Raw genomic sequence first — 57,671 nt, forward strand, 5'->3', positions numbered from 1 at the left:
GATGAGAATACTTATAATTTCATATCATTATCCGCCTGGGAAAAATTCTCAAGCACAACATGTTTATAATTTATCTAATATTTTGGGTATTAATAATACTGTAGAAGTTTTAACTGCTCAACAAAACGAATCATTCTTAGAATCTGTTTTTTCTACGAATGTAACAATTTACAGAACAAATTTAGGCTTGCTTCATAGAAATAAAAGTAAAAATTCCTTAAATTCTAAAACAAAATTTGATAAAAAAAAGCGAATTCAAAAAAATAAAATCGTGTCCAGATTAAAAAAAATCCTTTGGCCTGATTCTGTAATAGACTGGTATCCAATTGCTTATAAATGGTTGAAAACAAAGGAAGATATGTTCGATGTCATAATTTCTGTTGCAACCCCATATACAGATTTTTTTATAGGAAACAGCTTTATTAAAAGCTGCGAAAAAAAAGGTCAAAATCTTAGGCACATACTAATTTATGCTGATCCTTGGCAGGGTGAAGAGTCTGTAAAAAAAAGTAAGCTAAGGAAAATATTTGAATTTAAAATAGAACAAAAATTATTAGAAAAAGCTGACTGGGTTTTTATGGTAACCCAAAATGCCTTAAAAGATTATGTTCAGAGATATCCGTGCATAAAAGAAAAATCTGATTATTACTACCTTGGACATGATGTTGATGAAAACATAATAAATAATGTCAAAAATAAATCAGCAATTTTTAGAATGCGATATTTTGGTTCTATACAGAGTGTTCACAGGGATCCATTTATATTTTTTGACGTATTGGATTCGGAAGAGTATGTAGGTAAAATAGAATTTGATTTATTTCTTCTACCTCACTCCTCGCACAAACAAATTTTGGATAGAGTTAATTCTTCAAAAAACTTAAATGAAATAATTAAATTTTTCCCTTCTGTTTCTTATGAAGAGATGCTAAAAATTTCATCTCAGAATGGTATTAATGTGGTTTTTGGAAACAAGTCAAAAACACAAATACCAGGAAAAGTATTTGATTATATAGGTGTGAAATCAACAATATTATATGTGAAGTCTGCATTTAATGAGGAAATAGAAGATATTTTGAAACGATATAATGCAGCAGTTATTTGTGAGAATGATTTTGATAAAATTAAAAAAGTCTTAGACAGCATTGTTTATAATAGCGTAGAAAAAGAAAAAATGTTGGTTAATAAAGAAGTTTATGACTTGCTAAAGGTAGAAAATAGTTACAAAATTGTTCAAAATAAAATAAGAGATTTTCAACAAGAAAGAAGAGTAAAATAATGATCAACAAAAAAGTCATAGAACTTTTTAAAAACTTTTCATATAGTTTTGTGTCAAATTTGGTTGCATTGTTCTCGTCTATTATAGTGGTATTAATTGCTCCTAAAATATTAGATGTAGAACAGTATGGGTATATGCAATTATATGTATTCTATACATCGTATGTTGCTTTGTTGCATTTTGGCTGGAATGATGGTGTTTATTTAAGATATGGGGGAGCCAAATATAAAAATCTAAACAAACGATTGTTTAATTCCCAGTTTTGGATGTTAGTTATATTTGAAATTATACTTTTTTTAATTTTATCAACATTAGCACGTTTTTTTGTTTCAGATATTGACAAATTATATGTTTTAAGAATGACGTTAATCTGCTCTTTAATTGTTATCCCGCGAGGATTTCTTTTATTTGTTTTGCAAGGAACAAATAAAATAAAAGAGTATGCAACAATAACAATGATAGGGAAAATTACCTATGTGATTTTATTTTTGACAATTTCATTAATAAAATTTTCTTCCTATAAAATAATTATCATGATTGACTTGATAGGCAAATTCATTTCATTGTTGTATGCGATTTTTGCATGTAAAGATATTGTTATTATTCAAATAAACAAATTTTATTTTTCCTTTAAGGAAGCAATTCAAAACATAAGTGTGGGAATAAAGGTATCTATTGCCTATATAACTAGTAGTTTGATAGTTGGATTAGTTAGATTTGGGATTGAAAATCATTGGGATGTTTCAACTTTTGGCAAAGTATCTCTGACTATTAGTATGACTAATTTATTAATGATATTTGTCAATGCTGTTGGCGTAATTCTTTTTCCAACACTAAGGCGAACAAATGTAGATAAATTGCCAGAAATATATAAAGTAATGAGAGATTTGATAACAGTTCCTTTTTTAGGGATTGTGCTGATATACTATCCTATGAATTTTATATTATCAAATTGGCTGCCCCAGTATGCAGAGAGCTTGAAATACATGGGAATTCTTTTCCCAATTGCTCTCTATGAGAGCAAAATGTCGCTATTAATAAATACTTACCTTAAAACGTTAAGACAGGAAAAAACACTATTAAAAATAAATCTTCTGACACTAATCTTAAGCCTGTGCATGACTTCTGTAACTGTTTTTGCTGCATCTAATTTAGATTTAGCGGTTTTATCAATACTAATATTGTTGTCATTTAGATATGTTATGTCAGAAATTATTTTAAGTAAACTTTTAACGTTAAGTTTTAAAAAGTCATTAATATTTGAAGCAATCTTAACTATAGTTTTTGTTATAAGTACGCAATTATTAGAAAAGCATATTGGAATTGTTATTTACCTGTTTATATATATAGTTTACTTGTTTTTCAAAAAACAAGATATTATGTTTGTTCACCAAAAGTTGAAGTTGTTACTTAATTATAGAAAAAGGTAGAATATAAGCTCAAGAAAATATTTTATGAGTAAAGGTGATGACAATGAAAAAAATAATGGTTGTCTTTGGTACTAGACCTGAAGCAATAAAAATGTGTCCGTTAGTTAGGGAGTTGAAAACAAGAAAATTTGTTGATACTTTTGTTTGCGTAACAGGCCAACATAGGGAGATGCTTGACCAGGTATTAAAGGCCTTTGATATTGTCCCAGACTATGATCTTTCTATAATGAAAGAAAGACAAACCTTATTTGATGTAACAATCAATATTTTAGAAAAAATGAAGACGGTTCTGAACAAAGTCAAGCCGGATGTTGTTTTAGTCCATGGAGATACGTCTACTACTTTTGTGACTGCTTTAGCATGTTTTTATTTACAGATACCTATAGGACACGTTGAAGCAGGATTACGAACTTACAATATTTATTCACCTTATCCCGAAGAGTTTAATAGGCAAGCTGTAGGAATAATCTCACAATATAATTTTGCTCCCACTGAGATATCAAAAAAAAATTTACTAAAGGAAGGCAAAAAATCTGAAACCATTTATGTAACAGGAAATACTGCAATAGATGCTTTAAAAATTACTGTATGTGATAAATATTCTCATGAACTTTTAGATTGGGTATCCGATAGTCGTCTTATAATGATCACAGCACATCGTAGAGAGAATCTAGGTGCTCCGATGAAAAACATGTTTTGCGCAATTAAACGGATAATTAATGAACATTCTGATATAAAGGCTATTTATCCCATACATATGAATCCGGCAGTAAGAATTGCGGCCAAAGAGATATTAGGAGGGGTAGATAGGATTAAAATAATCGAGCCCTTAGAAGTGATTGATTTTCATAATTTTCTTGCAAGAGCTTATTTGATTTTAACAGATAGTGGTGGTATTCAAGAGGAAGCACCAAGTTTAGGAAAACCGGTTCTAGTTATGCGTGATACGACTGAAAGACCGGAAGGAATTGCTGCAGGAACGCTTAAACTAGTAGGTACTGATGAAGAGAATATTTATAAAACATTTAAGTTGCTTTTAGATAATAGAAATGAGTATGAAAAGATGAGTAAATCAAGTAATCCGTATGGAGATGGTTTTGCAAGTAAAAGAATAGCAGATATTTTATGTCAAGATTAGGAGTGGCTTAGGATGAAAATACTAATAACAGGTGCAGCCGGCTTCATAGGCTTTCACCTTTCCAAGAAATTACTTGATAATTCCTATCAAATAGTAGGAATTGATAACTTAAACAACTACTATGATACAAGGCTGAAACAGTCCAGGCTTGAAATCCTAGGCAAGTACAACAACTTTAGCTTTCATAAAGTTGACATAAAAGACAAATCTGCAGTAGACAACATCTTCGAAACCTACCAGCCTACTCATGTCATAAATTTAGCGGCTCAAGCAGGAGTTAGACATTCAATTAATAACCCTCATGATTATGTGGATTCTAACTTAACTGGCTTTATGAATATATTGGAGTCCTGCAGAAACTATACAGTCGAACATTTGCTTTATGCATCTTCTAGTTCTGTCTATGGCGGTAATACTGTAGTGCCGTTTTCAACAAACCATAATGTCGATCATCCTGTATCGATTTATGCTGCTACAAAAAAAGCGAATGAATTGATGGCTCATTCATATAGTTATCTTTATAAAATACCTACAACAGGATTGAGATTTTTTACAGTGTACGGACCTTATGGAAGACCGGATATGGCATATTTTTCTTTTACAAAAGACATTTTATCTGGAACCCCTATTAAAGTCTTTAACCATGGGAAAATGGAACGTGATTTTACCTATATTGATGATGTTGTAGAAGGCATAGTCAAGCTGGTTGATAAAATTCCTGCTGCAAATAAAGAGTGGAGCGAGCAAAAGGATGACTTGAGCACAAGTTTTGCACCTTATAAAATCTACAATATAGGGAATAACAAACCTGTACAACTCATGAGATTTATCAATGCCTTGGAATCTGCTCTTGGCAAAAAAGCTGAAAAAATATATATGGATATGCAGGCTGGTGATGTTCTGAAAACTTTTGCCGATGTGTCTGACCTAGAAAAAGATATCAACTTCAGACCAACTACCATAATTGAAGATGGTTTGAAAAAATTTGTAGATTGGTATAAAGATTATTATAATGTGAAATGAAATGTGATATAAATAATTTATTGTAGTTATGTGATTATAATGCTGTGATGAAAAGAAGCGAGTTGTAACAATCCATTTATCTGTGTTACGAAGGGGGTAAATTGTGCCAAGAATATGCGGGGTATCAATTTCTAGTGGGAAAGCTATTTTTGTAGTTTTAGAAGGAAATAAAATAGTAGACACTAAATTCAAAAAAATCAATTTAGAAGATGATACTAGTCAAAATCAAATCCAGTCATTTTATACTGCGGTAGAGGATTTCTTTAAACAGAATGAAATAGATACTGTTTTTGTAAAAAAAGGTAATACAAGCGGAAAATATTCGGCTGGTTCAAAGTCTTTTAAAATTGAAGCACTAATACAATTTGTTCCTACAAAAGTGCATCTTATTGCTTTTCAAACAGTAGCGGCTTTTTTGAAAAAAACCCCAATTTCTGTTGAAATGGAATCTCAAATACTAGAATATCAAAAAGATGCTCTCAAATTAGCTTTTTATGGACTTAAGGAACAGTTATGTCATGTTTGAATAGTTCATTTAGTGAGTATCTAAATTATAAAGTTGAAGATGTCGTTAAGAGTAGTGTTCTGAATTCTAAAGATATAGATTTTGACAGCTACAATGATCAGGGATGTAATGGATACGTCTTTTTCGGAGAACACAAAATTTTTAGGAAGCGTGTAGCAGTTAAATATTACTACTTTGGGGAAAATTCTCATGAAGAAGTAAGGTTGCTAAAAAACATTAAGCATAAAAATATTCTTAATATTTGGGATGCATCTACTGTTAATGAAGGATGGGCTTGTTTTATAACGGATGAAATTTGTCAAGGTACGATAGATGATTATCTGAAACACAATAACTTATCATTAGTGGAATCATTGAAAATTACAAAGGATATTCTTATAGGATTATCAGAATTACATAGACCTGAAAACAAACTATTGCACCGCGATATTAAACCCGCAAATATTTTGTTAGAAAGGAGCTTTACTCCTGTTATTGCTGATTTTGGTTCAATCAAAAGAATTGAGGAAGGCTTAAACTTTGTAAATCCTTCGAAAAATTCTTTTTTGTACAAACCTCCCGAGTCAATAATAGATAATAAATACACGGTGCAATCAGATATTTATCAAGTTGGCATAGTTATGTTCCAGGTTTTTGGAGGCAGTCTCCCATATGACTATTTAAATTATTTGAATAAAAAAAATATTTTAAAATACAATAAATTGGGTTCTAGTTTTGATAAATCCAAATTTATTGATTCTATATTAGAGGAAAAGATATGTAATGGAAAATTAATTGACTTAGCAACATTGCCATATTTTGTAGACCATCGTATTAAAAAAATAATTAGAAAAGCTACGAGTCCTTGTCAAGATAAAAGGTATTCTGATACTTCAGATTTTTTATTGGATTTGCATGAGTTAGGTACAATTCCTGAATGGAGAGAAATTGATAGTGAAAATTTTATATGCAGCTTCAAAGGCGTAGAGTACAGAGTTAGAAAATCTTATAAAGGGTTTGCATTTGAAAAAAAGCAAATAAAGAAACATGGAGAAAAGTTTCCGGCATTGATTATTTCCTAAGTGAAAAACAGTTGTTTTTAGCAGTAGATAAAAAGCTAAAAGGGAAAAAGTAAATAGATGAACCAGTCATAAAAGTGTAAAAAGGATCAATTAAGAATGTGAATAATAGCAAAACAATCCAACATAATAAAGAGCAAATCTGAAACTTTGGAGGTGCAACTATGACTTATAAATATCTGTATGTTCGACGAGCAATATACGAAGAGAATCCCGCAAATAAGCTTAAATCGTATAGGAGTTTATCTGATATGGCACGGCTGTTTAAACTTCCGTTTTGGATTATGTCAGGCGTTTTGCTAATTGCTCTTATCTTTTTCTTAATAATTACAATATTGAATCCTAAAAGCTTTTTAATTTGGATTCCAGTTATTATATTTTTGGTATTAATGGTAAGCCCAATTCCGAGAGAAAAATATTTTTATAACAATTTGGCACGCATGAACGAATTGACAGAAATCATGCAGGATTATAAGCAATATGTCTCTAATATCTGGAAGACATTACGAAATAATGGTATTGATACACCTGAAAAAGTGATAAAACTAAAAGACGAATGTGAAACGATCTTAAAAATGCGTGAAGATAAATTCGCTAAAATAAACAGCAAAATAGTTGATATGCTTATAGGTGTTCCATTGGGGGCCTTAATTGCCAGTATTATTTATGTGGATCGTGACGCTGTTCCAATAACAATTGTAATCATAATTTTTGTTGGGATCACTTTTTTAGGAATTGTAAAGTTAATTAGATTTATAAACTATTACTCTGACGAATATTTTAAAGACGAATATCTATTGGAGGCAATTAATGAATTGAATTATTTTGAAGATCTTATAGCGAGTTCGTCGATAATTCTATGTGCAAAGAACATGGAGCAACTATGAATCGCCAAGGAGTATCCACTAATGGATGAAGAAATATGATTAGATTGGAACCATAGACGCAAGTCACATAAATAATATAAATATAAGCGACAAATAATAAAAAATCTGTCTTACTCTGACAAAAACCATTATACTGAAAAGGGTTCATGTATTAATCAACATTATATAAGTTATTGCTGTCTTTTTTAGTAAAAAATGCGAAAAGAAAGGAACGAATTACTATGTCAATAAGCTCGATAGAAAGTAAAATTCGCTCACTTCAATCAAATGTTGAACAATTATCAAGAGAATTGGAACGAGAAGTTAATAAAGAAGTAGGATACCACAAGAATATTCAAAGAAACCAGAAGTCTGTAAATAAAAATACTACTATAGCCCAAATGAAATCAAAGCAGCGTTCGATAGACTCTGATAATGAAAAAATTCTTAAAAGTAAAGAGAAGCAAACAACAATTAATGTAAAAATCAATAAAAAGAGAATGGAAATATCTAAATTGCAAAGCGAATTGCAGAAAGAACAGACTAAACAGTATAATGTTTCATTAAAAAAACAAAATGATATTATGGAAGAACAACTGCAGTTGATCAATGAGATAAAAGTTTCGCCATCTGCAATAACAAAAGATAATAGTACAGAGAAAAAAGATTATGATTTCTTTATATCGCATGCGTCGGAAGATAAGGAAGCAATTGCAGAACCGTTAGCTAGCTCGCTTATTGAGAAAGGGGCAAAAGTATGGTATGACAAATTTACTCTAAAAGTAGGTGATAGTCTTAGAAAGTCAATTGACGATGGACTTGTAACTTCTAGATACGGAATTGTAATTTTATCAGAAGCATATTTCAAAAAGTTTTGGACTGGAGAAGAATTAAATGGATTATTTGCCAAACAAGACGATGGGGGAAAAGTTATCCTGCCATTGTGGCATAATATTTCAAAAGATGTTGTAAAGAAAAATAGTCCAATGCTTGCTGATATGTTAGCTTTAAAGTCGGCAGATTTCACAGTAGAAGAATTAGCAAAAGAGTTTATCAAATTGTTGTAGCAGTTTTCTCTGTGTTTTTAGGCAGTAGTTCTTGTTGTCCTGATGCGATTATTTTTACATCAGCTGAAGTATTCATCACAAATAAGCTTGATTTATTCCTGCCTGGATTTGTAAATTATCTGTCAATGCGTATTATGTCGAACGCGTACGTAATGAATACTAGAAAAATTATATTAACCAAATTTATTTGTTGTTTTTTTCTAAATCTAAAAAGCACACTAATGATTGAATTGGTATCATATATCTTTTGTATTGATGATTCATGACTAGGTCTTTTCTCCTATAATGTCTTTACAGGGTTAGATATAGAGTAAGTGTTGAAAAAAGATATCTGCCTGACTCTGACAAAAGCAGCAAACCAGTTCCAAATGTTTTATTTTAAGAAAAATTAAGGTTAAGGAGAAAAAGAGTACGACTATATTATGGACACCTATGCGGGTGATGTCGTGCTTTTAGGGAGCCTAAATCAATATGAAAATCAACCTTTACAGGAATCACCATATGAATCTTGCTTCGCATACATACACAGTCTCCTGATATCAAATTAAGTTCAAGATTATGTTCGCATCCTGTTTTCACGAATTTTATGTAATTTTTCTGCAAGAGTCCCCAATAAGCATCTGAACATCGACAACAATGTGATTTGGTGTTTCGCTGGGATTCACAACACAGTCAAAAAGATGGCGAGCAATCAATTCGACGTTCTGCTTGACCGTAGTAAGTTTAGGATAGAAATATTCAGGTGAATACCCATCAAATCCAACCACAGAGAAGTCTTCAGGAACAGATAAGCCAGTTTTTTTTGCGCGACTAATAAAGCCTCGAGCTATAGCGTCATTGGCACAAACAATTGCGGTTGGTTTATTTGATAGCGTGCATATGAAGTCAAAGGCATCAACGCCACAATTAGTTGTCCAGCTTCCAGGAATAAAATTTTCTTCTGGTACAGAAATTCCTTTGCTTTCAAGTGTTTCGATAAATGCGCTTTTTCTTGCTTCGACAGATTTGGCGTATGGATTATCTCCAATGAAGGCAAAATTCCGATGGTTAAGATTATATAGATATTCCACCAGCATTCGGATCCCTTTATGATTGTCAGAAATCACTGAATAGTGATTATCATCGGTGTAGCGGTCGTTGAAAACCATGCGTTGTCTGGGCATATCATCAAGAAGAAGGTTGCTATGATATCCTTCAGTAAAAATAATCCCTTGTGTTCGAATACTTTGGCAGTACTTAAGATACTCCTTTTCTCTTTCAAGACTATTCTCTGTGTTACAAACAAGTAAAGCGTGTTTGTTTTCAAACGCAATACGATTCAAATGACGAATCAACTCGACAAAATATGCGCAATCCAGATCAAGCACAAAAATAGCAATGGACTTATAACCAAGACCATTAAACATGTCGCGTGCCACGATATTGGGGACGTAGCCATATTTTTGAATAATACTGTTAACATTTGCGACTGTATCCGGAGAAACCTTCTCCGGGGAGTTGATGACCCTCGAAACAGTCGCAACAGAAACCTTCGCCATTTTTGCAATATCGCGCATGCTTAAATATTTCTTTTTAATTTCTAACACCTCAAAACCTATAAGTAATTTGGTTATTACATTTTCTTCTTCCTAGTAAGTGTAAGAAGTTATTTATAAAAAACCAGTGATCTGTTGTAACAATGTATTTTAATGATATGTAACATGTTAATTATACGTCAGATAAAAACAATTGCAATACCTGATGATGATAAACCTAAAAAACGGCTGTGTTTGCACAAAAAGTTAATAAAAAACACATAATAACTGTATTTCATATTGTTTAGCGAAAGTGAAATGTCAAAAAAAGACAGTTGTAATGACAGAGTAGGCTCACTGTTACAAACAAAATGTAACAGTTGCATAAAAATAAGTTTCTTTTCTAAAACAAACTTATCGAAGTGTCAATTTGCACAAATATATACATGCATAATAGATTATGTGCAAATATCTGCATAATATTATTGACTATATTTTAGGTTAATGATACACTTTGGCAAAAGTAACTAGTTACATTAGGAGGACGAAAAATATGTCGGATAGAACAGATCGCCTTAGGGATAGATTATTTGAACAGGAACCTAAAATTTGTTCAGAACGTTGCAAAATATTTACTGAGTCAATGAAAAATGATGAGGGTTTACCGATATCAGTCAAACGTTCAAATGCTTTTTTCAATGTTCTTGATCGGATGACAGTATTTATCAATGCTGATGAGTTGATTGTGGGAAATCAAGCAAAGTGGCCGAAGGCATCTCCAATTTATCCAGAGTATTCTAATAAATGGATTGTTGAGGAAATTAACGGGAAGCCATATTACTGGGAGAATCGCCCAGGTGATAAATTTTATGCTGATGAAGATGTTAAGCAGGATATTCTAGGTTGTGTCGAGTACTGGAATGATAAAGATATTTACACTGCTTTGCGTAAGACTTTGCCTAATGAGATCAATCATGCATGGGATGCTGGTGTGATTGATGATACTTGGGTGAGTGGAGCCGGACTTGGCAATACAATTGTTGACTATAGGCTTGTCGTTAATAAAGGGCTTGTAGATGTTATTGATCGAATCAAGAAAAGAACGTCTGAGATTGACCCTAAAGAGCCTGATGGTGTTAAGAAATTGTTTTTCTTGCAAGGAGCTCTAAAAAGTACAGAAGCGGTAGTGAATTTTTCTAATCGTTTTGCAGACAAAGCTTTGGAAGAAATGGAGAACACCAATGATTCTAAACGCAAAAAAGAATTGAAAAAAATCGCTGAGATTTGTCGTAATGTTCCTCTTAATCCTGCAAGATCATTTTATGAAGCGCTACAATCAGTATACATGATATTGCTTTCACTTCATCTTGAAACGAATGGGCACGCTATTTCTCTAGGTAGATTTGACCAGTATTTGTACCCATTCTACAAAAAAGATATTGAGAATAATATTATCACAAAAGACGAAGCTCTTGAACTAATAGAATGCTTCTATATTAAGTGCAACGAACTGAATAAGCTTCGTTCCTGGCCAGATTCAGAATTTTTCTTAGGGTATCAGATGTTTATCAATCTAGCTGTCGGCGGACAGAATCAACAGGGTGAAGATGTAACGAATGATGTATCTTACCTTTGCGTAGCTGCTTGTGAGCATTTGCAACTAGTGACACCTTCGGTTTCTGTAAAATGGTTTGAGAAGACTCCTGACGATTTTTTGCTGCGTGCTTTAGAAGCCACTTCTAAACATCAGGGAGGAATGCCAGCGTTTTACAATGATCTGGCATTTATGAGGACATTGCAAGAGATGGGTGTAGCTGAAGAAGATCTATGTGAATGGGCTCCTGATGGCTGTATTGAAGCTTCAATACCAGGGAAATGGGATTTTGCTGCAAAAGGACCATGGTTAAGTGTCGAAAAAGTTCTCGAAATAACCTTAAATAATGGGTATGACATTAATACACAAACCCAGTTTAAGAAGACAAATAAAAAAATTGATGATTGCACTACGATAGAAGAAATATATGCTGAATACCAGAGTATGCTCAAGTACTTTATGGACATGCAGGTAGTAACTGAACATATAAACGACTACTTTCATGTGTTGATGGATATTAACCCATTCCGTGCAGCTCTGGTTGACGATTGTATCGGAAGATGCCTTGATTTAGTTGAGGGGGGGGCAATCTATTCCGCAGATGGCGGCCCGACAGCTGGTACTATAAGCTCTGGAGATGCTTTGGCCGCACTTGATCATGTGGTATTTAAAGAGAATATTCTTTCACTGCAAGAAGTACTACATGCTTGCAGAACAAATTATGAAGATATAAGTACTTATCCGACTGGTCCGGAAATTAGAGAAATTCTACTTAATAAAGCACCAAAATTTGGAAATGATGATGACCGTGCAGATACATGGGTTATTCGTCTTGAAGAATTTATAGGTAGCCGTTATCGAAACGAGTATCGCAGCTCTAAGTACGGGAAAGGACCTGTTCCGTGTAGCTACTCTTACAGTCAAACACCTGTCTCTGGGAATATTGCTTTCGGCCGGAGCGTTATGGCAACACCAGATGGAAGGAGAAATGGTGACCCTGTTAATAATGGTATTTCACCCGCCAACGGTTCAGAAAAAAAAGGAGCAACTTGTGCTTGTAACTCTATTATAAAATTACCAAGTATCTGGTTCCAGAAAGGTGCCATTTTCAACATGCGTCTAGTAAAGCGGTCTTTAGCTGATTTGGAACACAGAAAACGTGTTGCCTCAATGATCAAAGTGTTGTTTAAAAATTATACGCAGCATATACAGTTTAATGTAGTGGATACTGAAACCTATGAGAAAGCTATGAAAAATCCCGAGAAATATAACGACTTAATGGTTAGAGTATCAGGTTATAGTGCACTATTTACGTCATTGGCACCTGATTGCCAACTAGATGTTATCAATCGTGCAGAACTTGAAGTGTGAAAATGAGTAAGAGTGAATGCAAAAAGGGATCCAATGTTAGTGGTGTGATTTTTAATATCGAAAAATTTGCTACTGAGGATGGCCCCGGTATCAGGACAGTTGTATTTATGAAAGGTTGCCTGTTGCGTTGTATATGGTGTGCCAACCCTGAGTCACAATCGTTCGAGAAACAGATTTTGGTAAATAATAATCTTTGTAGACGTTGCGGGAAATGCAGTGAAATATGTCCGCAAAATAATATTAAGTATTTGGGAAAATATGGGTATATTTCACTTGACGAAGTTTGTGGCGATTGTGAGGTGTGTGTTGATCAGTGTTTCTATGATGCAAGATCAATAGCAGGTGAAATTTACACAGTTGATGATGTGTTTGACGAAATCATAAAGGATGTGAATTACTATCAAGAATCATCTGGCGGTGTAACCTTCTCGGGAGGCGAGCCATTGTTGCAAGATCGATTTCTAGAATGTTTAATCAAAAAACTGAAGGAGCATAAAATACATATTCTGATTGAAACATGTGGCCATGTTAACCTTGAAAAAATCAAGCAAATTGCACCGATTATAGATGAGATATATTTCGATATTAAATTGCTTTGCCCAGATAAACATAAAATCTACACCGGGTACGATAATGGTTTGATTCTTGAGAATTTAAAATGGCTCGATCAGCATTTTGCCGGGGACATAAGTTTAAGGTATCCCTACATCCCTGGATATAATGATGATCCTAAAGAAATTGAGGAGTTTATTTATTGTGCTAATGGCATGCAAAAGTTAAAAGCAATTTGGTTTTTGCCATATCATAGGTTAGGGCTGCCGAAGTATGAAGGTCTTGGCCGAACTTATGATATGGGAAATCTTGCATCATTGAAACTGACAGATCTAAACTTCCTTCATAAGTATCAGGATTTATCAAAGTATACGATAAAAATTGGATAGGAGTAGAATTGTGCAGACAAAAAACATCATAGGACTCGATTGTGGTAATTCATCTTTTCGCGTTGTGCTAGGTACGTATGACGGCCAAAAGCTAACAACGAAGATTATTAAGCAGATACCTAATAATATGGTTAGAGTTGGAGAATATTACTATTGGGACATTCTTAACATTTACAATGGATTTCTGACAATACTACAAGAAATGATTATATCAGGGATTCACATCGATTCAATTGGTGTATGTACTTGGGGTGTCGATTTTGCATTATTAGATAAAAAAGGAAATATGATTTCTAATCCGCTTTCATACAGAAATGAGCAGGGAATCAAATACCTCAGTAAGCTAAATGATAATGATCGCTATAAATTATTTGAAAGAGTTGGTATTGCGTGTGATCGGATTAATTCGGTATATCTAATGCAGGTAATTCGTGATGAATTTTCAGATATATTCTCTATTGCAGATAAGCTGCTAATGGTTCCGGATATTATCAATTATTTTCTTACTGGTGAAAAAATCAACGAGCCAAGTGAATTAAGTACAACGCAACTCATGAATATTAGAAGCAGAGAAATTGAAAAATCTGCTTGCGAATTTTTCAATATACCTTCGGGTTTGTTTTGTCCAACTGGTAAGCATGGAACAAAAATAGGAAATGTTCGTTCAACCGTACTTGAACAGATAGGGGCTGCCTATGACATTCCTGTTGTATGCGTTCCTTCGCATGATACAGCTTCTGCTGTTGCTGCAATTCCTAGTAAAGAAGATGATTTTGTATTTATAAGTTCCGGCACTTGGTCATTGATTGGTACTGAGATCGAAGAGCCGATAATCAATACAAAAGTCTTCGAGTATGGCTTAACGAATGAACTTGGTTCATTCAACAAAATAACATTGCTTAAGAATAGTGCCGGCATGTTTATTATCCAGAAATTGAAACGTGAATATGAGATTGAGTCTGGCAGAAAATGGGGTTGGGATGATCTTGATTTTCTTGAGGAATCATACGAACTGCCTGCACCAATCATCGATATAAATGACGACAGGTTCTTTCATCCAAGCAATATGAGTGAAGAAATCTGGTCTTATCTTCTTGAAACCGAACAGGGCTCCGGCAAGAAAGATTGGAATGCAATTATAAAGGTTTGTTATCACTCAATGGCCTGCTGTTACACAGAAACTATTAAAAACATTGAAGAAATAACAGGGAAAAAATACGACAAAATATTTATTGTTGGCGGTGGTTCCAAAAACATCAAAGTAAATCAGCTAACTGCAAATTATTCTGGTAAAAGTGTTATCGCCTGTGATAAAGAGAGTACTGCCCTTGGCAACATCGCCACACAATTGGCATATTTTGACGAATCAATTCGATTGAATGAGATTCGAGAAATAATCAACTCTTCTACTCAAACAAAAGCGTACTTGAGTGAAGCGGTTGATATGAATCCTCTGGATAAATACAGAGCTATAAGAAACGTTAACAAAGGAAAGGGGTGAGTTGCACTTGGGTGAATGTTTGCTGAAAATGAAAGGTATTAATAAAAGCTTTTACGGTGTACAGGTGCTAAAGAATGCACAGTTAAGCTTGGAGGCTGGAGAAGTTCATGTTTTATTGGGTGAGAATGGCGCCGGTAAATCAACATTGATCAAAATACTAGCCAGTGCATATCGAAAAGATAGCGGATCTATTTTTCTTAATGGTGAGGAAATTCAATGTAAGACACCAAAAGAGGCGATTGATGCTGGTATCAGTGTTATCTATCAAGAATTCAATCTAAATCCATATACATCAATTTATGAAAATATAATGCTTGGCAAAGAGGAGTGCTTTTGTGGAGTTATAAAAAGAAAAAAATGTATCTGTTCTGCAAGTGATTACATAAAGATGATAGGCCTAGATATGGATCCTGAAACCTTGGTAGGAGATTTAAGTGTGGCACAAAAGCAAATGGTTGAAATCGCAAAGGCCATTAGTTGCAATGTTAAATTGCTTGTGCTGGATGAACCTACTGCAACGTTAACAGATAAGGAAACCGCGAAACTGTTTAAAATCATAGAAGATGTGAAAGCACAAGGAGTCGGCATAATCTATATTTCTCACAGAATGAGTGAACTGTTTGAAATTGGTGACCGATGTACAGTTATGCGTGATGGTGAGTATATAAAAACTGTAAAGATGTCAGAAACCAGTGTAGATGAACTTACCAAACTAATGGTTGGTCGTAGTGTTTCTCTTGATAGAATGGTTAATCCGTATGTTAATGAGCAAGATGAAGTCCTTAGTATTCAAAATTTAAAATACAAGGATCGTGTGAAAGATGCTTCTTTTTCACTAAAAAAGGGTGAGATTTTGGGATTGGCCGGTCTAGTCGGAGCTGGTCGTACTGAAATTGCCAAGTGTATCATAGGAGCATATAAAAAAAATGGTGGTTCAGTTGCATATCAAAATAAAGATATTAGCGAAGATACAGTTGATCAAACTATAAACAAAGGAATCGTCTATTTGAGTGAAGACCGTAAGGACGAGGGGTTAATTCAAATTCACAGCCTTAAAGCGAATATCAGCCTACCAAATCTCGGCTTATTTGGGAAAATTCAGTTGAACGATAAAAAAATTCGCGACAAAGCAGTTACATACATTAAAAAACTACATATAAAAACTCCGTCAGAAAACGTGCCCGCGCAATCTTTGTCCGGTGGCAATCAGCAAAAAGTGGTTATAGCAAAATGGCTCCTTTCTGATGCGAAGGTTTATATTTTCGATGAGCCGACACGAGGAATTGATGTAGGTGCAAGAGAAGAAATCTATGAGATTATGCTTGAACTTGTAAAAAATGGAGCTTCGATTCTCATGATATCGTCTGATTTGGTTGAGATTCAAAAAATGTGTAACCGCATACTTGTGATTCGAGAAGGTGTGGTTGCTGCAGAACTAATTAACGAGGCAACCCTAACTCAAGACAAAATTATGATACACGCATTAGCTGGAGGAGTAAACTGATGGAAAAAGTACTTAAGCCAAAGAAGCTCGATATTGCGTCCGTTACCCTTTATTTGGGCGCTGCAATTATTTTTATTGTCTTTACGGTTCTAACCAAGATTAATGATAAAGATTTCTTAACAGCAAATAACATTTCGAACATTATTACTCAGTCAGCTGTTATCTCTATTATTGCTATTGGCGCTTCATTTGTAATACTAACAGGTGGTATAGATTTATCAATTGGTTCAATTGTTGGCTTTACTGGAATTTTTGGAGGTACTTTAATAAAAAGTGGAGTGCCGTTATTGATTTCAATTCTTGTTTGCATTGTGGTCGGTGCAGTGATTGGATTCATCACTGGATTGCTAGTAAGTTATGGTAAAGTGCCGGCATTTATAGTTACATTAGGAACGATGCAGATAGTTCGTGGGGTGACTAAAGTTATCACTGCAGGTAAGCCAGTAGCAGGATTGCCAACGGAACTTTCAGCTCTTACGGAAACAAGAATATTGGGACTGCCAATTATGGTCTACTATGTATTTGTTCTTTACGCTTTAATCATTTATATCCTAAAGAAAACAAAATTTGGCAGACGAGTTTATGCGATTGGTGGTAATTCTAAAGCTGCTAAATTGTCAGGTGTGAAAGTGAATTTAGTCGAAACATTTACATATATGATTGCAGGAGTTTTTTCAACTATTGGTGGTATTCTTCTCTTGTCACGTTTATCTTATGCTGATCCCAATGCAGGTGCGGGCTATGAAATGGATGCTATAGCAGCCGTAGTTATTGGAGGTATAGCACTATCAGGTGGGAAAGGGAAAATAGGTAATACTCTGGTTGGATCGCTCATTCTCGGGACTCTTAAGAGTGGACTTCAGATTCTTAATGTTCCTGTATATTACCAGACAATCATTATAGGCGTTGTCATCATTATGGCAGTGTTTCTTGATAAATCTAAAGAAAGGAAGGCAGAATAATTACTTGTTACGAGGGAAAGCAAACAAAACAAAAAAAGGAGAATGTTATGAAGAAAGTACTAGTAATATTAGTGGCTCTGTCCTTAATTATGACTGCGGTTGCTTGTGGTGACTCGCCTAGTGAAGAAGGTACCACTGTGCAGTCAACTACTGCTGGAACAACGACAGCAGAAGGCCAAGATGAGCAGCCCGCGAATGAGTCCAGAGATCAAGATTATACGATCGGCTTTATTCCCATGACTCTTAACAATGAGTATTTTATCACTATGATTAGCGGAGCAGAGGTAATGGCAGAAGAGTTGGGCGTTGAACTTGTTGTCCAGGCGGGTGACCAGCATGCAAGTGCAGCAGAACAACTTTCGATTGTTGAAAACATGATTACTTCAGGCGTGGATGCAATTTGCATTGTCCCAAGTTCATCAGAAGGTCTGCTTGCGGCTTTGAGAGCGTGTAAAGAAGCGGGCATTCCGGTTCTGAATATTGATACAAAACTCGAACAGTCAATCATCGACGAAGCCGGTTTAGAAGTGCCGTTTTATGGTACAGATAATTATGCAGGTGCTGTTGATGCCGGGCAATACATTAGAGAGCAGTTTGAAGGCACCATAAAGACTGCAATTTTGACCGGGATCGAAGGCCAGCAAAATGCTGCAGATCGTAGAAATGGCTTTGTTGAAGGTGCTGCTGACCGCATTGAAGTTGTAGCTGAGCAGTCTGCTAACTGGGAAGTTGATCAGGGCTACTCTGTTACACAAAATATAATTACTGGTAATGATGATCTGCAACTAATTTATTGTGGTAATGATGGTATGGCAATTGGCGCACTCCGTGCTGTTCAAGAAGCCGGACTCCAAGATCAGATTAGTGTTATTGGATTTGATGGAATTTCTGAGGCAATGAGCCTAATAACAGAGGGTGGTCTTTATGGTTCTGTTGCACAGTATCCTGGGGAGATGGGTAAATTAGGTGTCCAAAATGCTGTTAACTACCTCAATGGTCAGACTATTGAGCAATATATTAATACTGGTGCTAAATTGATCACCTCTGACAATGTCAATGAGCATATTGAATATCTTAAGCAGTTTGAGTGAGAGCTAAATAGATCCAAATATAAATTTAATAGGAAAGAGGAAAAAATGAATTACAAGAAAATACTTGTTAAATCTGGTTTACGTATGTATGAAAGTGGACTGACAATCGCAACATGGGGCAATATTAGTCTCAGAGATCCGAAGACAAACTTAATATACGTTACACCGAGTGGTATGGATTACAAAACGATAAATGAGGATGACGTTGTTGTTGTTGATAAACATTCAAACATAGTTGAAGGACATCGCGCTCCTACTATAGAGACAGCGCTTCATGTAGCAATTTATAATAAGCGTCCCGAAGTGAATGCAGTTGTACACACTCATCCAATATACTCAACCGTTTTTTCGACTTGTGGAGAAACAATTCCACTAATTATTGATGAAGCAGCTCAGATAATGGGTGATTGCTGTAGAACTGCTTCATATGCATTGCCCGGATCAAAAGAACTTGCAGACAATTGCATTCAGGCGCTGGGTGAAAAGGCAAATACATGTTTGCTGCAGTCACATGGTGCGGTGTGCTTAGGTGAGGATATTGATTTTGCCTTCAAAGTGTGCACCGTGCTTGAAGTTACTGCTCAGATTTATCAAATGGTCAGAGCGATGGGGAGCAAATGTATAGATATTTCGGAAGAGAATATTTGCGCAATGCAACATTTTGCTAAGAATATCTATGGTAAAAAGAACCGCCAGACTAATTGATGAATTGTTTTGCCCTGATAAATTATCAGAACAAGTATTTTTGGTACTAAATGCCTTCCGATAGATGATTGAAGAATAGGTGCCTCGTCAAAAACATAGACAATTGCGTCTGCGTTGCGATGAGGCACCTTCTTTTTGGAGGAGAGTGTAAGATGTTAAGCAACAAAATATAGTTGCCGCAGGATTTTATAAAACTACAGCAATTGAGCTTTTTAATAGGGAAATGTCTTCTTTTGCATTATCATTGTGCAGTGCCATATTCTTTATACAAAATAATACCTTTGCAGCCTGTTGGTGGTTTATCTATCATCTGTGGCAACTATATTTTGTTGCTTAACATTTAATTTAACTGGGCAGGTACTTTTGCGTTTTATTAGTGTGCCACTGACTTGAAGTTTGATAGTTGGGGCGCCGTGTGAGTTCATGTGGCTGTGGAGCAGTCTGACCGCCCATATACCCATTTCTTTTGTAGAGATATTTATTGTTGTAAGAGGCGGATCGGCAACTGCAGCATAAACGATATCGTCAAATCCGATCAAAGAAATATCGTCAGGGATGCGAATTTGGTGCTTTTTAAAAGCTTTCATTGCTCCTATTGCTATCGTATCATTAGTAGCCATCAAGGCTGGCGGGAAAATTTGTCCTTTGTCTAATAATGATGAAATATAATCACTTGCGGTAGTTAGATCTGAAGGGACTCTAAAAACCATTCGATGATCGAATGGCAATTCGAAATACTCTAACGCTTCTATGTAGGCCTTTAGCCTTGCCTTGCAATTAGAGCTTGGCATATTGTTATAGAGATAACCGATTTTCTTATGACCTTGTTTTACTAAATGTTCTACAGATATGTAAATTGCTTCGGAATTATTCATATTTACTGAGTTAATGCTGAAGTTTGGCATATAATTATCGATTACTACGATTGGTTGAGGCAACTGATTAAGATAGCTGAGAAGTTCTGGACTAAATTCTGTTGCTAGAAACAAGATTCCCTCAGGGTTTTGAGGTTTTATATTGGCTATTACATCCTCTATATTAAGGGGATTGACTCCTATCATAACAAGGTTAAAGCCATGGCGCCTTGATTCTTTTTCGACGGAATCAATGATCGATGAAACAAAACCGGCATTGCCGTTTACTAGATTGCCGTGCTTGATAAATTTTAAAAAGTAAATATTTTTATTTTTTTCTGATTTTACAGCTGGTTTCTGTTTTGCTATGACTGAGTTTGACTTGGTGACATTTATAGAACAGCCGTTTTCTTTTAACAGCTTAAGTATGCGTTCCCTGGTCTTAATGCCGACGCCAGGGCGATCGTGTATCACCATTGAAACAGTAGATGGTGATACATTTGCGGCTTTTGCTATTTCTTTAAGATTCATAGAGTCACCGAGCTTTCATTGAGGTTAGGTATTAAGAATAATAGCATTATTTATCAATTTTGAGAATAGTGTTATTTTACTAAAATAGACGATTTTGTTAACAAAATAAAAGCAGGCCGAAAATGAAATGTGTTTATATGTGCATAAAACAAGTATTTTGTTGTATGCATTTGTGTAATGTGTATTGACAAGCTGCGGGTTTAGTTGTATTTTAGTAAAAGCAAAGCGTTATTTAGTAAAATAAATTTTGCAATACTATATAGGTCTATAGAAATTTATGAGAGGTAGCCCATGGATAAGAACAATTTCTTAAATGTCAGGCGCATTAGTAAAACCTTCCCAAGTGTCAAGGCTTTGGATGATGTAGAGTTTGCGGTCAAGGCTGGTGAAGTTCATGCCTTAATTGGAGAGAATGGCGCAGGCAAATCTACCTTGATAAAAATTCTTGCTGGTGTTTATGAACCTGATCTTGGTGCTGAAATTGAAATTGAAGGCAAAAAAATCGAAAAATTGAATCCAATAACTTCAGTTAGAAATGGTATCTCAATTATATTTCAGGATTTTTCGTTATTTCCTAATCTAACTGTCGCGGAAAATATTGCTCTGGGTGGTGCTCTTGAGAGTGGCAGTGCAGTTGTAAAGTGGAACAAAATGCGTGATGTTGCCAAGGCTGCTGTGGGTAAACTTGGTGTAGACATTTCCGTTGATGTGAGACTTGGAACTCTTTCTATTGCTAAACAGCAGTTGGTTGCAATTGCCAGATCTCTTGCCAGTCAGGCGAAACTTATTATTATGGATGAGCCTACTTCAGCATTATCAAAAGGCGAAGTTGAACTATTGTTTAAAATAATTCGCGGTCTGCAAGCCGATGGTATTGCTGTTGTGTTTGTTAGTCATAAGCTGGAAGAACTTTTTGAGGTATGCGAGACTTTTACTGTCTTACGAGATGGTAAATATATAGGTACATATCCTGCGATTGATATGGATAATTCGAAGCTGATTTCTCTCATGGTTGGTAGAAAAATTGAGTTTGAAAGACTTAGTGGCAAGAATATCGGCGAGCTGATTTTAGATGTTCATAAACTGACAAAAGCAGGCAACTTTAAAAATATTTCTTTCCAACTGCATAAGGGTGAGATCCTAGGCATTACAGGGTTGGTTGGTGCAGGCCGGACGGAGGTTGTTCAGGCGTTATTTGGATTAAATAAGCCCGACTCTGGTGAGATTACCCTTAACGGTGAAAAGGTCAACATCAATAGTCCGGAGGAGGCCGTGAAGCTTGGATTGGCTTTTGTGCCAGAGAGTAGACAGACTGAGGGTTTGGTTATGCGCCAGAATATGCGTGATAATATCGTATTGCCTATTCTGGATACACTTACTAATCGGGTTGGTCTGATTGACCATGATTTGCTTGGCAATGAAGCAGACAAATGGATAAAAGAAATCAATGTTGTTCCGGCTGTTCCAGATATGCTGGCAGGTCAGTTTTCGGGTGGTAACCAGCAGAGGATAGTTATTGGTAAGTGGCTGGCAACTAATCCTAAGCTTCTTATTATCGATGAACCGACAAATGGTATAGATGTAGGAGCAAAGTCTGAAATACATAGACTTTTGAGAAGTCTGGCTGACCAGGGGATGGGTATCATTATGATTTCATCGGAACTTCCAGAAGTGTTGGCGTTAAGTGATCGTATTCTTGTTATGAGGCGTGGAAGAATTAACGGGGAATTTGAAGGTGCGACGGCTGATTCTGAAAGTGTAATGAACAAGGCATTCCTGGCTGATAATAAAGTAGGCTGATCGGGGAGGATATCAAAAAAATGAAACACTGGATAAAAACCAAAGAATTTATGGTGCTTGTCATCGTACTGACTGTTATAGCGGTAGTCAGTATAGGTAACCCGAAAGCTTTTCTAACTACTGAAAATATTTTCGACATAATTAAGTCAAACCTGGTTCTGGCAATCGCTGCAATGGGTATGCTGCCTATATTGCTGACTGGCGGCATAGATGTTTCGGTTGGTGCTTTGATGGGCTGCGCTTCGGTTATCTCTGCTCAGTTTATGATTAATGTCACTGATAACATACCTCTTGCTTTCTTAGCCGGTGCCGTTTCCGGTATTGTTCTTGGTTCAGTAAACGGATTCTTCGTTTCTAAACTAAAAATGCCACCGATTGTTGCAACATTGGGTACTATGAGTGTCTATCAAGGTATGATGTCCTATATCACTAACGGCAACTGGATTAGTAATATACCTACCAATTTTGTGGAGTTCGGCAAGGGGTACTTGTTTGGAATAATTCCAGTACAGACCTTTTTTCTGGTAGCAATGGCTGTTCTTACCTGGTGGATCCTCAAATATACATTTATCGGTCGAGGTGTTTTTGCCATTGGTGGTAATGCCGTTTCGGCCGAAAGAATCGGTTATAACGTTCAGAGAATCCAGTTTTTGTTATACGCCTTTAGTGGTTTTGCTAGTGGCATTGCTGCCGTAGTCAGAACATCAATTTTTGGTCAGGTTGACCCAAAGACTTTTACTGGTTTCGAATTGAAAGTCATAGGTGCAGTAGTTGTTGGTGGTGCTAGTGTCAGTGGTGGCTATGGTAGCGTCATGGGAACCTTATTTGGTGTTGCGCTGATGGGTTTGCTCGAAAACGGCATGATACTCCTTAGAATACCAACATTCTGGCAGAAGATCATGATAGGTTTGATAATTCTGTTTGCGGTAAGTATAGATTTCGTAAGGGCGAGAAGAGCAAGCGCTAAGCAGCTCAAGGTAGATGTAGCATGAGTGGAGGTGCGAATATGAAAAATAAAACTGCAGGATTAATTCAAGGCCTCCGTAATAATTCCAAGGAGTTCACTTTGTTTGCAGTACTTGTTGTCACAGTTGTTGTACTGAGTGTTTTAACAGATGGTAAGTTTACCAGCTCCGCAAATATACAGTCGATGGCGGCGCAACTGCCGGAATTTGGGTTTTTTGCATTAGGCATGATGATTGTTATTCTTACAGGTGGAATTAACTTGTCGGTTGTTAATACGGCTGCGATGTCATCAATTGTTGGCGCAATGGCAATTGCTAAAATATATTCTGAAGGCGATGGTTCTCCGGTTGCCAGCATAATAGTAGGTATTGCTCTGGTTTTGACAGTGGCGCTGATTGGGGGTCTGATTAATGGTTTCACGGTTTCATATGTAGGAGTTACACCAATGTTGGTTACACTTGCAACTATGATGATTTTTGAAGGTGTGGGATTGTTGTTGAGTAAAGGCAATGCAATTTCAGGTTTTCCGCAATCCTTCATGTGGATCGGTTCTGGTAAGGTGCTTGGTATTCCTGTTCCAATGATATTGTTTATCATAGCTGTCATTGTATATATTATTCTGCTTGAACATACTCCCTGGGGCAAGCGTGTATATATGGTCGGCTGCAATCCAACGGCTACTATTTTTTCAGGTATCAATAACAAAAAAGTGCTGATGAAGGTATATATTCTATCTGCAACCTGTGGAGCTCTCGCTGCTGTAATTATTATGTCGAGATACAACTCCGCAAAAGTCGACTACGGTTCTTCCTATATGATGAAGTCAGTAACCGCCGCTGTCCTTGGCGGTACGGATATCAATGGCGGCTATGGTCGTGTTATGGGTACAGTTATTGCTGTTCTGATCATACAGTCTATTTCGTCAGGACTGAACCTGCTGAATATTAATAGATTCTTGTCAGACGTCGTTATGGGATTGTTGTTATTGGCAGTGCTGTCATTGAACTTCATCAGTACGACTATCAAGGAAGCCCGTAAAAAGCGTCAAACCGCTGTTAAGATCGGTGTTTAAGACTTAATAATTAAGTTATGTCTCACCTGTTTATGGTGTGCATATAAAGCAAAAAATTCTATATTAGGAGGAAAGAAAATGTTTAAAAAAAGTACGGCACTTCTACTAGTTATTGCCTTGATGGCAACATTGATTATGTCTGCTGGCTGTGGTGGTGATACAACTACTACAACAGCTGCCCCGGCAGAAACAACAGCTGCTCCGGCAGAGACAACAGAAGGCGACGGAGAAACAACTGCACCATCTGGTGAAGCTTATAAAATTGTCGTTATGCCTAAACTGATCGGTATTCCTTACTTCAATCGCTCAGAAGAGGGTGCTCTCAAGGCTGGTGAAGACCTAGGCGTAGAGGTCATTTACAATGGTCCTTCAGTTGGTGATGCCGCTCAGCAAGTTCAAATGATTGAGGACTATATTATTCAGGAAGTTGACGCTATCTGTGTTGCTCCTAATGACGCTGCTGCTCTCACACCTGCTCTGCAGAAAGCAAAAGATGCTGGTATTGTAGTTCTTGACTGGGATACTCCTGCTGAGAAGGATCTGGTTGAGTTGTCAGTTAAACAGATCGATGACAGAGAATTTGCAGAGTTATATTTCGACCAGTTGGTAGAGCTTTCAGGCACAGATGAAGGCGAATATGCAATCATTACCGGTGGTCTGGCTGCTGCAAATCTAAACACATGGATTGACTTCGGTATGGAATATGCCGCAGAAAAGTATCCTAACCTTAAATTGGTCACAGATAAGATCGCTAGTGATGAGTCTGCTGATATCGCTTATCAGAAGTCGCTAGACCTGCTCAAGACCTATCCAAACTTGATCGGTATACTTGGGTATTCAACACCGGCTCCCGTCGGTATTGCCAAGGCTATTCAGGAAAGAGGTCTCCAAGGTGAAGTTGTAGCTGTTGGTTCAGCTATGCCTACTGACTCAGCTCCATATTTGAAAGACGGATCAATGTCAGCCGCTTTCTTGTGGGATCCCGCAACGCTTGGTTATCTAACGGTTTATTTGGCTAAGACCGTTCTCGATGGCGGTGAAGTAACCGATGGCATGGATGTTCCGAATGTAGGTAATATCCGTGTTAATGGTAAAGATGTAGTCATGGGTCCGCCGTCTGTTTTCACAGCTGAGAATGTTGATGAATTTCCGTTCTGATAAAACCCTGAGGTCAGTCTAACCTTATTTTTATATGTGTTAGATTTGTTAATCAGTACTAATTCAAGCTCCTGCTATCATTTGATGTGGTAGCGGGAGTTTTCTAAAAATACAGGAGAAAATGTTATGAACGATTGTTATCTTGGTATCGATAATGGCGGGACAATGGTAAAAGCTGTCATCTTTGATGAAGCTGGCAGATATATTTCCGGTGCATCAGAGAAATTAGAAATGATCGTACCCAGACCAGGTTTCACTGAAAGAAATATGACTGATCTCTGGCAAGCCAACTGTCGCGTTATCAAACGTGCAGTCGAGCAGGCAGGCTCTTCTGTAGCAAAAAATATACGCAGTGTAGCGTGTTCTGGGCATGGTAAAGGTTTATATCTATGGGGAAACGATAACAAACCGGCTTATAACGGTGTAGTCTCTACAGATTCAAGGGCTGTTAAATATGCGAAAGCCTGGTCAGAAAGTGATATAGGACGTTATGTGCAGTCGATCAATTACCAAAAAATTCTTGCTAGTCAGCCGGTTTCTATTTTGCGTTGGTTTTCTGATCATGAACCAGATGTCCTCCTTAAAACTAAATGGATCTTCGAATGTAAGGATTATATCCGTTACTGCTTAACCGATGAAGCTTTCGCTGAAATTACTGATTATTCTGGTTCGAATCTGATGAATTTAAAAACGATGAGTTTCGAACGTGATTTGTTGGCAAAATTTGAATTGGAAGATATGATTGACAAGTTGCCTCCTTTGAGAAGATCGACGGATATCTGTGGATATATATCTGAGGAGGCTGCTGCCTTAACAGGTCTGCAGGTTGGTATTCCGGTTGCAGGGGGGATGTTTGATATTGATGCTTGTGCTGTAGCAATGAATGTTTTCGGAACTGAACAATTTTGTGTGATTGCTGGGACTTGGAGCATCAACGGTTATGTATCTCAAGAACCAGTTAAGGACGGTAGTGTCATGATGAATTCCTGCTATGCAGTACCAGGCTGCTTCTTTATAGAGGAAGGAAGCCCAACTTCTGCTGGCAATCATGAATGGTTTACGAGTTTTTTTCTAGATCGCGAGAAACGACAGGCAAAAGCAGAAGGCCTTAATATCTATAAATATACTGATCAGCTTGCATCGGAGGTGCTTCCTGATGAACAGGATTTGATATTTTTACCTTTCGTTTATGGTTCAAATTACAATCCGTTGGCAAAAGCTTGCTTTTTAGGATTCGACAGTCATCATACACGAGCTCACATGATTAGAGCAGTTCTCGAATGTATTGTATTCGGACACAGAACGCATCTGGAGAAATTATTTAAACATCAGATGCCCAAGGTGATTCGCCTAGCAGGCGGAGCTGCAAACTCTGAAGTTTGGGCTCAAATGTTTGCTGACATTATTAAACTACCAGTAGAAATTCTTGAATCAAAAGAACTTGGAGCTCTTGGTTGTGCAATGGCTGGGGCTGTTGCGGTTGGTAAATATGAAGATCTGCCTGCTGCCGGTCAATCAATGGTTAGGATAAAAAACAGATATGAACCTAATGAGTCTTTATCAAATATATATGAAAATAAGTATGCGAGATATAAGCTTATAGCAGATAAACTTGATGAAGCTTGGTAGCTGTTGAGAGAATAGGATTAGGTAGATACAAAAAATTTAGATAAATATTTTATGAGGTAAGACTAATGAAACATGGAATTTATTATGCATACTGGGAAAAGGAATGGAAGGCTGACTATAGGTTGTATATCGATAAAGCTGCTAAACTGGGCTTCGATATTATGGAAATTGCGGCAACGCCCCTGCCTGATTATAGTGATGTGCAGTTGATGGAATTGCGTGACTATGCAAAGCATAAAGGTATTATCTTGACTTGCGGGCATGGTCCAAATGCTTCACAGAATCTGGCCTCTGCCGATCCAGAAGTTGTTAAAAACGCCATCTCTTTTTATGCTGACTTGTTGGTTCGACTTGAAAAACTAAATATTCATACAATTGGTGGCGGCATTTACTCCTATTGGCCGGTAGACTATAGTCAGACGATTGATAAACCTGGTGACTGGGCAAGGAGTGTAGAGAATGTTCGAGAGGTTGCGAAAATTGCTCGAGAGTGCGGAGTCGATTATTGTCTGGAGGTGCTCAACCGTTTTGAAGGATATTTGTTGAACACAGCAGATGAGGGTGTTCGTTTTGTTGAAAGTGTAGGTCTGGATAATGTAAAGGTAATGCTTGATACCTTTCATATGAATATCGAAGAGACAAGTATCGGTGGTGCTATCAGAAGAGCTGGTAAGCATCTCGGACATTTTCACACGGGTGAATGCAACCGCAATGTTCCAGGCAAAGGTCGCACCCCATGGCGAGAAATCGCTGAGGCTCTTCACGACATCGGCTACGATGGCAGTATTGTTATGGAACCGTTTGTTTTGCAGGGAGGCAAGGTTGGAAAGGATATCAAGGTCTGGCGTGAGATAACAGATGATACTAGCGATAGCAGTCTTGATCAGTCTGCAAAAGAAGCTTTGCAATTTTCGCGCTATATGCTTGGATAAGTATGCTGATAAAATAAAAAAGTAAGCGGTGAACTTAGCGCATCTCCATGGGAACTATTCAAAACAAGCGCCACGTCTTAAGTCGGTCTTTTGGGGTGCTTTATGACTTGGCTAGATATGATTTGACAACTGCTGTTATTGGAGGTTGCTCTCAAGTAATTGTGGTTTTCGGTCTAAAAAAGGCGCTTAAAATTGAAAAGAGGCTTATGTGTAAATTCGGGCTTTTGGAGAGTTGATTATAATATTGAGAATCTTCAACAAGATATTATGTGATAAATAAAAAACCTTCCTCCATCAGCCCCCAACGGCCCTACCTAATACATAATAGACTGCTTAGGTTTAATAACAGAGGCTGCGGGACTGCTGGATTCTCGAATTATTAATTCTACTTCCATTACCATTTGGCGCACAGGTGCATCAGGATTCTTGATTATTTCAGTTAGAATTTCACAAGAATTATAACCGATCTGATATCGGGGTTGATTAACGGTTGTGATTGTTGGGTTTGTCATCAATGAGATATCTACGTTGTCAAATCCTATGATCACTATGTCTTTTGGTACTTTTAAACCTGCTCTTTTTACTGCTTTTAATGCTCCGGCTGCGAATACATCAGATGAGGCAAAAATCGCATCTGGCAATATTGCTGACTCTAGCATTGTTGTTACAGCAGATACTGCCATATCAAAATTTATATCTGGTAAATGTATCACCAGAGAGTTGTCTACAGGGATATTATGTGCTTTTAGAGCCAGTTGATAGCCTTCGAGGCGTTTTTTTGCATATTTATATTGTGGTGGTCCGTTGACGAAGGCTATTCTTTTGCGGCCGGTTGATATTATATATTCAACTGCGGTTCTGGCTGCTTTTGTATCGTTTATTGTTACAAAGGGCAATTGAAGATTCTGGTCGCATTCGCAGCATTGTACTACTAGTACGACTGTATTTAGTTTTAACAATATATTTGGGTTTACATAATTTGTTGTTATTAAACCGGAGGCTTTAATGTTTTGTAGAAGAGAGGAGAATGAATTCACTGATTCAACGTTTATTTCCTCTTCGTGTATGAGTAGATCGAAACCGTGTATCTCGGCTGCGATTCTTACGCCTCTTAGTATTTCTATATAAAAGGGGTTGCCTACTGATGGCAAGTTGAGAATGATAGGTCTGTTTTTATATTTGCTTTCTTGATTTACGGACATCAGTTCGTTCAGATCATATCCTGGAGTGTCAACCCAAAACAGGACAAATATTATTCGGTCAATCTGCTTAAGCGATACTCAACAGGATACACAAAATTCCTTGCACTACCTACAAATATTCTTTCAAAGCATCATAAAAACAATCTTCAAAACAGTATCAGTCCAACAAAAGAGACGGTGTTTACGCCATTATTGTATTTCAGTCCAGCAATATTCAGCATTTCATTGACATTGATGCCATAGGCTTCAACAGATGCAAGTCCTTCATCGGGTCTTGTACAGGGACTTTCTGGATAGGTACAGTCACCGCATAGATCGCAGCAGCCAACTGTAAGAGCCAGCATCTGATTGCTTAATGCCGGTTCTTTGTTTTTGATATCGGTTACGATTTCATAAAACTGTTTCTGATGGCGGTCTTTGGTTTCCATCATACTTTCATAATCAAAGGAGTCCTCCATTTGTCCGACGGTCTGAACGATCAGGCCATTTTGGAATTTAACAACCTCTTTCATCAAGTCTTCAATCGGGCCGATTGCCGGAGGGCCTTTCCAGCTGGTATTGTATTGACCGCAACTGTTCTGCTCACACATTTCCCGCAGTTCCGGCACAAATGGAATATCCGCCGGATGAATCCAGGCGGCAAAGGAACAATTCTTATCCAAAGCCAACTGATACAATCTTTGGTGGACGGCATCTTGAAATCTTTTTGATTCTGACATGAATTTTACTCCCCCCTAATAACTCTTATAAATATCAAATGGGAATTAAATCATAATTAGTATAATTCATAGTGCTGGGAACGGCAATGAGTTGCGCAACAGAGCGGGATTTTCGCTTGCCTATATTTCTATATTTTTTGGATATCCTTTTTTCTCGCAATACTTGCAAATTGCAATATGAGCTTCTCTTAAAAGGGTTTCTATCGAGCTGCCTGTTGAAAAATGATCGTATATAACATTTGCAATTATTTGATCAATGACTACCATATCCAATATTTCTGCATTTTCTACAGTTGGCAGTGCACGTGTTTGAGATGAAGTGAAGATTTCTTCGACCATGTCAATCCAGGGGTATAAACTACTTAGTTTGCTATCTTCGTATACAATTTTCATAGGTGATGAGCCTCCAAGAACAGTATATGAAGAAGATATTTCAGGGCTAAAAAACCAATTTATAAATCGCTCAACAAGTTCGAATTTTTCGTTTTTATAAGGTATTGATAAATTCCAGCCAGCAGAAACTGAGTATTTGCCAGGAAGCGGGGAAAATCCCAAATTATCCATTATTCTAGTTCTGGCTCTATCTACTAAAATCGAAGCGTTGTTAGAAAAATTTGCACACATTGCGATTTTGTTATCCATAAAGTCATTAATGCTGTCAAAAGCTCTGTAAGCAAGGCAATCAGGATTAGAAAATCTTATTGTTTCAGATAAATTTTGCATTGCTTTAATATTGTTTTCGCTAAGGAGTGTTACAAAGCCATTTTTGTCCATGATCGAACCGCCATATGACCACATTCTCGGGTAAAATTCAGTCATCATACTTGATGGGAAATTGCCGAATATGCCAGTACCATAGAGGGTTGGTGAATTGCTGTTATATTTTTTTGTGAAAAATTTTGCTATGTAAGAGAATTCTTTCCAAGTAGTTGGTGGAAGAAGTTCGCGTTTGTATTTTTGATAGAATATTGCTTTTAAATTCTCATCGCTAAAAAGATCTTTTCTGTAATATAGAAGTGAACTTGTGTAAACAAAAGGAAGCCCAAAAAGTCGATTGTTAAATGAGGAAATGCTTTCCGCTACCTTGTCTTGCATTTTAGCAGCTAACCCTGATCTATTAATATAGTCTGTCAAATCCTTGAGCAGACCTGCTGTGGATAAGTATGGTATCCAAGGTGCATCAACTGCAACTATATCGTATATATTTTCGTTGCTGCTGGATAGAAAATCATATAATTTGGGATGTGGTAAAGTGTCAATTTTTACAGAGATGTTCTCTTCTTCAATAAATCTGGGAATAAGGCATTTCATTGCATTTGTTCCAGAGTCTGCTTCGTTTAGGAGTATTCTTAATTTTGGCAGTATCCTTATACTATTATTGACCGAGGCCTGGCCTGTCTGTTTTTTTAGATAAGACTGTATTTTTTCACATGGGAATAAATCTTCAAGCAGGAAGCTTTGTACTTCTTTGAAGTAAGGATTATTTATACTGCCGAATAATATTTGAACGGCTTGTTTGCCGAGTTCGTGAAAGTTTCTGAAAGTGTTTATTGTTTTATTAGAAAAGTTGCTATCGTGCCAAGTTGCTTCTGCTAGAGAAATAATCTGAATTTCTTCCCCTACACTTACATTTTGGAAATACGCTACTTCTTTGATGGCTTGAGCTGTAATGAAAGAAGTTGTTATAAAAACTTCTGGGCATTTGTTTTCATTAAATAAATTCATTACGTTTCTGAAAGTTGCATCTTTGGAAGCAGGATAAGAATAAATTTTTCCGCTATCCAGTTTCAAATTATGATTACGAAATGCCTGTTCAAAAGAGATGATACATTGTCTTTCGTTAGAAAAACTACTATCTCCTGCGTATAGCATAATATTATCTATTCCTAACTTAAGTAATTGATTTGTTAATGAGTATATTGTCTGACTGTCATTGAAACCAACATAATTGTAAGATAATTTATTCTCTGGTTCTCTAATTGTAAAGATAATTGGTAAAATTTTACTTATGCGCGATAGCAGTGAATCGTTGCTAGGTTGACATGTGCATAGTATGATGCCTAAGCAATTATTGCTGACGCAATCATTTAAAATTTGCGTTTCAATGGAAATAATATCGTTAGTTAAAAAAAGCAACAAGCGGTATTGTTTATCTACGTATGCTGAAATTCCTTCAAATAAATCTGAGTATTTTTTTTCGGAAAGATTAGGAAGTACGACCGCAATGTCTTTTGTTGTGCATTCCTTTAGCTGCTTAGCTGCACGGTTTGGAATGTAATTTAGTTTTGATATGGCTTCCTTGATCTTTTCTCTTTTTTGCGGACTGATATATCCAGTATTATTTAAATATTTTGAAACTGTTCCTGTAGATACGGCTGCTTCTTGTGCAACGTCAATTATATTTGCCATATAACACTCCGATTAATAATCAATAATGAAATTCAGTAAAAACTTTTGATTCTCACTTTACGCTAATACAAGCGTTATTGTCAAATAAATTTAGTTATATGCACAATAATAAATTAGAAAAACAGTCTTAATTATGTGCAATAAGATCTCGATAATGAACAATAATGAACAATAATGAAACGATGCTTGCTAATTTTTGTAATTTATTGACCACATGATATGCCCAGTTTATACTGGGAGCAAATCTAGAAACAATTTTGATTTTTGGTCATAAAGTGTGAAATTTGTGGCGGTTAAGTTGTTTGATTCCCGGGTAATGAAAGATGATATGTTATATGGAGGAACAATTGTGAAAGGCAAAACAAACTCAAGTAAGCATGGGGTAGTTAATAATGCTAAGAAATTATTAGCCCGACCCGAGACCAGTGTAATTATTGCTGTTTTATTCTTAGGTATTATTTTTTCTATGTTTTCAGATAGTTTTATGTCTGTATACAACATATTCAACATTTCGCGCACGGCGGCACTGTATATTTGTATTGCATTAGGTCAGGTTATGGCTCTTATTGTTGGGGGTATGAACTTGTCTTTGGGTCAAATAGGTGGTTTGACAGTAGTAGTGTCAGGATATTTAATGGATGTTCATGGTTTGCCAATATGGATTGCTGTAGTAGCAGGGCTTGCAGTAGGATTGTCCTGTGGTTTTCTTAATGGCATTATCATAACAACATTAAATTTGAATTCTTTTGTGGTTACACTAGCCACATCATTTGTTTTTGCAGGGTTGATAAATGGAATATCAAGAGGATTTCCTTATACCAATATTCCACAGGAAATCACTTTTCTGGGACGTGGTGGCATATCTTTTGTGCCTTGGATAATGGTTTTTTCTGTAATCATATTAATAATAGTAGGTTATGCTTTCAAATACATAGTTACCTGCCGCATGGTATTGGCGACAGGAGGCAATATTGAAGCTGCAAAAATGTCAGGTGTTAATACAGATAAAATGATTATACTTGCGAATATTGCATCTGGAATGTTTGCTTCTATTTCAGGTTTATTGTGGATTTCGAGAACAGGTAGTGCACAACCTGCAACGGGATCTGATTGGATGGTTATATCATTTGCAGTTGCTGTTATCGGAGGTACTGCATTGAAGGGAGGATCTATTAATCCGATAGGAGTGTTTTTTGCATCATATCTTATTGTGATGGTAAAAAATGGACTTGTAATGATGAATGCTAATATCTATTTTGAACAAACTTACCTGGGTGTAATTTTGCTTATGGCAGTTTCTATAGCAAGCATCAGAGCAATTTTGGATAATAAGAAATTGAAAAAACAGCTAAAGAATAAGATTTAACAAATGTAAATAAACGTGAGAGTTACAGAGGAGTATGAATATGAAGAGATTTACCGCTTTTATTTTAATACTGTCACTTTTTATCTTTGCAGCAGGGTGTACAAATACTACAAGCGATACAGAAAAAATAAAGGATACTGAGTCAGCAGATACAACAGCTGCAACGCAAAATGAAGAAGAGAACAACTTTGAAGGCAAATTAGCTTGGTATGCACCGGCACCTCATCCCTATTATGATGAAGTTAAGAAGGGTGTAGAAAAGTTTATTGCAGATACAGGAATAGAAGTTATTATTCAAATAGGCCCTGATTGGACACAAGCAAGCCAGAATGAAAAAGTTGAGGCGCTTGTGGCTCAAGGCATAACAGGACTGTCAATTTATCCTGCGGATGCAACTGGAGCTAACGGATTATATGAAGAGATTACAAATGCAGGAGTCAATGTTATCAATTTCGGTGCTGACTCTGCACGACCTAATGCCGCAGTATTTGCTGTTGCAACTGATGTTTATCAGTCTGCATACGATCAGTGCGAAAAATTAATTGAGATGATGGGCGGCAAGGGTAATTTGCTTAATGTTCTTGAAGTTCTTGAGGATCCTAATACGGCACTGCGCAAACAAGCAATTGATGATTGTGTTGCAAAACATGCGGATGTCCAAATAATCCAGGAAGTTGCCGGAATTAAAACTGCAGAAGAAGCTGTCACAAAAATGGAGAGTGCAATTTCTGCGAATGTAGGAAACATTGATGGAATAATTTCTACAGGCTTTAATCCTTCAATTGGTTTGGCACAGCTTTTGCCGGACTATTATTCCAAACAAGAAGACAGCAAGCATATTTACACAATTGTTGTTGATACAGATCCACTAGTTATGAAATCGATAGAAGAAGGGTTTATTGATGGAACTATGGCTCAGAACCCTATAGGTCACGGCTACATTTCGATGATGCTTCTTAAACTTATGGAAGAAGGATATCAGCCAATTGATGCGGAAACTTATTTCGTTCAAGCTGGGCATCTATTTGTAAATCAGGAGAATTTGACCACTTTTGAAAGTGATATAGATAAGGTTACACAGGGCATTGTTAATGAAATTAACACAAAATATTTGAAAAAATAATCAAAGTGATTCTAAAAGCCCACAGTAATTTTAATAATAGTTACTGTGGGTAAAATGGATAAAACTTAAAAAAGTATTGGAACATCTAAACGAGGTTGGGCGGATATGCTTAAGTTAGAGAATATTACGAAAATATTTCCTGGTGTCATTGCTTTGTCAGACGTTAGTGTACACTTTGAAAGAGGATCGGTACATGCGTTGATGGGTGAAAATGGTGCAGGCAAATCGACTTTGATGAAGATTATAACAGGAATCTATCAGCCTGATTCTGGTAGGATATTTTTAGATGGTGAGGCCGTTAAAATCAGAAATTTTCATGAAGCGATTAAAAAAGAAATCAATATCGTAAATCAGGAAATACAGATAATCCCTGAATTTTCGATAGCAGAAAATATCTGTATTGATAAAATGGATAGTTTCAAAAATAAAGGCATTGTCAACTGGAAAAAAGTTAATGAGTTTGCCCAGGAATATCTTGAAGTTGTCGGACTTGATTTGCTGCCTACTGATTTAACCGGTGACTTAACTGCAGCACAAAAGCAGCTTATTCAAATAGCAAAGGCTATTTCATCAAAAGCAAAATACATTCTTATGGATGAACCTACATCGTCATTAACAATGCATGAAATTGATAACTTATTTAGAGTAATTGAAAAGCTAAAAAACCAAAATGTCGGCATTATATTTGTTTCTCACAAAATTGAAGAGGTTATGAAGATATGTGACGTAGTTTCAGTACTTCGTGATGGAAAATATATTGGAACCTTGGACAAGAATCAAATGAGCAAAGATGAAATTGTGCGAATGATGATTGGCAGAGATGGTGTCGGTTGTTATCTTGGGAAGCTTGATATAAAAAGTGAAAATGCTCTTGAAGTAAAAGGATTGACTACATATGGTCAGTTCAGTAAAGTGAGTTTTAATTTGAAAAAAGGAGAAATCCTAGGTTTTTATGGTTTAGTTGGTTCAGGGCGTACAGAGTTGGTACGGCAGATTATTGGTGCAGATAAATTTGATGAAGGTGAAATTGTTGTAGATGGTGTAACTGCCAAAATCTTAAATATCCGAGACACGTTGATTAAGTATAAAATTGGATATGTTACGGAAAACAGAAAAGAAGAAGGCTTGATTCTTGAGGACAATGTTTCAAACAATATCGCTTTGACAGTTCTTAACCGTTTCAAAGGTCAGTTAAATAAAATCAACTATAAGAAACAAGAAGAAGCTGTTCAGAATATGATCGATCGTCTGAAAATAAAGACACCTTCAAGTGGAACAGTTGTTAAAACCCTCTCAGGAGGCAATCAGCAAAAAGTTAGTATTGCCAAATGGCTAGCTGCTGAGTGCGACATATTAATTATTGATGAGCCGACAGTAGGTGTTGATGTGGGTGCAAAAGAGTACATACACAATATTATATGGAATTTGGCAAAAGTAGAAGGTAAATCGATTATTCTTATAAGTTCAGATATGGTAGAAATTGCATCTCTGGCAAGAAGGATACTCGTTTTCAAAGATAATGCAATTAATGGTGAAATTACAGGCCTGAATGAATCAGAATGTTCATATGAATATGTGAGCTTGCAAATCGGAAAATATTTGGCATAAGAAAAATTAGTTTATCATTGTAAAACAACTTTTTTCAATGATCCTCTGATAGCAGGTAAGAAAAAAACAACCAAACGTGTACTCTTTCATAGAGATTTATGCGTAGGGCTTTGTTTCTATGCCAAAAACAAAAATCATTTGAATAAGTATTCTAAAGGGGTGAATTATGCGCAGATATGGTCAAATAATAAAAATAGTTCCAGAGAAAATTGAAGAGTACAAGGATCTCCATAGCAAGGTTTGGCCTGAAGTTTTATCTATGATTAGGGCGTGTAATATTCAGAACTACTCAATATATCTTAAAGAAGGATTCTTGTTTTCCTATTATGAATATGTAGGTAAAGACTATATATCGGATATGAAAAAGATGTCGAATGATCCAACAACGCAAAAATGGTGGGAATTATGTATGCCTTGCCAGTTGCCGGTAGAATCAGCTGGTGAAAGTGAATGGTGGTCGGATATGGAGGAAGTTTTCCATATCGATTGATGCATGACTAGTATAAATTTTATAGAAACGGGAGAATATTTATGAATTCTAGAGAAAGAGTATTACAAAGCATAAGTCATAAACAACCAGATAAATTACCTTTAGATTTGGGATCTACCCCCAGTTCAGGTATATCTGCCATAGGTTACAACAAGTTAAAAAAAGAATTAGGATTGAATGACGGATGTACTAGAGTATATGATGTAGTCCAACAGGTAGCACAACCAGAATGGAATATTATTGAATTGTTTGGCGTAGATGTAATAGATATTGGCAGAGCATACAATACTAAATCGACAGATTGGTATGATGTTAAATTATCTGATGGTAGTGTTGCTCAATATCCCAATTGGTTTAAACCTGAACCGAATAATAATGGTGGATATGATGTTTTTCAAGATGGTACTCTCAAAATAGGAATGATGCCATCAGGAGCTACTTTCTTTGATCAGACTTGTTTTCCTTATATTGATGATTATCCGAACGATTATCGTGATATTGCTGCTGATATGAATAAAGTAATATGGCAAGCTTTGCCGGTTAGTCCTTGGGATTATGCAAATAAAGAAAACTTCTGGCAGGATTTAAGAGTTAGGTGTTTGGACTTAAAAAACAATACGGATAAGGCGCTTATGATAGGTGCTGGCTGCAACCTGTTTGAGTGGGGAACCTTTTTAAGAAGAATTGACAACTTTTTGATGGATATTTACTGCGAGCAGGAAAAAGTTGAAGAGCTGCTTGATGTATTGCTTGAGATACATATGAAAACTCTAGAGAATATATGCAACCATATTGGAGATGTTGTTGATATAATAAGGTTTGGAGATGATCTTGGTCTTGATACAGGTACGTTCATGGCACCAGAAAAGTATCAGGAAATATTCAAGCCGCGTCATAAAAAAATGACTGATTTTGTCCATAAGAACAGTACAATGAAAACCTTTTTGCATTCATGTGGTTCTATATATGCGATTATGGGAGATATTATCGATGCAGGCTTTGATATAATAAATCCTGTACAAACAAGCGCAAGAGATATGGATCCAGAGATATTGAAGCGCGAATTTGGCAAGGATATAACTTTTTGGGGTGGTGGCTGTAATACCAGAAGTATTTTAAACAGATCGACACCAGATGAAGTATATAACTATACAAAAAAAATGATAGAAATATTTTTCAGAGATGGAGGCTTTGTCTTCAACCAGGAACATAATATCATGCCCGATGTCCCTGCGGAAAATATCTTAGCAATGTACAAAGCTGTGAATGAATACAAGTAAGAGGTTTGTACAATCATAAAAAGTGCAGCAGCCGATTCCGAGATCTGTAAAGATATCAGGGATCGGCTTTTTTATAGGACACTCATGGTTGAATTGAGAGCACATAGCTTTTTATTGGGGATGAATTATTTTCGCAGCTTTTTGATTCATGGAAGAAAGACGTACAACTGACAGCAGAGGAAGCAAAGAAATGGAAAGATATAAACGTGAGTATTTCCGACGAAGAGCGTTCCACAAGGAATTGGTGACATATGGAATGAAAAAATGAAAGACCAATTGCTCCAAGTGCCATTACCATAGCGAATTTGCTAATGGCAGCAAAGTTTGCGGCTGTGTCTGCTATGTTGGCGCTTGTCAGCCAGATTGAGACAGTTCCATGAGCTGATCCGACAGACGTTGTGGCAGCTATTCTCTCAGCTGCGAAATCAAGACCTGTCCTGATTGCTACCATACTGAGAAAAAACAAAATAAACCAGGGGGAATATTTTGCCGATTTTGACGTCGGCATTTTTATTATTGCTATCTTTTTCTCTGGATTTATACTTTGATACCCATGAGAAAATAATTACGATGAGGAGGCACTGGGAAAATATCTTGGTTGATCCGTATATAGACATTCTTAACCAAATCTGATGGGTTAGTACATAAGGAAGAACTTCGCTATAATTGATGTTATATCAGGCTTGCCTGTCAGCAGCCGGTATGTATTAGTTTACATATCGATATGAGGCATTTGTATGAATATACTTGAGAGAATGCGACTGGATGGTAAAAGCGTCTTTTACCACTGGTAGCGATTTCGTCATTGAAGGGATCTTCACCTGCATTTAAGTATAGGATTAAGTTGACACCACATTTAAAAATAGGATTTATTATGCCTGAAATTTGGCATAGGGTACTTTTGCCCGCATTTAAACATAGGAGGAAGAGAAATGAGTACTTTAACTAAACCGTTATTTTTGACAGTTTCTGCCGGCAAACGCCTGATCGGCAGGGCTATTGCGGAAATGAGCGAAGTCTATGAAGCTATAATGAATCGGACAATTGTGGTGATAGCCGGCACCACTAATAGTTATATAGCTGAGGAACTCCTCAGAAAAATCGGTCAGGAAGAGGGTTTCGAACGGGCTGCTTTCATGCGCGGGATCACGCTGCCACCGCTTTATCAGGTTGGCGAAAACGGACGCGTCTGCGGTAAAGCTTTCATGGGTGATGTGGTTATTCGCGAGGGCAAATGGCTGAAAGGCCTGACGATCATTGATGTCGTCGATGAACTCAAAAAAGGTGACATCATCATGAAAGGTGCAAACGCCGCGAATTTCGAGAAAAATCAGGCCGGTATCCTGATCGGCGATCAAAAGGGCGGAACCATTCTGGCCTCGATGCAGGCGGTAATCGGCCGCAGAGTTGAGCTGTACCTGCCGGTTGGTTTGGAAAAGCGGGTGCTCGATGATCTGCATGCGGTCGCAGGCATAGTCAATAATCCCGATGCCCTAGGGCATCGCCTCTACGTGACCTCCGGCCATATTATCAATGAGATCGAGGCTATAGCGGTTCTCACTGGCCTGCAAGCCACACTGATGGGCGCCGGCGGCGTCTGCGGTGCGGAAGGCGGAATCTGGCTGACGATATTTGGTGAGGAGGAGAAAGTGAAGGCCGCCGACGCTGTGCTCAGTGAGATTGTTAAGGAGCCGCCGTTTGAGCTGTAATTAATATGTAATTCGTAAAGAGTTGACTACAACAACTACCGTTTTCAACACAATTGTGCTATAATTGTGCCATAAAAGGAGTTGATTATTATGCCATTTATAATGCCAATAAAGAACCTTCGTAATACAAGTGAAATTTCAGAATTAGCCCACAAGGCGCAAGAACCGATTTTTATTACAAAAAACGGATATAGCGATCTTGTTGTAATGAGTGCGGAATTGTACGACAGGTTTGCAAAGTCCAATAGAATTGACCAAGCTATTTTCGAATCAGAGCAAGAAATCGCGAATGGCGCAGAAGCCGTAAATGCTGACATTGTATTTGCAGAATTGGAGAAAAAACATTTTGGATAAGTACAAAGTCAAAATTAATCCAAAAGCAATACGCGATTTAGACAACATCTATGAGTATATTGCTTTACAAAAACTTGCCCCTGAAACTGCAAAAAATCAACTTGATAGATTGAAAAAAACTATTTTAAGTTTAGCTGCTTTTCCAGAGTCGCACCAAATAAGAATAGAAGGAAGATATGCGGATAAAGGCTATCGACAGTTACTCGTTGATAACTATGTAGCTATTTTCAGGATAGATGAAAAGACTAACACGGTTTTTGTTATAACAGTTCAATATCAAGGTCGAAATTTATAGAAGGTAAATTTATTGGTTCTGATAGAAAGAGAACTTGCAATATCCTGACCGTTTGGTTTATATTTTGGACATTGATTATAGCCTATAGTAGGGGTATATTGGAATTATGAAGTTTAATAAACTCTACTTCTAATCTATTAACTTCACTGTCGATTGCATCGTCTGATTCCCATAAGATTTCTTTCCTGATTGTGAAATCCCGTTTTTCTTCATTAGAAAAGTCTCTTTCAATTAGTTTGCTGTTGGCACTACCAAAATAATTCAATGTGCCTGTTAAGTCTTTGCCTATATAGATTTTCCCGTTCGGCTATATGATTTACCACCATTTAATCCGTTTTTATCCTCATGAGGTTCATTTTCTGCTTTAACAAGTTTTGTCCTTTTATCAAACAAATAATGAAAGAGGAAGGCTTGAAATCAAGCCATTGCCGACATGGCAGCAAAGCCAGTTACAAGCAGTCGCTTAGCAAATTGTCCGGAAAAGTGTTGACGATCCAACCATGGATTACGCTTCAAAAGGGTTGTAATCAAGTATTACAAAATTGTTTGATAAATTGAGATGGTTCTGGAAACAAAAATTATTATACAATCCCGTTTTCGACAGTTTTAAAAAACGAAAGCCTGCAACGCGATGAAAGCAACTTTTTTTCAAAAATAAAACGAAAGAAGTGTGAAAGCGTAAGTGTCAATCTGTTTGTTGATAAATGTGTTTTTGTCTACATTAAATTGCCCAAAAAATCTATAAATATGTGCAATATAAATAAAAATAATATCAATAAATGTTCAAATGCACATTTATTGTGATAAAAACGAATATATTTCTTCTTTCTATTGAAAGATTAAAGACTTTCGTATAAAATTTCAAAGTATAAAAGAAATGTATAGCTGCAGCTTGAAAATATTAGCTAGTAGCTAAATACAATTTCTGAACTTTGGTCTTATGGTGAAATCGAAAGGAGAAAGAATGGTTATGATGATTAGGAGATTCTTGGCTTTGGCTCTTGCTATGCTATTGGTCATTGGAATGGCTGCGTGTGGAGGAAATGAAACGACAACTACAACAGATACAACAGAAGCTAATGTTGGTGAAACCGTAACAGAAGCGGCTGATGAAACAACCTCTGGAGGTTCTTTGGTTGGTGAAACTGTCAAGGTTGCATTTATCTGTGCAGATATGGGTAATCCTTCACAGTCATATTCGTCTAAACAGTTCGAACAGTATGGTGCAGATTATGGATTTGAAGTCACGGTTCTTGATGCCAAGGGCGATGTTCAGACAGAATCACAGCTCGTCACAAATGCCATTGCCCAGGGCATGAAGGCTATATTCCTCAATCCTAATGATATCAAGGCTATCGTTCCTAGCTTGATGCAGGCAAAAGAAGCAGGCGTTGTTGTTGGGATGTTTTCATCTGATCTTCCAGAAGAATCACAACAATATCGCGATTTCTTTACAGGTGTTAATGATACTATGGCTGGTGAAGCTGCTGCTCTTGCATTCTTTTATCAATTTCCAGATGGAGCAAAAATAGTCGAAGTTGGTGGGCAAGCAGGTCATGATGCTCAGATCAAGCGTCATGATGGATTTAACAAGGGGATTGAAGGCACAGGGATAGAGGTTCTTGATTATCAAACACCTCAACAGTGGGATACAGCTCAAGCAATGGCTATTATGGAAGATATGATCATCAAATATGGTGATGATATTGATGGAGTATTCTGTCATTGGGACAATGGTGTTACAGGTATAATCGAAGCTTTGAAAGCTGCTGGCAAGCTTGATGGCATGTTTATCGTCGGTGTTGACGGCAACGCTAATGGTTTTGCACAGGTTAGAGAAGGAACACAGAGTGTTTCTATTGCACAGAACTTCACAACTATGTCTAAGAAAGCTATGGAACTTGCCAGAAAAGTTATTGATGGTGAAGATGTTGAGAAAGTAAATTTCATTGAGTTAGATATAGTCAGTCTAGACAACATTGATACATTCCCAAACCCTGAGTGGTAATCACAGTATTTTGAGACTAAAGAGGCTCGTTCCAGTAAAACTGCCGGGACGAGCCTCATATCATGAGGCTATAGAAAAGGGGCTGAGGGTATATGTTAGCAACTAATAACTCTGAAATATTGTCTGTAAAAAATGTCAGCAAGTCTTTTCCAGGTGTAAAAGCTCTGGATAAGGTTTCCTTCATGATCAATAAAGGTACAGTCCATGGTCTAGTAGGAGAAAATGGTGCCGGCAAATCAACTCTGATGAAAATTCTGTCTGGAGTTTATTCAAAGGATGAAGGAACTGTAATTTTTGATGGTGAAGAAATTAAAAGTACAACTCCGATAAAATCCATGAATAGCGGATTGGCAATCATTTATCAGGAACTGAATCTAGTCAATACACTAAGTGTTGGTGAGAATATCTTCATAGGTCGTTTTACAAAAATGGGTGGTATGAGAGGTGTGCACAAGAAGTCAAGAGAGCTTTTAGACAGCATCTCCTGTAAAATAGATACTTATAAGCTGGTTGAAGACTTGAGTGTTTCTGAGAAGCAAATGGTGGAAATTGCTAAGGCTCTATCATTTGAATCAAAACTGATAATTATGGATGAGCCCAGTAGCAGTCTGACATGCGATGAGATGAAAGAACTTGTAGCAATAATTAGACAACTGAAGGAGAGAGGCATTTCTATTATTTATATCAGTCATAAGCTGGATGAGATTTTTGATTTTTGTGACATAGTCACTATTATGCGCGATGGCAGGGTTATCGATACAAAACCAGTGGAAAAATTGACCAGATCTGATATGATCGCGAAGATGGTTGGTCGGACAATTGAAAATGAATATCCGGCCAGAGCGAGCAAAGTTGGCAGAACACTTCTGGAAGTAAAAAATATCAATACATGCAAGTTGCATAATATATCTTTTGAGGTTAAAAGCGGCGAAATCCTTGGCCTTGTTGGATTAGTTGGTGCAGGCAGAAGCGAAATTATACGTGCGATTTACGGGGCAGATAAGGCTAAAGGTCATAAAGTACTGCTTGAGGGTAAGGAAGTCAAAATCAAGAAACCTGCTGATGCGATTAAGGCCGGAATCGGACTGATTCCAGAAGATCGTAAGCTTGAGGGACTCGTGCTTCCCTTTTCGGTTGAACAGAATATATCAATGGCTAGCTTTGGTAAAATCACGAAGCGTGGCATTATCAGAAAATCTCTCGAATGTGCCATCGCAGAAAAGCATGTTAAAACGCTTTCTATTAAGACTCCTTCTGTAAAAACCAAGGTGCTTAGTCTTTCTGGCGGAAATCAACAGAAGTGCATCATCGGACGTTGGCTCGAGATCAATCCTAAGGTTTTTATTATGGATGAACCTACAAGAGGTATAGATGTAGGAGCTAAGTATGAAATCTATTTGCTGATGCAGGCAATCGCTGACCAAGGTGGTGCCGTCATATTGATTTCTTCAGAGTTGCCGGAGGTTCTAAATATGAGCAATCGGGTTCTGACGATTTTTGAGGGCAGGATAACCGGAGAGTTTGATCCGGAAATAATAACTGCTGAGCAGGTTATGGAAGGAGCTCTTGGGATATGCGGAGGTGTTGGTGCGCTATGAACGGAAAAATTACTCTTAAGAAGCTATTTACAACATTCTTCAGTGATTATCTTGTTCTTTTTGCCATAATTATACTTGTGATGGTCACAGTAATCGTCGAACCAAAGTTTTTGTCTGCAGGCAATATGACAAACGTTATGCGTCAGTTCGGGCCACTTAGTCTGGTGGCTCTTGGTATGACTTTTGTCATCATTGGAGGTTTTATTGATCTCTCGATCGCCGGAACATTCTCACTGGTTGCTGTTGCGACCGTGTCTCTGATAGATCCGCTTGGGCAGGTCGGAGCTCTGATCGCAGGGATTATGATCGGAGCTCTCTGTGGTTTGGCTAATAGTGTGCTCCTGATTAGCTCCGGTGCTCTTACTCAGGCCGAGGCTCTGTTTATAACTTTCGGTATGAGTCAGATAACTGGAGCCATTGCACTCATGGTGACTGGCGGATCCGTCCTGAATATGAGAGACCTTACACGTGATTATTCATTATTTCAGGCGATTGGGCAAGGTAGCTTTGGCTTCCTGACAATCTCATTCATAATCTTCCTGGTTTCATTAGCTTTGTTGTATTTCTTCCAGTCTAAGACCGTGATTGGAAGGACGATCAATCTAACCGGTGGGAATAAAGTTGCTGCCCGACTGGCAGGGCGTCCGATAGGACTTAGTGTTGTTATGATATACACTCTCTCTGGTGTGATGACGGCGCTTGGCGCATTCAATCAGTTCGCTCGTACGACTACCGCCTCGCCTGTTATGGGCAAGGGCTTTGAAACAAACGCGATTTTGGCGGTTGTTGTCGGTGGCACAACGTTAAAAGGCGGTAAGGGTAGCGTCATGAGAACTGTTCTTGGTACGCTTCTGATTATCTTGATGTCAAACTGCCTCAACCTGCTTGGAGTCAGCCCTTATATGCAGAATGTTGTTAAGGGTATTATTCTGGTTGTTGCTATCTGGCTAGATAACAGGAAACCACTGTAGGAGGTTGATTGAAATGGATTTAAGGCAAATTAGAAAAACAGTGGGCAAGCTTGCTGGCAAGCAGAAGGCACTGATTGCTATTATATTTATAATGATTCTAATGTTATTTTTCCCGACTAATTTTTATACTCCATTTAACTTGATCGATATGGTCAACTCGTCAGCGATACTGATGATCCTTTCCTTTGGTGTTACTATGACAGTCATAGCCGGCGGCTGTGACCTTTCGATCGGCGGTGTCATGGTTACCTCAGGCATCATCGCGATCAAACTAATGGAAACCATGAATATGTGGCTCGCCATCATAATCGCTTTGATCTTCGGCATGGTTATCGGCTTCGTAAATGGATTTCTGGTCGTTCAGCAGAAAACGGAACCGTTCATTATTACGCTTGGAATGGGTATGGCTCTTACCGGTCTCGCTCAGCAATTAACAGATGCCAGACCTGTAACAGGCTCAGATCCCAGATTCATGATGATATCAAATGGCAAGATTATATTTGGTATTACTAACTTAGTTATAATCATGCTGATAATGCTGGTCATAACACATGTGATAATGAGATACACTCAGTTCGGCAGAAGCTGCTATGCTATCGGCGGTGACTATGATGTTGCAAGATACTCTGGCATAAATGTTCTGCTTGTAAAATGGCTGACATTCGTGATTTCTGGATTCACAGCCGCGCTTGCTGGTGTGCTGCTCTCGTCTAAACTGAACTCCGGTTCATCGATCTATGGTGAGACAACAGCTCTGATCGTAAACTGCGCGGTTGTTGTCGGTGGTGTATCTTTCGCTGGAGGTGTTGGATCCATCCCGCGTGCGGCACTTGGATTATTAGTATTCGGAATTCTTGAGAACTCAATGAATATGCTTGGTATACAGTCATATGTTCAGATACTTACTAAGGGCATAGTAATCGTAGCTATAATCTGGCTTGATTCTTATGCAAGAAAACGCAAAAGAGAGGCAGTATAATCCTCTCTTTTGCAACATAAATTATGTCAAGTTAATTGTGGTCTTACAGCCCAGATCACATGCTTGGGAAAGGCCGCCCCCTCGGGGGCGGCTTGACTTTTGAGTTATATTGATTTGTATTAACTACTTAAAAATAAGTTGATTGGCATAATGAATCGCTCCTATTGCCTGTGCAAATTGTGCGACTGTGTATTTGTCGCTGCAGCTTAGCTGCAGCATAAGCGGTGAAGCCGCCATGCTGTCGTCGGCAGCAAGCATCAGCTGTTCGGGAGCTATTTCTGATGCTCCTGTTTTCATAAGCTCGAAACATTTGTTGTTTTTAACAAGTCGGCCGAACAACCGCCTTGCTAATGTAAGGGGTTTAAGGATCTCCATTGTTTCATACCAGGTCACAGCCATGTACCTGCCTATCTCAATAAAAATATCCTTGTAATCATTGTCGTCTCCGTGGCTTGCTTGATCCATTAGATATTGTAAAAATGGTTTTCGCATATCAGTTGGATCGTTTTTGATTTTGATCGTGTCAGATTTATTATCTGTTTCAATAAAACCACGATCGATGAGTTCAGACAAAATTGCCGGCTTGCTCTTAGCGGCTTCTATTGCTAGTCGGAACGCACCGCTTTGGCTGGTGTACTTCTGTAATGTGCCGGAAATGCCCGTATTAAAGTTGTTGATGCTGCGTGGATCGTCCGCCTGATATTGTCTGGCAGGATAGCTGCCCAGATCGATGACGAAGTTATAGACCTCGAGCGGAATGTCTGGGATCTGTCCTTGTTCATTAACCCAGCCCGTTCCGAGCTCAGTTCCAAGCGTGTGTGCAAATATACCATCTGCGGCTAATGCAGTTTGACCATCACAGATAAGCTCGACCACTGCAGTATAGGCGGACATCGGGCCATCATTGGTGATGCCGACATTGCCATCTCGGCAGTAATTTGACAGTAAATCGTTCAGATCAGCCAGTTTATGCATTTCTGCTTCGTAGTTTATAGTGTTGTTTGCCCTGATGCCTCTGGTCTTGAAGGTTTCTCCGCCCACAATTTTATTATTGATAACAACATCGGGAAAGCAAATGCCAATCGCATCGAAGCAGATCAGTTCATCTGCCAGCTCCTGCTCGGCTGCTGTGACGATTTCGGCTATCTCTGAGATCGAAATATGCTGATCTATCGCATTCCCGATTTTTACTGTTAGTGTATTGCCTGTCATATTTGTATCTGCGTTTGTAATTAGATAATTGGAGGCGTATACACGCATCAGACGTGTCAGCAGTATGATGGGATCGATGATTTGCTGAGCCACTGAATACTCAGCGGGAAACCAGTCGAATTCCTTGCAGGCTTTTAAGTGGTTGCCGATACTGCAAGCGAGCTTAATGTCGCTACCGCCAACATCAATTCCCAAAATAACCTTGTGTGCTAATTCATTTGCAGCTGTAAGATAGAGTTTTTCTATCTTGTTGATATCTGATTGTTCGCTGCTTAATTTTTTCTCAGCGGCGAGAGATTCGCTTTTTTTGTCAGTTTTAATAAGTATGTGTTGAACAGGTTCTATTACAAAATGGAAGCCGCCGACTACGTCTGGATCATCAAGTTCCAAATGCTCAATCATACGATCAATTACATTTATACAGCGGCCGTAGCTTGTACGAATAGCCCGTTCTTTAGATACCTCGAATCTTTCAGTAACTTCGGTAAGCATTTTTCCGAGCCAATCGTAGTTGATATCGTATCTCAATGTCAGCTTAAATCCGCCTAGTGCAGAGAGAGCATTGTACATTATGGCAGCAAGATAGTCCTCAAGCATTGCTGCTTCCGCATCGGTTTCAGGTGCTTCTGCCGGCAACGCTAAATTTGTTGTTGAGTCATAACTGGCTGATAACGTATGTATGATTTGCAGGTATTGCTTCCGGCTTTGATTTTCCATACAGTTTCTGAATTCTGTAATAAATACCGGTTCATTGTTTTTAGCTCTTCTGACGAATTCCTTGATACACATAAAACTCTACCTCGTAATAGCTATTTGAAACGAAAAACTTTCTATTGAAAGTGTATCATATTTCGTATAAAATATAAATGTGTAAAAGTAGAATCAAATTTGAAATTCGGGCTGATATTCATGATTAGGAGAAAAAATACTTATGGCAAGAAGTCATCCTATCGTATGTTGTTCGATCGCAGGCTCGATCGGAGGTATGGGAGTAGCAATGCATAACGCGGCTTTTGAGCATCTGAAGCTTCCTTATGTATATGTTTCGTTTGAACCAGATGATCTTGAACACGCTGTTCAGTCAGTCCGTAATCTGGGGTATAGAGGTATGGGCGTTACGATGCCTTATAAGCTGGAGGTCATGAAGTATCTGGACGAGCTCGACTCGTCTGCTTCAGAAATTGGTGCGGTTAATACTATTGTTAATAATGATGGCTGCCTTAAAGGCTATAACACAGACTATCTCGGAGCGATTCTGGCTCTTGGGGAAATATCTGAGCTTAAGGACAAGAAAGTTGCTTTGCTTGGTGCAGGTGGTGCTGGCAAAGCGATTGCCTGGGGTCTTAAGAAATATACTAACAGAATCAGCATCTATAACATCTACGAAGACGAAGGCCGAGAAGCGGCTGAACGTTTCGGTGTTGAGTACGCAGGCAAACCTGATCTTCTCACTTCTAAAACAGAATACGATATTCTGATCAACGCTACGTCTGTTGGTTTTAAAAGTGAAGCTACAATTTTGACCAGAGATAAATTCCGTCCGGGGTCGATCGTTCTGGATGCTGTGTTTATTCCGATCGAAACAACTTTTGTAAAAGAAGCGCGGGCAGGCGACTGTCAGGCGATCGAGGGCTACAAAATGCTTATCTATCAGGCCTGTGGGCAATTTAAGCTCTATACCGGCGAGGAGGCTCCTTTTGAGATCATGAAAAACGCCATGATCAAATATATCGAGAGCAAATAAGTTGTTATCAAGCAGTTGAGTCTATGAGGTGCTGAAAATGAATAGCTATGATGAGATTTATGCACTGGAGTTGTCACCGAGAATTGAAACTCTTAAGAAGAAAATGCTCGATGAGCCGAGATTTGTCTCGATCGAGCAGGCTAGGATTGTTACCGAAGTATATAAAAAATCACCTGAAAAATCAGTTATCGAGCTTCGTGCGGCAGCGCTGCGTAGTGCTCTCGAAAATTTAGAGATTTCGATCGAGCCGGAAGAACTGATCATTGGTAATCGAACAAAAGGCGTGCGAGCTGGTGTTGTTTTCCCAGAATCAGGTGCCTCCTGGGTCGACAAAGAGTTCGATTCGCTCAGCACCAGACCTCAGGATAAATTTAATACCCGGCCTGAGGATATCGAGGAATTCAGAAAAGAAATTCTGCCTTTCTGGCAAGGGCGGTCGCTGGAAGACCGAATTTATTCTGCGGCCGGGCCAGAGCTTAGTCATATTGCCAAGGTCGTTAAGATCAATCAGAAAGATCATGCGCAGGGACATATATGCCCTGATAGTGAAGCCTGGCTGCATTATGGTTCCGCAGGACTACTAAAAAGAACAGAGGAATACTTATCTAAGTGTACAGACGGCAGACAAGACTTTTACCAGAGTGTTATTATGGTTCTTGAGGGTGTAAGTATATTCATAGGACGTTATGCCGCGTTGGCTGAACAGATGGCTGAACAGCCCGAGCATGCTGAGCATAAAACGAATCTGATGGAGACGGCTCGGATCTGCAGAAAGCTCGCGTTCGGTAAGCCGGAGACCTTTCATGAGGCAGTCCAGTCACTGTGGTTTTTATTTGTCGTGCTGCATATGGAGTCGAACGCGTCATCCTTCTCGCCTGGTAGAGCCGATCAGTATCTTTTGCCGTATTATGAGCAGGATATCAGAAGGGGACTTCTAGACGAAGCCCGGGCGCTGGAGTTGATAGAATGTTTCTGGCTTAAGTGCAATCAGATAGTTTATCTGCGTAATTCTCATAGTGCCAGGTATTTCGCGGGCTTCCCGATTGGTTTCAATATCGCAATTGGCGGGCAGCTGAAAGATGGCAGTGATGCTGTAAATGCTATATCCTATTTGATGCTGCAGGCACAATACAATATCGGTATGCCACAGCCGAATCTTTCTGTTAGATTGCATTCGGCAACGCCAACGGATTTTATCAGGCGTAGTGTACAGGTGGTCGCACGTGGTAGTGGCATGCCGCAGTTTTTTAATGACGAAGCTATAATCCCGGCGCTGGTTAACCAGGAGATCGATCTGGATGATGCTAAGGATTACGCGATCGTCGGCTGTGTTGAGCTGACGACTCAAGGCAATAATCTGGGCTGGAGCGACGCAGCCATGTTTAATATGGTTAAGGTTCTCGAGCTGACCTTGAATAATGGTCGATGTTTGCTGAATGGCGAACTTCTGGGGCTGGATACTGGCAATCTTATAGATTACAAAACCTATGAGGATATGGAGCTGGCTTTTTATGAGCAGATGAAGTATTTCATTGATAAAATGATTGAGAACTGCGAGGTGGTGGAGAGGATTCACCAGGAGACACTGCCGTCACCGTTTCTCTCTGCTGTAATTGATGACTGTCTTGAAAAGGGAATCGATGTTACTTCTGGCGGCGCACGCTACAATTTCTCGGGAGTTCAGATCATTCAAGGTGCTAATATCGCCGACAGTATGGCTGCGATCAAGGAGCTTGTTTTCCGCCAGAACCGCATCAGCCCAGAGAAACTGATGAAAGCTTTGCATGATAATTTCGAGCATGAGGAAGTTATTCGACAGACGCTGCTCAATCATGCGCCGAAATACGGAAATGATATTGATTGGGTTGATGAAATCGCTGCCAAATGGGTAAGTACCTTCAATCAATATCTAACACAATACAGTAATTACAGAGGAGGTAAATTCCATACAGGTCTGTATACAGTATCAGCTCATGTTCCTATGGGTCAGAATGTCGGTGCGACACCGGACGGACGTTTCTCGCGAGATCCTTTGGCAGATGGTGGTATGTCGCCGGTTTATGGACGGGATCGTAAGGGGCCGACAGCGGTTTTGAAGTCTGTATCAAAAATAAGTAGTTTGTATGGTAGCAATGGTACCTTGTTGAATATGAAATTTCTGCCAACTTTCTTTACTGATGTCGGTATTGAGAAATTCATTTTAATGCTGCGCACCTTTGTACAGCTTAAGATACCGCATATTCAATTTAATGTTCTGAGACAGGAAGATCTTTTGGCAGCGCAGGCAGATCCGGGTAAGTATCGAAGCCTGACAGTTAGGGTTGCTGGCTACACCGCTTATTTCACTGAGCTGGCCTCTGATCTTCAGGATGAGATCATAGCAAGAACTAATTACGGTGACATTTGATATTATTTAGAATAAACAAATTCAGGAAGGTAAGTAGAGAAGTGTCAGATATAAACTGGAGCCTGAAAGGGCTGGTATTCGACATAAGAAGATTTTCCATACATGATGGGCCAGGCATCAGAACCTCAGTTTTTACCAAAGGTTGCCCTTTAAGCTGCCTTTGGTGCCACAATCCGGAGGGCATAAACTTCAGGCAGGAATTACTCTATTTCTCTAACAAATGTATAGGCTGCGGCAGCTGTGTAACGGTCTGCGACAGGAAAAGGATAGTGCTTATTGAGCCGGATAAAAAGATCGAGATAGATCGTATTGCCTGTAATCTCTGCGGCAAATGTGTAGAGGTCTGCCCGACGGAGGCGCTGCATATGGATTCGCAGTGGAAGACTGTTCGGGAGGTATATGAACAGGTCGAGAAGGATCGCGATTTTTACATTGAGCAGGGTGGAGTGACAATATCAGGCGGTGATCCGACATATCAGCACAAATTCAATACTGAACTGCTACAAGCCTGTCGTGCTGCCGGTATACACACCGCCATGGAAACAAGTCTACACACCACTTGGAGTGTTCTGGAGAAAATGCTGCCGCATCTTGATTTGTTAATATTAGATTTCAAGGTTTACGATCCGATTAGACATCGCGCTTGGATAGGTGTGAAACAGGATCTGATTCTGGATAACCTGGATCGAGTTATTAGCGAGTGGTATGAGTCCGATAAAATAGATCTTTTGATTAGGATTCCTATGATTCCTGGCTTTACTGCGACTGTAGACAATGTTGCTAATATTGGCAAATATTGTGCCGAGAAATCAAACAAAATCAAAATAGAACTTTTGAACTTTAATTCTCTAGCCAGAAATAAATATGAGCGTATGTATAGAAATTATCCTTTTGCAGCTGATCAGTGTATGTTTACATCTGAGGAAATGGATTATTTCAGATCTGTATTGCATGAGCAAGGCATAAAAGTGATTAAATAATTCTTTCAACTATAAATGCTACTCAAAAAAAATCATAAACGCTATTTATAGGGAAGTCTCTTCAACAAAAAGTTTAAATTTGCTTGGGCTTTTAACTCTATCCTAATCACATTATCTCGGTATCCAGTCCATAAGAGAGGAAGGTCTTAAGATGATCGATCAGATCCTCCTCGTGAAGCGCCTTATGTTCACTAAACTTGTAATCAATACCAAGCATCTTATATTTATTTTCACCCATCTGATGGAAGGGAAGCAGATGTACTTTTTTTGCCCCTTGTTCAAACAGAAACTCAGCCATCTTAGCCATCTCATCCGGTGAATGATTGAAATCAGGAATGACTGGAATGCGAACGATCAGATCAGGTGCCTGCCGGCCAATAATTGCCTTCAAATTTCTGAGGATAAGCTTATTGGAAACGCCAGTATAATGCTTATGCTTGTCGTCATCCAGCTGCTTGAAATCAAACAGAATCAGATCGGCATGTTTCGTTACACGATCGAAAATTTCCGGCTGAGCATAGCCGGTCGTTTCGATTGCGGTATGAATGCCCTTCCTGCGCGCCTCATCAAGAAGAGTGATCGAGAACTCCGGTTGCATCAGTGCCTCGCCGCCAGACAATGTCAAACCGCCCCCAGACTTGTCGTAAAAAACCTTATCCAGCAGCACCTCTTCCATGACCTCTTCTACACTCATTCGTGAACCTGAAACACAAAGCGCTTTGGTCGGGCAGGTCTCGACACAGGACATACAGCTGATACACTTTTTCCTATCAATATTAGGGTAAAAGTAATTTTCGCCGAAGGTTATCGCACCCTCATCACATGGGTGCATGCATTCGCGGCAACCGATACAATCCTTCTCCTGGAACAGTATTTGAAAGGCCATCGGCTGTGATTCCGGATTAGAGCACCAGAGGCAGCGTAGAGGACAGCCCTTGCAGAAAACAATCGTCCGTATTCCAGGTCCGTCGTGAAGACTACAGCGCTGTATATTAAAAACATTACCTTTTGTGTTTAGCATATACACTCCAGATCTACCAGCAGCTGCTCTGCTCCTATGATGCCAAAATCATGTTCAAGCTCAGCGAATTTGAAATGAATAATATCATTGGGCTGAGTTACATTGAATTTTCTGAAATATGCAAAGACCTTGTCAAAAAGCAGTGGTCCCATCTTGACCAGTCCGCCGCCGAAAACATAACAGTTGATATTGTAGGTCTGATATGTGTTGAAGATCCACATGCCGAGATAATAGGCCATGGTATCAATTGCCTTAAGCGCCATTTCATCACCATCTTTGGCACATTTTTCTATGATGTAGCCATCAATACGCTTAGGATCGCCACCGGCCATATCGAACATTGAGGTTTGTCCTCCAGCTTCGATCCAATGCCTTATATGCTTAACGATATTGGAGCCGGACGCCCAGGACATGAAGCAGCCCTTATTACCACAGCCGCACTCTACACCCTCGTCAGGTGTGATTAGCATATGACCAGTCTCGCCAGCCGCACCGTAGCTTCCTCTGAACAACTCGTTATTGATAATGATTCCGTTTGATATTCCGGTACTTACAGCACAGTAGAGCATATGCTTATGACCTCTACCCGCTCCGAAGCGATGTTCGGCGAGCGCAGCAACATTGCAGTCGTTGTCGAGGACGACCCTTCTGCCAAGCTTGTTTTCAAAATACTGCTTGGCCTCAAAATCCTTTAGAGTACAGATGTTTGAAGTGCAGATTATCCTGCCTGTTTCAAAATTAATATACGATGGCATGGCAAGACCTATGCCGGAAACATTGCCAAGACTGATGCCAGCCACATCAATCAGGTCATATATGCCTTTCACAATGCGTTCGCAGATGTCCTCACAGGTGCCGCAGCTTTTTGTCGGATGCTGGTGTCTTGCCACTATTTTGTGGCTGCTGTCAAATAAGCCATAGGCTGATTTGGTGCCGCCAATATCTATTCCAATCGTGTATTCATTCATTTAATAGCCCCTCCCAGAGTCAAACTAATGGCAAGGCAGTACCATATCAGGACTGCCTTACCGGGTTAGCTAATTATATAAATCAAAGAGAATGTTCGGTTCTTGCGATAATGTCATTTTGAGTTTCTTGTGACAGTACATTGAAAAAAGCACTGTAGCCAGCTACTCTGACGATAAGATTACGGTACTTCTCAGGATTCTTCTGCGCTGCCAGCAGAGTATCTCTAGAGACGATATTGTACTGGACATGGAAACCGTGCAGATCGTCGAAGAACGTTCTGATCATATTCATCAGCAGCTCGACACCAGATTTCTTAGCCAGGCTGGTTGGGGAGATCTTCTGATTAAGCAGCACCCCTCCAGTGATTTTATTATTTGGTAGCTTGCCCATTGATTTGTAAACTGCGGTTGGGCCTTTGGCATCTGTGCCGTGAGATGGTGAACATCCCTCTGCCAGAGGGGTTATGGCTTTTCGACCATCAGGCATCGCACCAACTGTGCTGCCTTGTGGCACATTGGCGGAAATCGAAGAAGTGCCTGGGTAGTATTTGCCACCGATAGGACCTCTGCCATAACGAGTGTTCTTGTATTTGGATATCTCATCGATGAATTCATTATAAGCGTCCACTAAAAGTTGATCGACATAGTCATCATCGTTGCCAAACTTCGGTGCTCGATTGAGCAGAAGCTGTCTGATTTTTTCTCCCTCGATGCCTTCAAAATCATTTTCCAATGCCTGCCATAGCTCTTCGCGGTTGATAATTTTATCCTCATAAACCAGTTTTTTGATTGCCGCGAGTGAGTTGCCAAGGTTAGCGATACCTACCTGCAAACCACTGACAAAATCGTATATAGCGCCGCCTTCTTTGATAGTTTTGCCTCTGTCAATACAATTGTTAGTAAGTGCCGAGCAGAGAATATCTGGTGTCTCCATCTCCAGCGCGTAATCGGCTGTCGTATCCATGATAACTGTTTGTCTTGCGAAATAACGAACAGTTTTAGACCAGGCATCCATAACTTCATCGAAGCTCTCCATATCGAGAAAGTGCTTGCCCAGGCCAGGGTGGATCTGCTTTTTGCTAAGAGGCTCAACGCCATTGTTCAGAGATGACATAAGTACCTTACCGAAGTTGAGGAAGCTCATGCCGGTGGTTCTGTAGCCCCATTTACCTGGAACGGCAACCTCAACACAACCGATGGCACTGTAATCATAAGCGTCTTCCTTAGAAACACCAATCTCCATGAACGAGGGAATAATGACCTCGTCATTATTGTAGGCTGGCATGCCGAAACCGAGCTTAACGACCTCGATCGTCTGTGCAAGGAACTTCTTCTGTGTGCCGCTATGGTAGCGCACGGTAAGATTTGGCTGTGTGAAACGAATTCTGCCAACACTGCGCAGTATCAGTACACTCAGCTCATTTGAGGCATCCTTTCCATCACGAGTTTGTCCGCCTATTGTCACGTTCTGATAGAGAGGTCCGCCTGCGGAAAAACGTGTATGTGTATAACTACGAATTTTATTAATTGTGTAAGCTTTGATCCAGAGCAGCTCAAGCAATTCTGTTGCTTCCTCTTCTGAAATTGCTCCTGATTCAATGTCTTTCATGTAGTACGGATAAATATACTGATCTAAACGACCAAAGGAGGTTGAATGACCATTGGATTCTATTTGCAGAATTAACTGAATAAACCATGTGCTCTGAACTGCTTCATAGAAATTCTCAGCAGGATACTCAGGTACTCTTCTGCAAACCTGAGCGATCTTAAGCAACTCGGCAGATCGCTTGTCATCTTGCTCGTCTGTTGCCATTTTCTCAGCAAGATCAGCAAAACGATTGGCAAAAGCCGCGACCGCGTCGCAGACTATTATTACGGATTGCAGGAAATACTGCTTCTTATAATCTTCAAAATCAGAGATATCAAGGCTCTTAAGCTTGTTCGCAGCATGCTCTTTGACGCCCTTGATACCCTTGTTCAGAACTTCACTGAAGTCTGCCGCAACATGACCGTCGCCAGAAGTAATATTACCTTCTGCCTTGATCATGCCGACATCGTATAGGAAACGACTCTCTTCAGGCATTATAGCCAGAGCCTTATCCTTCAGTGTTTTACCTCGCCAGAATTTACAGATCTCAAGCAGCTCTGTCTTCTGATCAGCCTCTATATAGAAGCGATCACCTGGTCTCTTGTCGAACTCATCAATTTCATTCTCGATCCAGTCGACTGCGTATTCAGGGAAAATAGGAGCTGCACGATGCCTGCTCGCTTGATTTCCTACTATAAGCTCGCCATCATCGATGAAAATCGGCATATCCCTGAGAATAGCCTCGAGGGATAACGCTCGTTTAATAACTACAAGCTTATCTTCGTTGTTTTTGTAAACATCAGTTATTATTTTTGCTCTGTCGATACAAATAGTTGACTTGGCATCAAGTATCTTCTCTCTTAATCCTTTTACTCTTTTGCTTGATTCACCAAAAAAACTGGACATTTCTTCACCTCAATAATAAATTCTCAGCCCGAAAATTGTCTTATCTATTGAAACTGCCTCGATCGGCAGGTGTTGACATTATTTGCTCAGTCTATGACTGTTTTTACCTCTATCTTATTAGCCTTGAGATCCTCTATTATCTCGTCGGTCAGGTTACTATCGGTTATAACCATGCTGGTTTCTTGTAGAGAAATTTGCGTAGCGACTCCTCGTTGATAAAATTTG

The 57,671-nt window shown here is 38.4% G+C and carries 47 protein-coding genes (1 of these 47 running past the window's edge); 36 read left to right on the forward strand and 11 right to left on the reverse strand.

The window, feature by feature from the left end:
* The 8 genes from AC0KSB_RS06750 to AC0KSB_RS06785 form a co-directional block, all read left to right on the forward strand.
* Positions 1-1,276 (forward strand): glycosyltransferase family protein (locus tag AC0KSB_RS06750; protein ID WP_472307602.1); only part of this gene is annotated, 1,276 nt, incomplete at its 5' end.
* The gene (locus AC0KSB_RS06755) at positions 1,276-2,706 is read left to right on the forward strand and encodes an MATE family efflux transporter (protein WP_472307604.1); all 1,431 of its coding nucleotides are present in this window, start codon (positions 1,276-1,278) and stop codon (positions 2,704-2,706) included. The genes AC0KSB_RS06750 and AC0KSB_RS06755, both read left to right, overlap by 1 nt.
* Positions 2,707-2,749: 43 nt before the next feature.
* Positions 2,750-3,844: a non-hydrolyzing UDP-N-acetylglucosamine 2-epimerase gene (gene wecB / locus AC0KSB_RS06760; RefSeq protein ID WP_472307606.1), complete on the forward strand. Its 1,095-nt coding sequence runs from the start codon at positions 2,750-2,752 to the stop codon at positions 3,842-3,844.
* 12 nt (positions 3,845-3,856) lie between these two features.
* Complete coding sequence (locus AC0KSB_RS06765) at positions 3,857-4,867, forward strand: NAD-dependent epimerase (protein WP_472307608.1); 1,011 nt, start codon at positions 3,857-3,859, stop codon at positions 4,865-4,867.
* 103 nt (positions 4,868-4,970) lie between these two features.
* The gene (locus AC0KSB_RS06770; RefSeq protein WP_472307610.1) at positions 4,971-5,393 is read left to right on the forward strand and encodes a DUF3010 family protein; all 423 of its coding nucleotides are present in this window, start codon (positions 4,971-4,973) and stop codon (positions 5,391-5,393) included.
* The gene (locus AC0KSB_RS06775) at positions 5,381-6,454 is read left to right on the forward strand and encodes a protein kinase domain-containing protein (protein ID WP_472307612.1); all 1,074 of its coding nucleotides are present in this window, start codon (positions 5,381-5,383) and stop codon (positions 6,452-6,454) included. The genes AC0KSB_RS06770 and AC0KSB_RS06775 overlap by 13 nt, the downstream gene beginning before the upstream one ends.
* A gap of 161 nt (positions 6,455-6,615) precedes the next feature.
* On the forward strand, positions 6,616-7,338 hold the full coding sequence (locus tag AC0KSB_RS06780) for a hypothetical protein (RefSeq protein ID WP_472307614.1): 723 nt from the start codon (positions 6,616-6,618) through the stop codon (positions 7,336-7,338).
* A 221-nt stretch (positions 7,339-7,559) separates the two neighbouring features.
* A complete protein-coding gene (locus tag AC0KSB_RS06785; protein ID WP_472307616.1) occupies positions 7,560-8,384 on the forward strand; it encodes a toll/interleukin-1 receptor domain-containing protein in 825 nt (274 codons plus the stop codon).
* Between the two features lie 584 nt (positions 8,385-8,968).
* Here the strand turns inward: AC0KSB_RS06785 and AC0KSB_RS06790 are convergent.
* Positions 8,969-9,970: a LacI family DNA-binding transcriptional regulator gene (locus AC0KSB_RS06790; RefSeq protein WP_472307618.1), complete on the reverse strand. Its 1,002-nt coding sequence runs from the start codon at positions 9,968-9,970 to the stop codon at positions 8,969-8,971.
* Positions 9,971-10,451: 481 nt separating this feature from the next.
* Here AC0KSB_RS06790 and AC0KSB_RS06795 point away from each other — a divergent pair, with 481 nt between their 5' ends.
* The 7 genes from AC0KSB_RS06795 to AC0KSB_RS06825 are packed head-to-tail and all read left to right on the forward strand — an operon-like array spanning position 10,452 to position 19,567.
* Positions 10,452-12,863 carry a glycyl radical protein gene (locus AC0KSB_RS06795; protein WP_472307620.1) on the forward strand — a complete coding sequence of 804 codons (2,412 nt, stop codon included), beginning with the start codon at positions 10,452-10,454 and terminating at the stop codon, positions 12,861-12,863.
* A 2-nt stretch (positions 12,864-12,865) separates the two neighbouring features.
* A complete protein-coding gene (locus AC0KSB_RS06800) occupies positions 12,866-13,804 on the forward strand; it encodes a glycyl-radical enzyme activating protein (protein WP_472307622.1) in 939 nt (312 codons plus the stop codon).
* 10 nt (positions 13,805-13,814) lie between these two features.
* Positions 13,815-15,305: a rhamnulokinase gene (locus tag AC0KSB_RS06805; protein ID WP_472307624.1), complete on the forward strand. Its 1,491-nt coding sequence runs from the start codon at positions 13,815-13,817 to the stop codon at positions 15,303-15,305.
* A 28-nt stretch (positions 15,306-15,333) separates the two neighbouring features.
* Entirely contained in the window at positions 15,334-16,809 is a 1,476-nt protein-coding gene (locus AC0KSB_RS06810; RefSeq protein ID WP_472307626.1) for a sugar ABC transporter ATP-binding protein, read from the forward strand.
* On the forward strand, positions 16,809-17,771 hold the full coding sequence (locus tag AC0KSB_RS06815) for an ABC transporter permease (protein WP_472307628.1): 963 nt from the start codon (positions 16,809-16,811) through the stop codon (positions 17,769-17,771). The genes AC0KSB_RS06810 and AC0KSB_RS06815 overlap by 1 nt, the downstream gene beginning before the upstream one ends.
* A 47-nt stretch (positions 17,772-17,818) precedes the next feature.
* A complete protein-coding gene (locus AC0KSB_RS06820) occupies positions 17,819-18,862 on the forward strand; it encodes a sugar ABC transporter substrate-binding protein (protein ID WP_472307630.1) in 1,044 nt (347 codons plus the stop codon).
* A gap of 45 nt (positions 18,863-18,907) precedes the next feature.
* Positions 18,908-19,567 carry a class II aldolase/adducin family protein gene (locus AC0KSB_RS06825; protein ID WP_472307632.1) on the forward strand — a complete coding sequence of 220 codons (660 nt, stop codon included), beginning with the start codon at positions 18,908-18,910 and terminating at the stop codon, positions 19,565-19,567.
* Between the two features lie 299 nt (positions 19,568-19,866).
* Here AC0KSB_RS06825 and AC0KSB_RS06830 read toward each other — a convergent pair whose 3' ends face one another.
* The gene (locus AC0KSB_RS06830; RefSeq protein ID WP_472307634.1) at positions 19,867-20,952 is read right to left on the reverse strand and encodes a LacI family DNA-binding transcriptional regulator; all 1,086 of its coding nucleotides are present in this window, start codon (positions 20,950-20,952) and stop codon (positions 19,867-19,869) included.
* 291 nt (positions 20,953-21,243) lie between these two features.
* On the opposite strand from AC0KSB_RS06830, the gene AC0KSB_RS06835 reads away from it, so the two are divergent.
* The 6 genes from AC0KSB_RS06835 (at position 21,244) to AC0KSB_RS06860 (ending at position 28,509) form a co-directional block, all read left to right on the forward strand.
* Entirely contained in the window at positions 21,244-22,752 is a 1,509-nt protein-coding gene (locus tag AC0KSB_RS06835) for a sugar ABC transporter ATP-binding protein (RefSeq protein WP_472307636.1), read from the forward strand.
* Between the two features lie 20 nt (positions 22,753-22,772).
* Positions 22,773-23,744, forward strand: a complete 972-nt coding sequence (locus AC0KSB_RS06840) for an ABC transporter permease (RefSeq protein WP_472307638.1) — start codon at positions 22,773-22,775, stop codon at positions 23,742-23,744.
* A gap of 14 nt (positions 23,745-23,758) precedes the next feature.
* Positions 23,759-24,790, forward strand: coding sequence for an ABC transporter permease (locus tag AC0KSB_RS06845; protein ID WP_472307640.1), 1,032 nt, complete (start codon positions 23,759-23,761; stop codon positions 24,788-24,790).
* Between the two features lie 78 nt (positions 24,791-24,868).
* Positions 24,869-25,948, forward strand: a complete 1,080-nt coding sequence (locus AC0KSB_RS06850) for an autoinducer 2 ABC transporter substrate-binding protein (protein WP_472307642.1) — start codon at positions 24,869-24,871, stop codon at positions 25,946-25,948.
* A gap of 126 nt (positions 25,949-26,074) precedes the next feature.
* Positions 26,075-27,577 carry an FGGY-family carbohydrate kinase gene (locus AC0KSB_RS06855; protein WP_472307644.1) on the forward strand — a complete coding sequence of 501 codons (1,503 nt, stop codon included), beginning with the start codon at positions 26,075-26,077 and terminating at the stop codon, positions 27,575-27,577.
* Between the two features lie 65 nt (positions 27,578-27,642).
* Positions 27,643-28,509, forward strand: coding sequence for a D-psicose 3-epimerase (locus AC0KSB_RS06860; RefSeq protein WP_472307646.1), 867 nt, complete (start codon positions 27,643-27,645; stop codon positions 28,507-28,509).
* Between the two features lie 314 nt (positions 28,510-28,823).
* Here AC0KSB_RS06860 and AC0KSB_RS06865 read toward each other — a convergent pair whose 3' ends face one another.
* The 3 genes from AC0KSB_RS06865 to AC0KSB_RS06875 form a co-directional block, all read right to left on the reverse strand.
* Positions 28,824-29,711, reverse strand: a complete 888-nt coding sequence (locus AC0KSB_RS06865) for a substrate-binding domain-containing protein (protein ID WP_472307648.1) — start codon at positions 29,709-29,711, stop codon at positions 28,824-28,826.
* A gap of 146 nt (positions 29,712-29,857) precedes the next feature.
* Entirely contained in the window at positions 29,858-30,430 is a 573-nt protein-coding gene (locus AC0KSB_RS06870; RefSeq protein WP_472307650.1) for a DUF2284 domain-containing protein, read from the reverse strand.
* Positions 30,431-30,550: 120 nt separating this feature from the next.
* Positions 30,551-32,839: an extracellular solute-binding protein gene (locus tag AC0KSB_RS06875; RefSeq protein ID WP_472307652.1), complete on the reverse strand. Its 2,289-nt coding sequence runs from the start codon at positions 32,837-32,839 to the stop codon at positions 30,551-30,553.
* Between the two features lie 349 nt (positions 32,840-33,188).
* On the opposite strand from AC0KSB_RS06875, the gene AC0KSB_RS06880 reads away from it, so the two are divergent.
* The 5 genes from AC0KSB_RS06880 (at position 33,189) to AC0KSB_RS06900 (ending at position 38,706) form a co-directional block, all read left to right on the forward strand.
* Positions 33,189-34,205, forward strand: coding sequence for an ABC transporter permease (locus AC0KSB_RS06880; RefSeq protein WP_472307654.1), 1,017 nt, complete (start codon positions 33,189-33,191; stop codon positions 34,203-34,205).
* A gap of 40 nt (positions 34,206-34,245) precedes the next feature.
* Positions 34,246-35,328, forward strand: a complete 1,083-nt coding sequence (locus AC0KSB_RS06885) for a sugar ABC transporter substrate-binding protein (RefSeq protein ID WP_472307656.1) — start codon at positions 34,246-34,248, stop codon at positions 35,326-35,328.
* 105 nt (positions 35,329-35,433) lie between these two features.
* Positions 35,434-36,936, forward strand: a complete 1,503-nt coding sequence (locus AC0KSB_RS06890; RefSeq protein WP_472307658.1) for a sugar ABC transporter ATP-binding protein — start codon at positions 35,434-35,436, stop codon at positions 36,934-36,936.
* Between the two features lie 166 nt (positions 36,937-37,102).
* Positions 37,103-37,426, forward strand: coding sequence for an L-rhamnose mutarotase (locus AC0KSB_RS06895; RefSeq protein ID WP_472307660.1), 324 nt, complete (start codon positions 37,103-37,105; stop codon positions 37,424-37,426).
* 41 nt (positions 37,427-37,467) lie between these two features.
* Entirely contained in the window at positions 37,468-38,706 is a 1,239-nt protein-coding gene (locus tag AC0KSB_RS06900; protein WP_472307662.1) for a uroporphyrinogen decarboxylase family protein, read from the forward strand.
* Positions 38,707-38,788: 82 nt separating this feature from the next.
* Here AC0KSB_RS06900 and AC0KSB_RS06905 read toward each other — a convergent pair whose 3' ends face one another.
* Positions 38,789-39,214 (reverse strand): hypothetical protein, encoded by a 426-nt coding sequence (locus tag AC0KSB_RS06905; protein ID WP_472307664.1) that lies wholly within the window; start codon positions 39,212-39,214, stop codon positions 38,789-38,791.
* A gap of 424 nt (positions 39,215-39,638) precedes the next feature.
* On the opposite strand from AC0KSB_RS06905, the gene AC0KSB_RS06910 reads away from it, so the two are divergent.
* From AC0KSB_RS06910 to AC0KSB_RS06940, 7 genes are all read left to right on the forward strand, one after another.
* Positions 39,639-40,415, forward strand: coding sequence for a hypothetical protein (locus AC0KSB_RS06910; RefSeq protein ID WP_472307666.1), 777 nt, complete (start codon positions 39,639-39,641; stop codon positions 40,413-40,415).
* 90 nt (positions 40,416-40,505) lie between these two features.
* Positions 40,506-40,769, forward strand: a complete 264-nt coding sequence (locus AC0KSB_RS06915; RefSeq protein WP_472307668.1) for a type II toxin-antitoxin system prevent-host-death family antitoxin — start codon at positions 40,506-40,508, stop codon at positions 40,767-40,769.
* Positions 40,762-41,064, forward strand: coding sequence for a type II toxin-antitoxin system RelE/ParE family toxin (locus AC0KSB_RS06920; protein WP_472307670.1), 303 nt, complete (start codon positions 40,762-40,764; stop codon positions 41,062-41,064). Before AC0KSB_RS06915 ends, AC0KSB_RS06920 begins: the two co-directional genes overlap by 8 nt.
* A gap of 970 nt (positions 41,065-42,034) precedes the next feature.
* Positions 42,035-43,072, forward strand: a complete 1,038-nt coding sequence (locus tag AC0KSB_RS06925) for a sugar ABC transporter substrate-binding protein (RefSeq protein WP_472307672.1) — start codon at positions 42,035-42,037, stop codon at positions 43,070-43,072.
* A gap of 92 nt (positions 43,073-43,164) precedes the next feature.
* Positions 43,165-44,670 carry a sugar ABC transporter ATP-binding protein gene (locus AC0KSB_RS06930; RefSeq protein WP_472307674.1) on the forward strand — a complete coding sequence of 502 codons (1,506 nt, stop codon included), beginning with the start codon at positions 43,165-43,167 and terminating at the stop codon, positions 44,668-44,670.
* A complete protein-coding gene (locus tag AC0KSB_RS06935) occupies positions 44,646-45,641 on the forward strand; it encodes an ABC transporter permease (RefSeq protein ID WP_472307676.1) in 996 nt (331 codons plus the stop codon). Before AC0KSB_RS06930 ends, AC0KSB_RS06935 begins: the two co-directional genes overlap by 25 nt.
* 13 nt (positions 45,642-45,654) lie before the next feature.
* Complete coding sequence (locus tag AC0KSB_RS06940) at positions 45,655-46,620, forward strand: ABC transporter permease (RefSeq protein WP_472307678.1); 966 nt, start codon at positions 45,655-45,657, stop codon at positions 46,618-46,620.
* Positions 46,621-46,743: 123 nt separating this feature from the next.
* On the opposite strand, the gene AC0KSB_RS06945 is transcribed toward AC0KSB_RS06940, so the two are convergent.
* Complete coding sequence (locus AC0KSB_RS06945; protein ID WP_472307680.1) at positions 46,744-48,621, reverse strand: hypothetical protein; 1,878 nt, start codon at positions 48,619-48,621, stop codon at positions 46,744-46,746.
* 142 nt (positions 48,622-48,763) lie between these two features.
* Between AC0KSB_RS06945 and aroE the strand changes: the two genes are divergently transcribed.
* Genes aroE through AC0KSB_RS06960 form a run of 3 tightly spaced genes read left to right on the forward strand, consistent with a single transcriptional unit; the run spans position 48,764 to position 52,963 of the window.
* Positions 48,764-49,576, forward strand: coding sequence for a shikimate dehydrogenase (gene aroE / locus AC0KSB_RS06950; RefSeq protein WP_472307682.1), 813 nt, complete (start codon positions 48,764-48,766; stop codon positions 49,574-49,576).
* Between the two features lie 37 nt (positions 49,577-49,613).
* Positions 49,614-51,983 carry a glycyl radical protein gene (locus AC0KSB_RS06955; protein WP_472307684.1) on the forward strand — a complete coding sequence of 790 codons (2,370 nt, stop codon included), beginning with the start codon at positions 49,614-49,616 and terminating at the stop codon, positions 51,981-51,983.
* Positions 51,984-52,024: 41 nt separating this feature from the next.
* Positions 52,025-52,963, forward strand: a complete 939-nt coding sequence (locus tag AC0KSB_RS06960) for a glycyl-radical enzyme activating protein (RefSeq protein WP_472307686.1) — start codon at positions 52,025-52,027, stop codon at positions 52,961-52,963.
* A gap of 106 nt (positions 52,964-53,069) precedes the next feature.
* On the opposite strand, the gene AC0KSB_RS06965 is transcribed toward AC0KSB_RS06960, so the two are convergent.
* The 4 genes from AC0KSB_RS06965 to AC0KSB_RS06980 form a co-directional block, all read right to left on the reverse strand.
* Entirely contained in the window at positions 53,070-53,984 is a 915-nt protein-coding gene (locus AC0KSB_RS06965) for a glycyl-radical enzyme activating protein (RefSeq protein ID WP_472307688.1), read from the reverse strand.
* Complete coding sequence (locus tag AC0KSB_RS06970) at positions 53,978-54,952, reverse strand: ROK family protein (protein ID WP_472307690.1); 975 nt, start codon at positions 54,950-54,952, stop codon at positions 53,978-53,980. Before AC0KSB_RS06970 ends, AC0KSB_RS06965 begins: the two co-directional genes overlap by 7 nt.
* Before the next feature lie 82 nt (positions 54,953-55,034).
* On the reverse strand, positions 55,035-57,446 hold the full coding sequence (locus tag AC0KSB_RS06975) for a glycyl radical protein (RefSeq protein ID WP_472307692.1): 2,412 nt from the start codon (positions 57,444-57,446) through the stop codon (positions 55,035-55,037).
* An 86-nt stretch (positions 57,447-57,532) separates the two neighbouring features.
* On the reverse strand, positions 57,533-57,671 hold the final stretch of the coding sequence (locus AC0KSB_RS06980) for a DeoR/GlpR family DNA-binding transcription regulator (RefSeq protein WP_472307693.1). Its footprint extends 611 nt past the window's final position; 139 of the gene's 750 nt are visible here — the last part of the coding sequence; its start codon lies beyond the right edge, outside the window — the gene reads right to left on this strand; it ends in the stop codon at positions 57,533-57,535.

The sequence above is a fragment of the Ercella succinigenes genome (assembly GCF_900002895.1).

What these genes read in the sequence shown, in the direction of transcription:
- AC0KSB_RS06755 (WP_472307604.1), top strand. Translation starts at nt 1,276, where the DNA reads ATGATCAACAAAAAAGTCATAGAACTTTTTAAAAACTTTTCATATAGT.
- wecB (WP_472307606.1), top strand. Translation starts at nt 2,750, where the DNA reads ATGAAAAAAATAATGGTTGTCTTTGGTACTAGACCTGAAGCAATAAAA.
- AC0KSB_RS06765 (WP_472307608.1), top strand. Translation starts at nt 3,857, where the DNA reads ATGAAAATACTAATAACAGGTGCAGCCGGCTTCATAGGCTTTCACCTT.
- AC0KSB_RS06775 (WP_472307612.1), top strand. Translation starts at nt 5,381, where the DNA reads ATGTCATGTTTGAATAGTTCATTTAGTGAGTATCTAAATTATAAAGTT.
- AC0KSB_RS06780 (WP_472307614.1), top strand. Translation starts at nt 6,616, where the DNA reads ATGACTTATAAATATCTGTATGTTCGACGAGCAATATACGAAGAGAAT.
- AC0KSB_RS06785 (WP_472307616.1), top strand. Translation starts at nt 7,560, where the DNA reads ATGTCAATAAGCTCGATAGAAAGTAAAATTCGCTCACTTCAATCAAAT.
- AC0KSB_RS06795 (WP_472307620.1), top strand. Translation starts at nt 10,452, where the DNA reads ATGTCGGATAGAACAGATCGCCTTAGGGATAGATTATTTGAACAGGAA.
- AC0KSB_RS06800 (WP_472307622.1), top strand. Translation starts at nt 12,866, where the DNA reads ATGAGTAAGAGTGAATGCAAAAAGGGATCCAATGTTAGTGGTGTGATT.
- AC0KSB_RS06810 (WP_472307626.1), top strand. Translation starts at nt 15,334, where the DNA reads ATGAAAGGTATTAATAAAAGCTTTTACGGTGTACAGGTGCTAAAGAAT.
- AC0KSB_RS06815 (WP_472307628.1), top strand. Translation starts at nt 16,809, where the DNA reads ATGGAAAAAGTACTTAAGCCAAAGAAGCTCGATATTGCGTCCGTTACC.
- AC0KSB_RS06820 (WP_472307630.1), top strand. Translation starts at nt 17,819, where the DNA reads ATGAAGAAAGTACTAGTAATATTAGTGGCTCTGTCCTTAATTATGACT.
- AC0KSB_RS06825 (WP_472307632.1), top strand. Translation starts at nt 18,908, where the DNA reads ATGAATTACAAGAAAATACTTGTTAAATCTGGTTTACGTATGTATGAA.
- AC0KSB_RS06830 (WP_472307634.1), bottom strand. Translation starts at nt 20,952, where the DNA reads ATGAATCTTAAAGAAATAGCAAAAGCCGCAAATGTATCACCATCTACT.
- AC0KSB_RS06835 (WP_472307636.1), top strand. Translation starts at nt 21,244, where the DNA reads ATGGATAAGAACAATTTCTTAAATGTCAGGCGCATTAGTAAAACCTTC.
- AC0KSB_RS06840 (WP_472307638.1), top strand. Translation starts at nt 22,773, where the DNA reads ATGAAACACTGGATAAAAACCAAAGAATTTATGGTGCTTGTCATCGTA.
- AC0KSB_RS06845 (WP_472307640.1), top strand. Translation starts at nt 23,759, where the DNA reads ATGAAAAATAAAACTGCAGGATTAATTCAAGGCCTCCGTAATAATTCC.
- AC0KSB_RS06850 (WP_472307642.1), top strand. Translation starts at nt 24,869, where the DNA reads ATGTTTAAAAAAAGTACGGCACTTCTACTAGTTATTGCCTTGATGGCA.
- AC0KSB_RS06855 (WP_472307644.1), top strand. Translation starts at nt 26,075, where the DNA reads ATGAACGATTGTTATCTTGGTATCGATAATGGCGGGACAATGGTAAAA.
- AC0KSB_RS06860 (WP_472307646.1), top strand. Translation starts at nt 27,643, where the DNA reads ATGAAACATGGAATTTATTATGCATACTGGGAAAAGGAATGGAAGGCT.
- AC0KSB_RS06865 (WP_472307648.1), bottom strand. Translation starts at nt 29,711, where the DNA reads ATGTCCGTAAATCAAGAAAGCAAATATAAAAACAGACCTATCATTCTC.
- AC0KSB_RS06870 (WP_472307650.1), bottom strand. Translation starts at nt 30,430, where the DNA reads ATGTCAGAATCAAAAAGATTTCAAGATGCCGTCCACCAAAGATTGTAT.
- AC0KSB_RS06875 (WP_472307652.1), bottom strand. Translation starts at nt 32,839, where the DNA reads ATGGCAAATATAATTGACGTTGCACAAGAAGCAGCCGTATCTACAGGA.
- AC0KSB_RS06885 (WP_472307656.1), top strand. Translation starts at nt 34,246, where the DNA reads ATGAAGAGATTTACCGCTTTTATTTTAATACTGTCACTTTTTATCTTT.
- AC0KSB_RS06890 (WP_472307658.1), top strand. Translation starts at nt 35,434, where the DNA reads ATGCTTAAGTTAGAGAATATTACGAAAATATTTCCTGGTGTCATTGCT.
- AC0KSB_RS06895 (WP_472307660.1), top strand. Translation starts at nt 37,103, where the DNA reads ATGCGCAGATATGGTCAAATAATAAAAATAGTTCCAGAGAAAATTGAA.
- AC0KSB_RS06900 (WP_472307662.1), top strand. Translation starts at nt 37,468, where the DNA reads ATGAATTCTAGAGAAAGAGTATTACAAAGCATAAGTCATAAACAACCA.
- AC0KSB_RS06905 (WP_472307664.1), bottom strand. Translation starts at nt 39,214, where the DNA reads ATGCCGACGTCAAAATCGGCAAAATATTCCCCCTGGTTTATTTTGTTT.
- AC0KSB_RS06910 (WP_472307666.1), top strand. Translation starts at nt 39,639, where the DNA reads ATGAGTACTTTAACTAAACCGTTATTTTTGACAGTTTCTGCCGGCAAA.
- AC0KSB_RS06915 (WP_472307668.1), top strand. Translation starts at nt 40,506, where the DNA reads ATGCCATTTATAATGCCAATAAAGAACCTTCGTAATACAAGTGAAATT.
- AC0KSB_RS06925 (WP_472307672.1), top strand. Translation starts at nt 42,035, where the DNA reads ATGATGATTAGGAGATTCTTGGCTTTGGCTCTTGCTATGCTATTGGTC.
- AC0KSB_RS06930 (WP_472307674.1), top strand. Translation starts at nt 43,165, where the DNA reads ATGTTAGCAACTAATAACTCTGAAATATTGTCTGTAAAAAATGTCAGC.
- AC0KSB_RS06935 (WP_472307676.1), top strand. Translation starts at nt 44,646, where the DNA reads ATGCGGAGGTGTTGGTGCGCTATGAACGGAAAAATTACTCTTAAGAAG.
- AC0KSB_RS06940 (WP_472307678.1), top strand. Translation starts at nt 45,655, where the DNA reads ATGGATTTAAGGCAAATTAGAAAAACAGTGGGCAAGCTTGCTGGCAAG.
- AC0KSB_RS06945 (WP_472307680.1), bottom strand. Translation starts at nt 48,621, where the DNA reads ATGTGTATCAAGGAATTCGTCAGAAGAGCTAAAAACAATGAACCGGTA.
- aroE (WP_472307682.1), top strand. Translation starts at nt 48,764, where the DNA reads ATGGCAAGAAGTCATCCTATCGTATGTTGTTCGATCGCAGGCTCGATC.
- AC0KSB_RS06955 (WP_472307684.1), top strand. Translation starts at nt 49,614, where the DNA reads ATGAATAGCTATGATGAGATTTATGCACTGGAGTTGTCACCGAGAATT.
- AC0KSB_RS06965 (WP_472307688.1), bottom strand. Translation starts at nt 53,984, where the DNA reads ATGCTAAACACAAAAGGTAATGTTTTTAATATACAGCGCTGTAGTCTT.
- AC0KSB_RS06970 (WP_472307690.1), bottom strand. Translation starts at nt 54,952, where the DNA reads ATGAATGAATACACGATTGGAATAGATATTGGCGGCACCAAATCAGCC.
- AC0KSB_RS06975 (WP_472307692.1), bottom strand. Translation starts at nt 57,446, where the DNA reads ATGTCCAGTTTTTTTGGTGAATCAAGCAAAAGAGTAAAAGGATTAAGA.